Annotated in this window: 33 protein-coding genes and 1 riboswitch (1 of these 34 only partly in view); of the genes, 7 read left to right on the forward strand and 26 right to left on the reverse strand. The window is 45.3% G+C overall.

Annotated elements, in window-relative coordinates:
- The 24 genes from BIW15_RS07755 to BIW15_RS07870 form a co-directional block, all read right to left on the reverse strand.
- Positions 1-1,984 carry the 5' portion of a YhdP family protein gene (locus tag BIW15_RS07755; protein ID WP_077280764.1) on the reverse strand. It extends 1,895 nt beyond the left edge of the window, so only the first 1,984 of its 3,879 coding nucleotides appear in the window; its start codon is at positions 1,982-1,984; its stop codon lies off the left edge, out of view.
- 11 nt (positions 1,985-1,995) lie between these two features.
- Positions 1,996-3,465, reverse strand: coding sequence for a ribonuclease G (gene rng, locus BIW15_RS07760; RefSeq protein WP_005461826.1), 1,470 nt, complete (start codon positions 3,463-3,465; stop codon positions 1,996-1,998).
- 18 nt (positions 3,466-3,483) lie between these two features.
- A complete protein-coding gene (locus BIW15_RS07765; protein ID WP_005461824.1) occupies positions 3,484-4,053 on the reverse strand; it encodes a nucleoside triphosphate pyrophosphatase in 570 nt (189 codons plus the stop codon).
- A 4-nt stretch (positions 4,054-4,057) separates the two neighbouring features.
- Positions 4,058-4,546: a rod shape-determining protein MreD gene (mreD, locus tag BIW15_RS07770; RefSeq protein WP_005461823.1), complete on the reverse strand. Its 489-nt coding sequence runs from the start codon at positions 4,544-4,546 to the stop codon at positions 4,058-4,060.
- Complete coding sequence (gene mreC, locus BIW15_RS07775; RefSeq protein WP_005461822.1) at positions 4,536-5,432, reverse strand: rod shape-determining protein MreC; 897 nt, start codon at positions 5,430-5,432, stop codon at positions 4,536-4,538. Before mreC ends, mreD begins: the two co-directional genes overlap by 11 nt.
- A gap of 135 nt (positions 5,433-5,567) precedes the next feature.
- Positions 5,568-6,611, reverse strand: a complete 1,044-nt coding sequence (locus BIW15_RS07780) for a rod shape-determining protein (protein WP_005381144.1) — start codon at positions 6,609-6,611, stop codon at positions 5,568-5,570.
- Between the two features lie 151 nt (positions 6,612-6,762).
- On the reverse strand, positions 6,763-10,884 hold the full coding sequence (locus BIW15_RS07785) for a DUF6701 domain-containing protein (protein WP_373270263.1): 4,122 nt from the start codon (positions 10,882-10,884) through the stop codon (positions 6,763-6,765).
- Positions 10,850-11,278 (reverse strand): MSHA biogenesis protein MshP, encoded by a 429-nt coding sequence (locus tag BIW15_RS07790; protein WP_025552718.1) that lies wholly within the window; start codon positions 11,276-11,278, stop codon positions 10,850-10,852. Before BIW15_RS07790 ends, BIW15_RS07785 begins: the two co-directional genes overlap by 35 nt.
- The gene (locus BIW15_RS07795; RefSeq protein WP_025552719.1) at positions 11,268-12,029 is read right to left on the reverse strand and encodes a PilW family protein; all 762 of its coding nucleotides are present in this window, start codon (positions 12,027-12,029) and stop codon (positions 11,268-11,270) included. Before BIW15_RS07795 ends, BIW15_RS07790 begins: the two co-directional genes overlap by 11 nt.
- The gene (locus BIW15_RS07800; RefSeq protein WP_025545968.1) at positions 12,029-12,592 is read right to left on the reverse strand and encodes a prepilin-type N-terminal cleavage/methylation domain-containing protein; all 564 of its coding nucleotides are present in this window, start codon (positions 12,590-12,592) and stop codon (positions 12,029-12,031) included. Before BIW15_RS07800 ends, BIW15_RS07795 begins: the two co-directional genes overlap by 1 nt.
- Positions 12,589-13,050: a type II secretion system protein gene (locus BIW15_RS07805; RefSeq protein WP_025545966.1), complete on the reverse strand. Its 462-nt coding sequence runs from the start codon at positions 13,048-13,050 to the stop codon at positions 12,589-12,591. The genes BIW15_RS07800 and BIW15_RS07805 overlap by 4 nt, the downstream gene beginning before the upstream one ends.
- Positions 13,051-13,159: 109 nt before the next feature.
- Positions 13,160-13,384, reverse strand: a complete 225-nt coding sequence (locus BIW15_RS07810) for a type II secretion system protein (RefSeq protein WP_179115244.1) — start codon at positions 13,382-13,384, stop codon at positions 13,160-13,162.
- 70 nt (positions 13,385-13,454) lie between these two features.
- On the reverse strand, positions 13,455-13,916 hold the full coding sequence (locus tag BIW15_RS07815; protein WP_005497282.1) for a type II secretion system protein: 462 nt from the start codon (positions 13,914-13,916) through the stop codon (positions 13,455-13,457).
- Between the two features lie 294 nt (positions 13,917-14,210).
- Entirely contained in the window at positions 14,211-14,672 is a 462-nt protein-coding gene (locus tag BIW15_RS07820) for a hypothetical protein (protein WP_023585516.1), read from the reverse strand.
- A gap of 3 nt (positions 14,673-14,675) precedes the next feature.
- Positions 14,676-15,899 (reverse strand): type II secretion system F family protein, encoded by a 1,224-nt coding sequence (locus BIW15_RS07825; RefSeq protein WP_021484749.1) that lies wholly within the window; start codon positions 15,897-15,899, stop codon positions 14,676-14,678.
- Between the two features lie 8 nt (positions 15,900-15,907).
- Positions 15,908-17,632 carry a GspE/PulE family protein gene (locus BIW15_RS07830; RefSeq protein ID WP_077280765.1) on the reverse strand — a complete coding sequence of 575 codons (1,725 nt, stop codon included), beginning with the start codon at positions 17,630-17,632 and terminating at the stop codon, positions 15,908-15,910.
- Positions 17,629-18,699 (reverse strand): lipopolysaccharide assembly protein LapB, encoded by a 1,071-nt coding sequence (locus tag BIW15_RS07835; RefSeq protein ID WP_179115245.1) that lies wholly within the window; start codon positions 18,697-18,699, stop codon positions 17,629-17,631. The genes BIW15_RS07830 and BIW15_RS07835 overlap by 4 nt, the downstream gene beginning before the upstream one ends.
- The gene (locus tag BIW15_RS07840) at positions 18,696-19,541 is read right to left on the reverse strand and encodes an ExeA family protein (protein WP_025631446.1); all 846 of its coding nucleotides are present in this window, start codon (positions 19,539-19,541) and stop codon (positions 18,696-18,698) included. The genes BIW15_RS07835 and BIW15_RS07840 overlap by 4 nt, the downstream gene beginning before the upstream one ends.
- A 43-nt stretch (positions 19,542-19,584) precedes the next feature.
- Positions 19,585-21,228, reverse strand: a complete 1,644-nt coding sequence (gene mshL / locus BIW15_RS07845) for a pilus (MSHA type) biogenesis protein MshL (protein WP_077280767.1) — start codon at positions 21,226-21,228, stop codon at positions 19,585-19,587.
- Positions 21,229-21,248: 20 nt separating this feature from the next.
- A complete protein-coding gene (locus BIW15_RS07850; protein WP_005481006.1) occupies positions 21,249-21,578 on the reverse strand; it encodes an MSHA biogenesis protein MshK in 330 nt (109 codons plus the stop codon).
- The gene (gspM, locus tag BIW15_RS07855; RefSeq protein ID WP_005497276.1) at positions 21,571-22,221 is read right to left on the reverse strand and encodes a type II secretion system protein GspM; all 651 of its coding nucleotides are present in this window, start codon (positions 22,219-22,221) and stop codon (positions 21,571-21,573) included. Before gspM ends, BIW15_RS07850 begins: the two co-directional genes overlap by 8 nt.
- The gene (locus tag BIW15_RS07860) at positions 22,218-23,663 is read right to left on the reverse strand and encodes an MSHA biogenesis protein MshI (protein ID WP_005481017.1); all 1,446 of its coding nucleotides are present in this window, start codon (positions 23,661-23,663) and stop codon (positions 22,218-22,220) included. Before BIW15_RS07860 ends, gspM begins: the two co-directional genes overlap by 4 nt.
- Before the next feature lie 11 nt (positions 23,664-23,674).
- Positions 23,675-25,684 carry an RNase E specificity factor CsrD gene (gene csrD / locus BIW15_RS07865; protein ID WP_025612578.1) on the reverse strand — a complete coding sequence of 670 codons (2,010 nt, stop codon included), beginning with the start codon at positions 25,682-25,684 and terminating at the stop codon, positions 23,675-23,677.
- Positions 25,685-25,924: 240 nt separating this feature from the next.
- Positions 25,925-26,455: a single-stranded DNA-binding protein gene (locus BIW15_RS07870; RefSeq protein WP_005466625.1), complete on the reverse strand. Its 531-nt coding sequence runs from the start codon at positions 26,453-26,455 to the stop codon at positions 25,925-25,927.
- 278 nt (positions 26,456-26,733) lie between these two features.
- Between BIW15_RS07870 and BIW15_RS07875 the strand changes: the two genes are divergently transcribed.
- The 4 genes from BIW15_RS07875 (at position 26,734) to BIW15_RS07890 (ending at position 33,314) form a co-directional block, all read left to right on the forward strand.
- Complete coding sequence (locus tag BIW15_RS07875; RefSeq protein ID WP_031817222.1) at positions 26,734-27,378, forward strand: LuxR C-terminal-related transcriptional regulator; 645 nt, start codon at positions 26,734-26,736, stop codon at positions 27,376-27,378.
- Positions 27,379-27,635: 257 nt separating this feature from the next.
- A complete protein-coding gene (gene galU / locus BIW15_RS07880; RefSeq protein WP_005466627.1) occupies positions 27,636-28,508 on the forward strand; it encodes a UTP--glucose-1-phosphate uridylyltransferase GalU in 873 nt (290 codons plus the stop codon).
- A 137-nt stretch (positions 28,509-28,645) separates the two neighbouring features.
- Entirely contained in the window at positions 28,646-31,468 is a 2,823-nt protein-coding gene (gene uvrA, locus BIW15_RS07885) for an excinuclease ABC subunit UvrA (protein WP_077280772.1), read from the forward strand.
- A gap of 67 nt (positions 31,469-31,535) precedes the next feature.
- Positions 31,536-33,314 carry a PglL family O-oligosaccharyltransferase gene (locus BIW15_RS07890; protein ID WP_031812231.1) on the forward strand — a complete coding sequence of 593 codons (1,779 nt, stop codon included), beginning with the start codon at positions 31,536-31,538 and terminating at the stop codon, positions 33,312-33,314.
- Between the two features lie 118 nt (positions 33,315-33,432).
- On the opposite strand, the gene BIW15_RS07895 is transcribed toward BIW15_RS07890, so the two are convergent.
- Positions 33,433-34,554, reverse strand: a complete 1,122-nt coding sequence (locus BIW15_RS07895) for an alanine--glyoxylate aminotransferase family protein (protein ID WP_015297341.1) — start codon at positions 34,552-34,554, stop codon at positions 33,433-33,435.
- A gap of 326 nt (positions 34,555-34,880) precedes the next feature.
- Positions 34,881-35,059, forward strand: a riboswitch (Lysine riboswitch).
- A gap of 102 nt (positions 35,060-35,161) precedes the next feature.
- On the opposite strand from BIW15_RS07895, the gene lysC reads away from it, so the two are divergent.
- On the forward strand, positions 35,162-36,514 hold the full coding sequence (gene lysC / locus BIW15_RS07905; RefSeq protein ID WP_021484735.1) for a lysine-sensitive aspartokinase 3: 1,353 nt from the start codon (positions 35,162-35,164) through the stop codon (positions 36,512-36,514).
- Between the two features lie 123 nt (positions 36,515-36,637).
- On the opposite strand, the gene metH is transcribed toward lysC, so the two are convergent.
- Positions 36,638-40,318, reverse strand: coding sequence for a methionine synthase (gene metH / locus BIW15_RS07910; protein WP_077280768.1), 3,681 nt, complete (start codon positions 40,316-40,318; stop codon positions 36,638-36,640).
- Positions 40,319-40,509: 191 nt separating this feature from the next.
- On the opposite strand from metH, the gene BIW15_RS07915 reads away from it, so the two are divergent.
- Together BIW15_RS07915 and BIW15_RS25280 are read left to right on the forward strand one after the other, a co-directional pair.
- The gene (locus tag BIW15_RS07915; RefSeq protein WP_011106084.1) at positions 40,510-41,844 is read left to right on the forward strand and encodes a sodium:proton antiporter; all 1,335 of its coding nucleotides are present in this window, start codon (positions 40,510-40,512) and stop codon (positions 41,842-41,844) included.
- A 445-nt stretch (positions 41,845-42,289) separates the two neighbouring features.
- On the forward strand, positions 42,290-42,403 hold the full coding sequence (locus BIW15_RS25280) for a DNA-binding protein (RefSeq protein WP_023583877.1): 114 nt from the start codon (positions 42,290-42,292) through the stop codon (positions 42,401-42,403).
- Positions 42,404-42,875 lie beyond the last annotated feature (472 nt).

Raw genomic sequence — 42,875 nt, forward strand, 5'->3', positions numbered from 1 at the left:
GGCCACTGACTTGCAAGGCCGTCAACGCGGCACCAACCGAGTCAACCAGCGGCGTAGCCATCATGTAGTCGCGAACTTCATTACCTGGAGCTGTGGCTTTAGCTTCAATTTCGATATGGCCATCTTCAGCCAACTCCGGAATGCGCCCCGTGATGCGTTTAGCGTGAACGCCATTTAACGTCGCCGATTTGGAATCCAGATACATGGCGTCGTTTTCAAACAATAGATCAAGCTGCAAGTCGGTAATGGTTGGCCACGCAGTATCAAAACTGAATTTCGCGTCTTTTAAGCCAACCCATGCCTGAAACATGCCGTTGTGCTCTTTGTAAGGAAAATCTCCTAACTCGCCATACCAAAGTAATTTGGCCGTATTTACTTTACCGCCTTGAATAGCGGTCGATAGGTAGTCCGTCAGATCTTGGCCTAATGCCAAGGTTGGCAAGTAACGCCAAGTTTCACCAGCGTTGTAGAGATCCGCCTCAGCATAAAACGATAGGAATGGGCTTTGCTCTTTAGGGAAATCAAGTCGAAATGCGCCCAACACTTGAAGGTCCGGAGTCGCAGCCGTGACTTTATCCGACCACAAACGCCAACCAGTCTCATCTTGCTGCCAAATAATGTCGACTTCGCCTTGCTTGATGTTCAATGGGGCTTGGAATACATCCCCGTACGGGAAAACATCATCAATGACCGTGACTTTCGCTTTCGCTTGCTTCAAGTCACCCGCAACACTTCCTTGCACATGTTGAAAGCCCGGCAACAGTTCCCACTGAGTCATAGCTAACTCATCGAGTTCTGCCGAATAACGCAACGTATCTAAGCCACCATTCATGGCTAAACGAATGTCTTCAACACGGCCTTTCGGCGCTAATTTATTGAGTAAGTCACTGGTTGATTCCGATTCCGGCGCGAGCTTAACGAGTGGAATCAACGCCTCAATGTCGAGCTGAGAAAGGTTGAGCTTCCAGCCATCGGGTTGCCAATCAAAAGCCGCATCAAGTTCAGGCCAGGATTTGTCATCGGTGCGAATTTGAAGTGAGTGACCATTTACTTTCCAACCTTGCTTATCAGGCAAGAGCTTAAACACTCCCGATTCGATAAACAGTTCATGGCGGCCATTTTCATTCCATACGAGCTCAGACGGTTGCAGCTCCACGTACGCATAATTAGGTTGGCTGTGTTTGAGAGTCAGCCAGGTATTCAAACTGACCTTGCCAGACTCCGCACCCGACTCTTCTTGCATGTAAGTAGTAAGCCAAGGCGTTACCGAGACATCTTGCGCACTCACGTAAAACTCACCAGACACATCACGCAGCGAACCATGGTCTTTAAAGTTAGCATTTACTAACAGCGAATTCAGGCTAGCGTCTGCAATACTGACTGTGCCTTCCGCCAAGTGACGTTTGCCTTGGTTACTCCAGCGAAGCTGTTCAATATCGAGTCGACGAGTTTCGCCCGATACCGATTTGTACCAGACGCGTGAATTCGTAATGGTGAAGTCTTCAAACTGGCGCAGCAATAGTGAGTCCAGCTGATCAATCAGCTTAACTTCATTTTGGTCAACATCAGTGGTCGGCTCTTGATTGCTCGACGTAGGTAGAAGATCGACCGTGCGAATATCTAATGCCAAGTTATGAATGGTTAAGTCTGCCACGACGGGCTTAAATTGAAGTAACGATTGAATCAAATCGAATTCAATTTGAATTTCATCAACGGCGAATCGAGCTTCTTGGTTATTCGGTAAGTTAGCTTCTAAGCCGAGTAACGCGATAGAGGGATGGCTATTACGCCAAGAACCAGCAACGCTGGAGATAGAAAAGTCAAAACCTGTGCCTTGTTTGACCCAGGTTTTGATCTCATCTTGGAAGTGGTTAAGTTGTGGCAATGTGACGCGTAGAGTGGTCACTAGAATGGCTAAAAAAACCAAGACAGTGACTAACGTCCACGCGCAAAAACGCCCAAAACGGTTAAAACCAGAATTCACAAATGTTCCAATTACATCATCACGACGTCAAACTGTTCCTGAATGTACAGGGGTTCAGCCTGAATACGGACTTGCTTACCAATAAATACTTCAAGTTCTGCCAGCGCATGAGACTCATCACCCAAAAGCGCTTCTGCAACAAATGGCGATGCGTATACGACAAAGTTGTCGGCATCGTACGCTCGGTTTACACGAGTGATCTCGCGCAGAATCTCGTAACACACCGTTTCAACCGTTTTCACGGTGCCACGGCCTTCACAAGTAGGACAACCAGAACAAAGAATATGTTCAATACTTTCGCGCGTACGCTTACGCGTCATTTCAACCAGACCTAACTGCGTAAAGCCATTGATGTTGGTTTTCACGCGGTCTTTCGACAATGCAGCTTCTAACGAAGTTAGTACTCGCTGACGATGCTCTTCTGACGCCATATCGATAAAGTCGATAATGATGATGCCACCTAGGTTACGCAGACGTAACTGGCGAGCAATGGCTTGAGTCGCTTCAATATTGGTATTAAAGATGGTCTCTTCTAAGTTACGACGACCAACAAACGCCCCCGTGTTGATGTCGATGGTGGTCATCGCTTCTGTTTGATCGATGATTAAGTAACCACCCGACTTGAGCTCAACTTTGCGCTCCAAAGAGCGTTGAATTTCGTTCTCAGTGTCGTACATATCAAAGATAGGCTTGTCACCTTCGTAAAGCTCAAGCTTATCGGTCAACTCCGGTACGTACTCAGAAGTAAACTCTTTGAGGTTCTCATATTCTAAACGTGAATCGACCAAAATCTTGTCGAGTTCCGTTCCAACGAAGTCACGCAAAATACGTTGTGCAAGACCAAGCTCGCCATACAGCGTTGAACGTGTCTTGTACTTAGAACGACGCTCCATGACTTTCAGCCATAAGCGTTTTAGGAACGCAGCATCTTGAGAGAGTTCTTTCTCGTCCGCCCCTTCTGCGGCCGTGCGGATAATGAAACCACCGTGCTCATCGCAGTAGTGATTCACCACTTTTTTAAGGCGCTCACGTTCGCTTTCGCTTTCAATACGTTGCGATACACCAACGTGGCTAGCGCCAGGCATAAAGACGAGATAACGGGAAGGAAGTGTGATGTCAGTAGTTAAACGAGCACCTTTAGTGCCAAGAGGATCTTTAACTACCTGTACGACGATATCCTGACCTTGGCGAACCAATTCAGAAATGTCACGAACTTGAAACTGCTGTTTCTCGTTCTCTGCCACACATTCAGTATGCGGAACGATATCAGACGCATGTAAAAACGCCGCTTTATCTAAACCGATATCGACGAAAGCCGCTTGCATGCCAGGCAGCACTCGGCTTACTTTGCCTTTGTAAATGTTGCCCACAATACCGCGACGAGATTCGCGCTCGATATGAATTTCTTGTAGTACTCCACCTTCAATCATGGCCACACGAGTTTCACTCGGGGTCACGTTAAGCAGCAATTCTGCACTCATGTGCACACCTCAAAACAATTATAAAAATTCTTGAATTAGCTGATCGGTTTCGAACAAAGGTAAGCCTACTACAGCGTGATAACTGCCTTCGATTCGGGTGACAAATCGCCCTCCGAGTCCCTGAATACCATAACTTCCAGCTTTATCGCATGGCTCTCCTGACTGCCAATATTGTTCGATTTCTTCGTGAGTCAGTGGCTTGAACCATACGTCAGTGGTGACGACCACCGAGTGTTGTTGTTCCGATGATACGACGCTCACCGCTGTCATCACTTGATGACGACGACCGGATAAGTCAGTAAGCATACGCTTTGAATCTTCAAAACTTTTGGGTTTCTCTAACACACGGTCATCGCATACTACGACCGTGTCTGAGCCCAATACAACGGAATCAGGCTTAGCCAACGCTAAGCCTGCCTGAGCTTTTTCCAAAGAAAGACGCAGCACGTAATCTTGTGCTTGCTCATCAGCCTGTTTGGCTTCTTCGATGTCCGGTAATACGATATCAAAGTCATAGCCTAGTTGAGCAAGCAGCTCTTTTCTTCTCGGAGAACCCGAAGCGAGAACGAGAGATAGGCTCTTTTTCACCGCATTACCTTACGTGCCAAGCGCGACGAACTCGTCGCATTAATAAAAACATCCATGGCCAAAGTATACAGTTTATTGCCGCCGTCCACAGAGATAATGGATTAAATACTACGTCCTGGTTCAAATATTCCCCACAGAATATCAAAACTTCCAATAACGCAGTAAAAAAGGCAATTAAAATCGACTGTTGCCACAATGCCATGTTACGAATTAGCAAGAAATTCAGTGCCACCAAGTAGATGACAATGGACATCATCATGCCCCGAATTCCTAGCGTTGAACCAATGAGAATGTCCCACAATAAGCCCAACACTAACGCCGTGCCGACGTTCACTCGATGCGGCAATGCCAGCACCCAATAACACGTCACCAAAAATAGCCATGAAGGACGAAGTAGGTCCAATACACCTGGCCAAGGAATGGTTTGCAGTACTAGCGCAACGAAGAAACTAACACCAATCACCATTCTGCTACGCAATACATTACTGGCCATTAGTTACCTCTTGTTCTTGCTCTAACCCGTCATTCGCATTGGATTGCAATACTTTGTGCTGACGATCTTCGTTTGGCCAGATCAACAGCAAGTATCGTAGACGATCAAACTCCACCACAGGTTCGGCTTTGATCGATGCAAACTCTTGACGAGTATCGTGATCCACATTCGTGACCGTCGCCACAGGGTAGCCTTCAGGATAAATGCCTCCCAGACCGGATGTCACAAGTAAATCACCGACTTGAATATCAGTACTGGTTGGAATGTGTTCCAGTTGGATTTCATCCATTTCACCATTACCTGATGCAATCACTCGAATGTCATTACGAATGACCTGAACTGGAATGGCATTTTTTGCATCTGTCAGTAGCAATACGCGCGCATTGTGCGCCGCAACAAACGTAACCTGACCGACAATACCTTTTTCGTTAATAACGGGCTGACCAACGTACACACCGTCAATTTGGCCTTTATCAATCACCACTTGATGACGATAAGGTGAAGTATCCACCGCCATTACTTCGGTCACGACCTTCTTCTCATCACGAACAAAAGACGAGCCAAGCAACTTACGCAAGCGTTGGTTCTCTTCTTTATATTGGTCGAGCAAGATCAATTCGCTTTTTAGACGAAGCACTTCGCGCTTTAAGTTGCGATTGCCTTCTACTAATGCCTGACGAGTATTAAAACGTTCGAATACACCATCAAACATACTGCGAGGCATATTCGCTGCGTACTGAATTGGCGCAACCATACTGTTGAGTAGGTAGCGAACGTTGGAAAACGTATCTAGACGACTATCAGCCAGCATCAAGCTCGCCGACACGATGACAGCAAAAAACAGACGTAATTGCAGAGACGGGCCTCTGCCAAAAATCGGTTTCATCTTGTTTTTAACCTGATTGCTTCCATGATTATTGAGCCTTACTTGGCAACCTGAAACGCGTTCAGATATGGAGCATGTTTGAATTACAGAGAGCAGAAAAGAAGGTGAAGCCCGTAATGAGCTTCACCTACATTTTTATTCTTCAGAGAACAGATCGCCACCGTGCATGTCGATCATTTCTAGTGCTTTACCACCACCACGAGCCACACACGTTAGTGGATCTTCAGCGATAACTACCGGAATACCCGTTTCTTCCATAAGTAGGCGATCAAGATCTTTCAGTAGTGCGCCACCACCGGTTAGCACCATGCCGTTTTCAGAGATATCTGAAGCTAGCTCTGGTGGACACTGCTCTAGCGCAACCATGACTGCAGAAACGATGCCTGATAGCGGCTCTTGAAGCGCTTCTAGGATCTCGTTTGAGTTCAAGCTAAAGCTGCGTGGCACACCTTCTGCAAGGTTACGGCCGCGAACTTCAATCTCTTGAACTTCATCACCTGGGTAAGCAGAACCGATTTCGTGCTTGATCTTTTCTGCCGTAGCTTCACCAATCAAACTGCCGTAGTTACGACGCACGTAGTTGATAACGGCTTCATCAAAGCGGTCACCACCGATACGTACAGAAGACGAGTAAACCACACCATTTAGAGAGATAACGGCAACTTCAGTAGTACCACCACCGATATCGACCACCATCGAACCTGTTGGCTCAGAAACACGCAGACCTGCTCCAATCGCCGCAGCCATTGGCTCGTCAATTAGGTAAACTTCACGTGCGCCCGCACCCAATGCTGATTCACGAATCGCACGGCGCTCAACTTGGGTAGAACCACAAGGAACACAAACTAGTACGCGAGGGCTTGGCTTAAGGATGCTGTTATCGTGCACTTGCTTGATGAAGTGCTGAAGCATTTTTTCGGTTACGTAGAAGTCAGCGATTACGCCGTCTTTCATTGGACGGATAGCTGAAATGTTACCAGGTGTACGACCCAGCATTTGTTTTGCTGCATGACCGACTGCAGCAACGCTTTTTGCAGAACCTACACGATCTTGACGAATAGCAACTACAGAAGGTTCATCAAGGACAATACCTTGTCCCTTTACATAAATTAGAGTGTTGGCAGTACCCAAATCGATAGATAGATCGTTAGAAAACATGCCACGAAGTTTCTTAAACATACTCTTCGCTCATCCTGCAAAAATTTAGAAGACAAAAATTGTCCTAAATGTACCAATGCCTCGCTGTCACAGCAAGGCATTGGTACACAAACATGAGCAGAAAGCCTCAATTTCTTGCAGTTTCCTTACTTAACGCAAGAAACCGAAGTTGTTACTGTCCGGTTAATCCCGGCTCGCCACGATAAATCACACGATCATTACCACGATGAATACCAAATGTGACAACGGAAGATGGGTTTTCTTCTCCAGCGTTCTTATTATCCCAGTTGTATTTGAGCCATGGAAGCGAATTACCGCCGCTTTCAAGATCAAGCCAAACACGAGTTTGTTGACGGTAAGACTCCGCCTCCGTTGCAGTAACCGAACGAGAATAACCTGAACTAACTAGACCACCAGCCCCTAGGGAAACAACTTTAGCAGTATTATCTGTAGGCCAAATATGTACCTGAGAGCCATCTTCAGTTTCCCCAAGTACTCTAGTTTGACTGTCATCAGAGTTGGCAATAAAGCGGCTGCCATTCCAGTACTCAACTCGAAGTGGCACTCGCAATGTCGTACCTTGGTTACCACCAACATCATCTAGATCCACACGACCAAAGCGGATGTCTGGTTGAGTTGTTAATACTCCGTCATTCCCATCTATCGACACAGGATCGCTATTAGCACTTATACCTTTAATGGATATTGTGGTGTCTTTGGCATTCTCATATAAGTTAAGAGGGCCATCAGGATAACTTGCACCAGAACCTTTAGAGAACACCAACCCATCCGTTGTCGAACCAGCAAACTTACCAAGGCTTCTTGATGTAACGTAAGCGGTACCATTATTCAACCAAGTCCCCGAATACGTTTTATTCGAAGAAAAACGAGCTTCGTAAGAGCTTGTATCTTTCAACCCAAAACGAGCATGTAACCCATCAGAGAAGAAGGCATAGTTTGTCACAGCACCTTTATCTGCATTTAGAGCTTCTACGTAAAACTCTTTTGCACCAAAAGCCTGCTCCATGTAGGTAAAACTTTGCCCATTAGGATAGGCCCATTGATTATTCTTCACTTCATCGGTTCGGAAATATTTAGGGTAGAAGCGGCCAATCACTTCTTTTGCTGGAGTGATCGCGAAGGACTTACTTCCCAAATACGTTTCTGGTGGCGTTATTGTAAATTCAAACGCTCCGACCTCAGAAATGGTCTGCTCAAAAGAACCTGTGCCCTTAGTTAGGTTCAAGTGATCGTATGCTGTTGTGCCCAGAGTACCTGATACAGCTGCATCAGCAGCGGGGTAAGTCACATTGTGACTAACAGTCAATCCAGATTGTTGATAGTTTTGTGCGGGCTTCTTATCATCACCAAATTGGTAGGCCGTTACTTTCATCGTAAATGGCTCTCCAGCGGCAACAAAACTCTTATCACATGAATCGGATGCCCCACAAAGACCACCATCAACCGTCAACTGAAGATAAGCAGGAAAACTAACAAAGCTATTTTGACCTAATGAATCCTTCTCACCTTTGATCTTCGCCTTCAGCGCAACTTTGCCTGCTTCAGGGTATCTCAAGTTAAAGTAAGCCTTGCCTTTGCTGTCAAAGTAAACATCGTCAATTTCCTTACTCGCTTTGTTGTCGATAGCAACCTCTTCACTAAACTTGCCATCTTCCTTCAGAAAAGAAACGTATGTTTCAACTTGCACTGCATTTTTCTCAGGTTCAACACGTTCTACTGAAAAAATCACATCGCGATATTCACCAGCTCCATCTTGCTGACTAGGCGCGCTACAAAACTCAAGGTAGGGCCTATTTTCAATTCCATATAAAGGGGTTCCATCAGTAAAAAATGGTTTGCCCGCCACCTTATCAGGAATATTTACGCCCAACGCCGCAGAGTTAAACAAGATATTACAGTTCTGTTCAGACAAAGCTCCGCCAGCGATACGACACTTAGCGCCTTCAAATCCGAACTGTGGAATTGAGCTGCTCGCAATGCCAAGTTTTGCAGAGCCAGATTGGTAAGCCTGCAATTTTAACGAAATAGAGTCAGAGAATGTGACACTATCCCCTCCCTCCCACTTAACCACAGAGGAGGATTGAGGCAGCAACGATACAGTGACGGGATCAATACTCGCCCCAGGATTACTAGACAATACTGATGCTGGATATGTTTTCGAACAAGAGTCATTCATACACGCTCGAAGCGTGACTTCCGATGCCTGACAAATACTCCCCGTGCCAGCATAGTCAAACTCGAAATGGTGAATACCTTCGGTAATTTTCTGATATTTATCAGCACAAACTTGGAAGTTATCCATTTCGTGTATATTGGTAATGTCACCTGTTGAGGCGGTAATTGACACACGGAAGTTTTCTGGAGGCGTGGTTTGCCCAAAGCCTCTCATGACATCAAATTTCGAGATCAATGTTATCCAAGAATTCACGCTACCGATCTTACGCTGAATCGTAATGTAGACTTTACCTTGTTGTTTAGAATCAATGATAACTTTGTATCTATGCTTTTGATTGTTACGTCCATCTAAGTCACCAACATTGTGATTACCTTTGATATAGAGATAGCCTCCCATCCAATGCCCAGAGTCATTCTTAATCCCAGAGCCACGAATCGCGACTGTATTTGGCTTAAACCCTGGTCGGTAATCACTATCCTCAAAACTACCTTCTCTTGAGTAGTTGCCGTATTCATCGATACCAAACCCAAGCCAACCACCAGCAAAGCCTTGTATGTTAGGTTTCACGCCATAGCCAAGTGGACCACCAAATGCACCAGTTTGCGGCGGCACATTAGCATCAGATAAAACCAATGCCACACCATCAGCCCCAGAGCCGGAGTGCGCATAATGGTCAAACTCCACCTCAAGGTAGTTATCTTTCGAAGGGAATAGATAGTTGTATGCCGATGCTGTTGCTTGATTTTTTTGAGACGAGTTTAAAACGAATCGACCACCAGACGGTTTAGGTTTGATACTTTGCCCAAAGCCAATAACAGACCAGTTACTAATATCATTAGCGTTGAAGTCTTCCATTGGGAGTAGTTTACATTGTGTTGGTTCTGGGGCCATATCTGGACAGGCAGATTGAATAACATCGATAGGACAAGTGCCATCTGTATCGGATGGAGTACAGCTTGGATCATTCACACCACAGTAGATTTTTTCATTATCAAAATCATATGAATGACCAACAACAGAACCACAAACACTTGAGTTCTTTACAGTTGCCTTATGACTTGCTTGTATAGCATTTGTGTAGGCGTAAATACCTCTATTTTTATTTTCTTTGGAGTTCTCGAGTTTAACTTCTGAACCTCTGGAGGTAACTTGACCACATACTAGGGACTTTTTAATTTCAACTTGGTGTAAAGCTATCAAATTCCCGTAAACGGAGTTACCGCCTCCCGCCTCTTCAAGCTTTATTTCTTCGCCGAGGCTTTGGATGTCTCCAACAACCTTAGTGCCCTTTAAAACCACTTCGTGCAATGCTTCAATGTCACCGTAAACTTGATTATTCAAGTTTTCTGTTTTTACAGCTCCGCCTTTACTTGTTACATCACCACGAACTACAGTATGCTTCAATACAACGTCCCCATGAGCAACTACATCGCCTTCGATAATATTACTGTTTACCTCTGTCTTTATCTGCCCAGCGCTACTGGTAACTCCACCTTTTACAGTAACTTTTGAGAGAACAATATCCTTCGCTCCCCAAATGTTACCTTCAATAAGGTTCGTATTACCTTTAATCTCAACAGTATCAGACTCACTCGTTACACTACCTTTAATATGGGCATCTTCTAGGTAGACCTTTCCATGAGACACAGATATTAACCCATGAATTTCAATATCGTTCTTAAGATCTACGGCACCAAAAGACTCTACATGTCCAAAAATCTCAATGTCATTTTGTCCTTTGACATCACTATTTTTTGAGAAAATATTGATTGAATTTACGGGGTCACCAATCTCATTATTCCCTTTTAGCTCTACACCACCATAAACGTGAATATTGACATCATGAGTAGCTACCACAGACTGCCCATTGTTCAAACTCAAGCCATTCGGACAAATATAGTTGCCTGTTAGGTCGTACCAACCACCACACAGATTCCCTCTCGATTTCATCGCACCCTTACTAATTGACCAATATGGTGTCAGATCAAAAGTTTCAGCAGAAAAGCTCTTGAGAGAAAACAAACCAAAAAATAAAGCAGCAATTATTTTTCTTTTCATTATTCTAATCCTTAATCCAAATCTCTTGTCTGCGTTCAACCAAGCTCAATCCAGAACCACACTGGACAGCAGCTTCGATACGATAAAATGTTTGACTATCCAACTTTTTATCGCCCCCATCACACACAAGCGAAACTAATCGGCAGCTTCCGTAATCAATGCTCTCTGAGCTTGGCGCTTTACCATTGACTTTATTACTGCAATTGCTTCCCACATCTGGGCTTTCATCGTTAAGTGGGTATATTTCAGTGAGCGCCCACTCTGTTGAAGATTGAGCGTAAAACCATGCTTGTGTCCCTAAAAACTCACGAGTCATTGAGTTTTGATTGGACCAGTTAGTCTTTGTGAGCGTTGCTCCTAGATACCCCATCACAATAATCACGAACAGGCATACAATGAGCACATTTCCGCTGTTTTTCTGTTTATGGGACATTTAACACCTGCACATCTTGTTGGTAGGTACTAACTTCACCATTTTGTTCAAAAGCAAATTTGAGATAGACAATCCCACCAGTCTGTAAACTCACATTCGTGTAATCAAATTGACTTTCATCTGCCACGATATTTTCAACAACAGTGCCATTGCGAGTTAAGCGGTTACTACGCACACCTGTTTTGACAATGCAGTATTCAACTTTGGTTGCTAACTGATATAGATAAATACGATGAGCGATCGAATCGCTAGGTAAAGACGCCGTTAAGCTATAGCGATAAAAGTCGGCATTACCATTGCTATCATCACCATTTAAAGCAAGATCGTTATCAATCAAGTGATTACTCACAGCGCCTGATATCAAATCGTCATAGCGTGTAGGGTTAATAACAAAGCGTATCCCGTCGGAGGCTTTTAATGTACCTCCAGGAAAGTTTTCTCCAGTGATAAAAAGCAGATCGTTGCTGGTTGGTTCTTGAAAGTAATAACCGGAATTTAAAGTTGGAATAAACGACAGGCAGGATTCGTCAACCGTGTTTGTCATTGCAAAGCTATTGGGAACGGCGTGTCTAATTTCACGCGCCATTTTTTCTAGCACAAATTGAGCTTGGGTCTGAATTCTTTGTCTTGAACTTGCATCAACATACCCTTTCATCCCAACTTGAACATAACCTGCAATCCCCAGCATGATGATGCTACCAATAACAATGGCCAGCACGAGCTCTATGAGAGTGAAACCTCTTTGACTCATTAATAATTACCTCGGTAACCAACCAATGAAATCGCTAACGCGGAACCAGCAAATATATCTAGCTTCACTTGCTTCATTTTAGGGACACTTCCTTCGAGCTCTGTCGTTTTTACCGCAACCTCTACACGAAAATTGATATAACTACTGTCTGCACTATTACCGACAACATCTGAGAGTTGGTATTTTTCGCTACCTGACGGACAACTATTCTGAGTATTTTCGGTGTACCAACAACCAATATAATCATCAACGTCATTAAAAGCAGAGGGCGAAGCCTCTCCATCTCTTCCAAGAAGTGAGCAAGCGTCTGCCCCGCTTTCGCCGCAGCGGAGCATGCCACCGTTGTCATCATAATAATGGTCAAAATTGCGGGCCAAAATTTGCGACATCATGCTATGTCCTAAAGCAATGGCTCGACTTTGATAATGGGAGGTGGAAGCATCTTTAATTTGTGGTATCAATGCTGTCGAAAACATCACCATGGCGATGCCCATCAAGACGATCGCAATAATCATCTCAATAAGCGTCATTCCTCGAAGCGTTTTTTTGCCTTTCATCGTCATGAGCAACCACCTTTACTTACGTAACCTTGCTCATTAATTGTGACCGTACAGGTTTGAGAGCTATTATTTTCGCTAATAGAGATAGTGACCGAAGGAGGGGTCGGATTTCCTAGCAGATCAAATTGAACCTCTCGGACAGGAGAAAAAGTAACACTGCTATCTTCTACCCAATCACTACGACTACTGGACTGAGATGAGCAAGAGGCTTTTGAGCCGATACAATTGGTTGCTATGGATAGAATAAAATCGTTATTTCCTACCGCACTACTGACATTAGATTGCATGCGATTCACCTGGACTTGGCGAACAACAGAAATGACTTGATCTTGAATTGCGACAGCAGAAATACCAGTGCGTATAAATCGACTGGATGCATAAAGCGATAATATAGAGAGGATGACGATGACCATGATCAGCTCAATGAGAGTAAACCCTGATATCGTTGAGCGCGACTTCATACTGAGGAACCTTCGGCTTACAACAAGCGATTAAATTATAAGCAAAAAAGCATGGTAATTTTGGACTAAAATCACACTTCTTTTACATGGCAAACAAGATTGCTCTAGGTTAGTTTTTCGATCTACCAATCTCTTCTTCAATTCGATCGTAAGTTTCTTTATTGCTCAATGTTTCAGAAACGTGCTCAGCGGTTTGCTTGGTTTGCTCCCACTTCGCTTCGTAAGTTTCTGGCTCGAAGCTGATAAATCTTGGTAATACCACATAACCGATCACCCCCAAGATAATCAGCACAACCACAAACTCTATTGCACTAAGACCCGATGATTTACGCATATGAGCTATTCCGATATTCATCAAAATAAAGAGATAAAGGCCAGACTAGCTGGCCTTTATATTAAAGAAATTACTCGTCTGTACAGCTAGCAGAGCCTTCAACAATAGAGGTTTTCGCTGGAACGTTTTCTGTAGCTTGTGTGTAAAGCACACAGCTATCAGAAAAACCTTTAATACCGAATAGAACACCCGTACCAGCGCCACTTGAAGCTTTCTTAGCCCAATCAGTATCCAGACCATCAACCACTAATTCTAAATCATCTTTAGTTGCTTTAGGGTAACCATAAACAAGGTTCAAAGTTTTGCCGGCAGCACTGATAGAACCAGTTGGACCATCCTGACTCTCAATTGCAGCTTTTCCAAAAGCAATACCAGAACCACCATCAATGGCACCTTTCAGGCCTTGAAGAGCAGACTCACGAGCATCATCTTGCAGGTTAAGGAAACGTGGTGCTGCAGTGACCGCTAGAATACCTAGGATTACAATAACCACTACTAGTTCGATAAGGGTGAAACCACCTTGTCTTTTCATTGTTTACTCTCTCTATGTAAGCATGCAGTGTGACTGCAAGGTTTCGTTTAGGTCACGCGACCATTTTGGATATTGTCAAAACGGTTTGGAGCAGCAACGTTCACTAAAACTGACCGTGAAGTGGATACTGTATCTACCGCTTGAGCAGAATGACGAATCGCCATTATTCCGAAAAGGTTTGATAACAAAGGTAATCATTTTATGGTTTACCTTTTATTACAACCTTAGGCTTATGGTAATGTTTGCATTATACCGACTTTCATTCCCATTTATAGTACTTAAGTGTCAAAAAATTCACTCCGCCGACATTTCGACGTCTATTATCAGTCGATTAGCGGTAGACATAACTACAATTGTTTGGCCACTTTCATAAGTATAGTTGCAGATATAACGATTACTTTTGATTGTTCCGCTAATATCTAATAACTCACTAGCCATAATCTTACGTTGCGGGTAATGAACAGCTAACCAATATCCGCAATCGAGTACGCCTTGTTGTGTGAATGGCGACACCAATCCCCCTTCAGTCATGGTGAGTTGAAAACCATCCATTTCCATACGATTGGGCTCACCTTGCACTAACCACGCTTGGTGATAACGCTGAACACTGTCTAGCATCCAAACCTTTGCGAGTTTTGCACCTGTCGCTTGTGCTTCTTCAGTGACTAGCTGCAATTTAATAGCCATTCCAACCACGATGATGACCGCAACTAAGCCAAACATAATGAGCGTTGCTCGGCTTTGATTCTCAACCACGCATTAGCCGCCTTTGATGATGTCCAGCATCCCCCACATTGGTAAGAAAATACCCAATGCAAGCACCATCACCATCCCAGCGACAATGACCAAAAGTAATGGTTCTATTCTTGCCGTCAGTGTTTTAAGGTCATAATCCACTTCTCGATCGTAAAAATCTGAGACTTCGAGCAAAAGTTCATCAATACGACCCGTTTCTTCACCAACTGCAATCATTTGAATAACTAATGGCGTAAAAATATTGCTGTTGATGGCAGTAACAGAAATGGTACTACCCGCTTCGATGGCTGCTTTCATCTCTAAAATTCGATTTTCTAAAAAGCGGTTACCCAACGCTTCACCAGCAAGTGCCAAAGATTGGTTGAGCGGCACACCTGATTTCAACATCAACGAGAATGTTCGAGCAAAACGCGACAATTGAGCGCGATTTACGATATCGCCAACGATTGGTAAGCGGAGGCGAAATTTATCAAACTTCTCCCGTCCATCCGCTGTCGCAACCCAAGCTTTGAACACAAAGAATGCACCGACCATAGCGGCAATGAGCAATCCCCAGTAGTGAACAAAGAAGTTGGACGTCGCAATCAAGATCCGAGTTGGAAGCGGCAACTCAACCCCAAAACGAGTAAACATCGATGCAAACTCGGGGATAACCAGAATGTTCAGAATGAACATGGCGATGGTAATAAATACGATAACGAACGTCGGATAGCGCATCGCGGCTTTAATGCGTTTGCGTGTTTCTAGCTCTTGCTCATAGTAGTTTGCTAGCTGCAGCAATGCCTCATCGAGTCGACCGGTATTCTCACCCACGTTGATCATGGAGACGAATAACGGACTAAACACTTTGTTGTGCGGCTGCATCGCAGACGACAAGCCACGACCATTACTCAACTCAGAAACCACATCTTCTAGCGCTTCTTTAAGCTGTTTGTTTTCACAGTTTTGCAGTAAGCCGCGCATTGAGCGCAGCAAAGGCACACCAGCTTTAGTTAAGCTGAACAACTGACGAGAAAACAGAATAATCACTTCCAGTGGAATGGCAGGAACCAACAATTTAGACAAACTAACGTGGTTCTTTACGCCTTCTTTCTCTAAGCGCAGATTGAGCGGGATGATCCCTTTATTCATCAACGCTTCCGCTGCGGCTTCTGAATTCACCGCATCGATTTTGCCACTGGTTGATGAGCCGTCTAATGTGCGGCCTTGATAACGAAAAGTTGGCATTCACTTACCTACATGAAAATGGGATCAGTTTTACCCGAAGCGTCACCCTCGCCGAGGGTCATCACTTCATCCAGGCTCACAGCACCTTGCAGCGCAAGCTCCATTGCTGAGGCAAGAAGCGGTTTGTATTTTTCTGAACGTCGAGCCGCTTGTGCAAAGCCAACCGCATCATTCGCACGCAGCTTGTCCATCATCTCATGTTCCAGCTCAAGCATTTCAAACACACCGATTCGACCTCGATACCCCGTCAAATTACAGTTTTGACAACCAGCGCCTTTGTGGAAAGTCACCCCAACTTGATTTGGAAAACGCCCCGCTAACCATTGTTGACGCGACTCATCGAGATGATCTTGGGTTTTACAATCTGGACAAACACGGCGAACCAATCGCTGAGCCACAACGGCACGCACGGCACTGGCAACGAGATAGCCTGGCGCTCCCATGTCGATCATACGCAGTGCGCTGTCGACCGCATCGTTGGTGTGCAACGTACTCAATACTAAGTGGCCGGTTAGTGCTGCTCGCAAGCCAATCTCTACCGTCTCTTGGTCACGCATCTCACCAATCAAAATGATGTCTGGGTCTTGACGCAAGAAGGTGCGTAGCACGCGTGAAAACGTTAAGTCGATCTTGCTGTTGATCTGTACTTGCGTGATACGTGGTAAACGGTATTCCACCGGATCTTCTGCGGTGATGATCTTTTTACCCGGTTCATTGAGCTCGCTCAACGCCCCGTAAAGTGTCGTAGTTTTACCCGACCCCGTAGGGCCAGTTACCAAAATCATGCCATGAGGGCGAGATAGCTGACGACGCAAGCGCGCCAGTAGCTCAGGCGGTAAACCCGATTCTTCTAATGGACGTAAACCTGACGACTGGTTAAGCAGACGCATTACGACCGATTCACCGTACTGAGTCGGTAACGTCGACATACGAATATCAATCGATTGACCACGAACTTTGATGTTGAAGCGACCATCTTGCGGCAGACGCTTCTCAGAAATATCCAAGTGCGCCATCAATTTAAGGCGTAATACCAATGCAGAAGCGATGTTCACTTCGTTCAGAATGGTTTCATGCAGCACACCATCGACACGCTGGCGTAAACGCAAGACTTTATCGTCTGGTTCGATATGGATATCCGATGCACCAACTTGCACCGCGTCTTCAAACATCGAATTGACCAGTTTTACAACGGTTACTTCTTCACTGTCAGCTTCATCGATGCCATAGTCAAAGCTTTGTACGTCTTGGTGCTCTGCTTGTAACTGCTCAGCAAAGGACGCGATCTCTTTAGTACGGCGGTAGTAACGGTCGAAACTGCTGATCAACTGACGCTCAGAGGCAATGATGAACTCAAGGTTGTACTCACCTAGCAAGTTCATTAAAGACTCTTGGGTAAACAGATCCGCCGGATCACTCATCGCAACACGTAAAGTGTCACCATTACGAGCCACCACCATTGCACGTAAACGACGAGCATGCACTTCTGGCAGTATTTGCACCGCATCCGCATCCACTGGAGCACGTCCAAGATCGATCAACGGTAATCCTAGTTGCTGAGACAAGAACTCCAGCATTTGCTTTTCGGTAATAAACCCGAGATCAATCAGGGCATCACCTAATTTTTGTCCGGTACTGCGCTGAGAGGATAGAGCTTGCTGGATTTGATCTTCCGATACGATGCCTTCTTCAACGAGTAGGTCACCTAAGCGTTTTCTCAACTGAATTTTCATTGTGCGCTCTCCAGTTGCTTTAAGATGGTTAATCGATCGCGAATGAAAGCTTGCGACTGATTCGAGATCCCTACTTTACCTAACGCTTCGTTGTAAGAGTTAATCGCAGCAGTAAAAGTGAGCGCTCGCTCTTGCTGAATCGCCAAACCAAGCCACCAGCGGGCATTGTCTGGCTCGCGTTGAGTCAGTAGCTGGTAGCTTTCTAATGCGATGTCGTTTTGCTTTTGTTTCTGCGCAAGGGCTGCGCGCATTGCCAAGTAATCTCGACTCGGCATTGGAGGCAAGTGAACCAGTGGGCTCAGTGCCGCAGAAGGCTGATTGGCTTTAACCAATAGCTTCGACAACGCGAGTCTTAGCGGTTGGTTATCCTTATCAAGGTTGATGCCTTCTTGCAGGATTTCGTAAGACTTTCTGGTATCCCCTTTACCGAAATAAAGCGCCGCCAGCTTTTGACGCGTTTCGATATTGCTTGGCTCATAACGCAATGCTTCGGTATAAGCAGAAAGCGCCGTTTCCATATCGTTTGCATCAATGGCTTTTTCTGCTCGACTGATCGCTTTCAACGATAACTGACGGTGTGAAAGTTCAACTTGCTCAATGCGCATTGAACTCTCTTCAACCAAATTGGTGGTCGTATTGCTCGGTGCATTCGCTACTTGCGCGATCAGCATCGGAGCGTCTGAACTCATATCCGCACGTGAACTAAATACGCCCTCACTAGGTTGAGGTGTTGGTAATGCTGCAACAGCTTGCGGTTTTTCTACAGGTTTAGAATAAACCACGTTGCTGGTTTCTGGTGTCATCTTATTGGTAGGAGAAGATGCCAGACGGTCAGCATTAGTGGTGTCTAAAGGTTGTGTTGCACTTGGTTGGAACGATGTGATCTCATCTGAAGGTGCTGGGCCTTGGGACACAGCCCAGCCGCCTACGGCAAGACTTAATGAAAAACCGGCAACCAACCAAAGCCAAGGTTTACTGCGTGAGACATTCGGAATCTGAGCACGAGTAAGTTCACTCGGTGATGTTTTTTCAGCAAGTTCAGATAATGCTTTATTGATGGCACTCAAGGTTGACTCCATCCCCAAAATACGGGTGTTTTAAACTTAGGTTTACGGGCATCAAACGTATCGTGCATGGCCGCATAAACGTGATGATTTTTCAGTAAGGTACAACGGTCGTTAAACGCAGCTACCAGAGCTTTATGGCTAATTTGGTTGATTAACCTTGGTATGCCCATGGCAGAACGCCAAATCGCTTTTTTCTGTTCAATGGAGAAAATGTGCGACCCATTACCCGCTTTGTCTAAGCGATTATTGATGTACGCAACCCCTTCATCGACAGACAACGGACGCAGCCCACAACTGAACGTAATGCGTTGACGAAACTGCCGTAATTCGTGCATGGACAAGCGTTCATCCAATTCAGGCTGACCGAAAAGTACCAACTGAATCAATTTGTCTCGCTCGGTTTCTAAATTGCCGAACAAGCGCAGTGTTTCTAAAGCCTCAGGAGAAAGAGCTTGAGCTTCATCGACGATCAGAACGGTTTTCTTCCCGGTTGAATGCACACGAATCAAGTGTTCTTGAATTAAAGAAACAATGCGCAATGGATCGTCATTATCAATACCTAGCTCTCTTGCCACGGCAAACTGCAATTGCTCTCCGTTGAGCACAGGATTGGGTAGATAGACCAATTCCACTTGCGATTCGATCTGTTCAATCAGCTTGCGACAAACCATGGTTTTGCCCGTACCAACTTCACCTGTCACCTTAATCACCCCTTCACCCATCTGCACGGCGGCTAAGATGGTTTGAATCGCCTCATAGTGAGGCACTAACCCCAAAAACATTTCCGTATTTGGGGTCAGTGAGAAAGGTTGAACTCGAAATCCAAAATGCGACAAGTACATAACGAATCACAAACTCTTTGAAAAGCTAACGTTTCTTCTGCGCTTATTGCGCATCAGGGAACCACTCTTGCAGCAAATCACGCGAGCGCTCTAGCTCTTTTTGCCAAGAGTTCACGCCAACAACGGTCGGTTTAAGCAGAATAACTAGCTCGGTTTTTTGTGTCACATTTGAAGTGTTGCGGAACAAGTGGCCCAGAGCTGGCACGTCGCCAAGGAATGGGACTTTTGACACTTGCTCGACATTTTGTTGCTTCATTAAGCCACCGATAACCACAACATCGCCATCTTTCGCACGAATGACCGAATCTGATTCACGAATCGAGCTTTTTGCCAATGGCAATTGAATGTTTTGGAATTGACCGCCAAGGTTTAGCTGTTTTACCTCTTCCGTTACTTCAATAACTGCTGGGTGGACGTGCAGGAACACGTTGCCCTTGTTGTCGATTTGTGGCGTCACATCAAGTGAAATGCCCGAGAAGAATGGCGTCAGTTCGACTTCAGGAACCGCATTAGAGTTTTCACCATTACCCGCATTACTGGAAAGCTCAGTTACGAAGTACTGATCGGTACCAACTTTGATCACTGATTTTTGGTTGTTCGCCGCCGTAATACGTGGGCTTGAGAGCACATTTAGGTCGCCTTGGGTCGACATAAAGTTTAATACAGCCTCGAAGTTACCATCAGAGATCGTAACGTTGGTTTGACCGCCAAGAAGCGTACCAATCGCATCTAATGGAGGCAGAGTAGAAGCAGGGCGATTAACAATGATACTTCCTGAGTTACCAATTGACGCCGATAAGTTCGACCAGTTAATACCTTGCTGGTAACCATCGCTGAGCGTGACTTCTAAGATTTTCGCTTCAAGAATCACCTGGCGCTGCATTCGTTCTTGAGACACACCCAAAAACTCACGCACTTCACGAATATCATCAGGGAAAGCTCGCACGGTGATCACGCCAGCTTGTGGCGTAACTACCACACTTTGGCCTTTACCCGAACCAATTAAGTTCGCCACCGCTTGTTGCAACATTGGCCAAAAATCACTTTCGGTGATGGTTTCAATGCGCGTTCCGCCTGTTGATGTCGTCGAGCTATCGTTGCCGTTATTGCTGTTGTTAGAATCTGAAGAGTCTGAGCTGTCAGAGCTACCACCAGAACTAGACGTACCAGCCGAAGTAACGGAGCCCGTGACAATGCTCGTCAGTGAGCGACCTGAGCGTTTAAACTGTAGGTAGTCGACTGGAATCGTCACCGTACGCATACCTGCCGGATAAACTTGGATTACTTTGCCCGATTTCATGACATCGTAACCGTACATGTTTTGTACAACACTAAGCACTTCATCTAATGTCACGTCAGAAAGGTTGACCGTGATATTGCCTTGAACCGCAGGATGAATCGCGACGCTGTATTCTGTCCCTTTTACCAATGAAGCAAAGAAACTTCTCGCCTCTACTGCATTGGCTTGGATACGAAAACGCTTTGACGTTCCGTTATCGGAAGAAACATTGGAGTCTAAGTTAGGCATAAGATCCGCTTCTACCGAAGAAGGAATTTCCTCCAACGCGCGGCTATTCGCTTGATTGATAGATTCATTGAGAGCTTGCTTCACTTCAACCGGATCGCGGTGACCCATCGAACATCCCATTAAAGAAGCAATCGTTATTCCTACAACTAATTTGCGCATATCTGATCAGGCTCTGGTTATTATTTTTTTACGTTTAAACCAAAAAGCTCAAGGTTCCACTGACGGCTACCACGCTTTAAAGTTACAAATTCACTATTGATGCTTGCTACTCGATAACCGTTAAACAGTTCACCCTGTTCGACAAGCCGGTTATTCATGATTGCGACACATTCGGTATTTGGCTTACAGACAATGCTGTTCAGTGTCGGCAAGCGGTATTGTTTCGCTTTGGGCTTAGCAGACACCTCTGCTGGTTTTTGCCAACCAAGGGGTGCAGTTGGATCCTGATTTGCCAAGACTGAACCAGACAAGGCGATAGCCGCGATTGAGATAATGAGTTTTTTAACCACCGATAAACTCCTCTCGAGAACCTAATGTGTACACTTCAAGCACTAACTTCGCTTTTGGATATTCTTCTACTTTGTAACTGAAGCTACGCCAAAAATAGCTGGCAGGTAAGCTCTCTAACTTGTTTAAGTAGTTGGCGATAGAAAAGTAGTCACCAGTTAGCTCCATGCGTACTGGGTGTACATAGTAGCCAGAGTATTGTGATGCTTCTTTATCTTCTGTGATCGGCTCAGATGGCAGAGTCTGCAATGACACCAAGTGAATGCCACTTTGCTGCTCTAATACGCTCTCTAATACGCCCGCCATTTGTGAAGGCGTTACCAAGTGTTCAATAATTTGCGACAACTGCATCGAAAGATGCTGACTTTCCGTCAACAGGTTGGAAATTTCCAAATCAATATCCGCGTTTGGATCTTTCTTCAATTGAGCCTTAACACGTAAAATATCAATTTCTGTTTTTTGGTTTGACTGCTTTAAGTTACTCAGCTGTCTTTCATTGTTTGAGATCTGATTGAGCTTAGGTTCTAGTACCAACGTAAACAGCAACATAACTACAGTCACGAAGCCACACAGCGCCACCAGCATTTTCTCGCGCGCGCTCATGTCTCCAAAGCGCTCTTCTAATGAGCTCCAGAATTCGTTCATTTCTCTTTATCCTCGCGCGTTTTCAACTCAAACGTCACTATGTCTTTCTCATTGCGACCGATTTTCACGTCGTCAAATGTTCGCCCAACAAGACTGATCTCATTCTTGAACTGGCTTACCCAACTCGGCACTGAACTCGGAGCTTTCGCTAAGCCTTTCAAATCCAAGGTGTTGTTGTTGATGCGAATTTCGGATAAAGAGATTTCTTGGTTGCCCAATTTTGCTAATGATTGCATCACACCTGAGTAACCCGTGCGTTGCGAATCATCGTACTTGCCCACCGCTTTCAAGGAATCTCGCTTAGCTTTGACTTCACGCTCTAGACGCGCTTTAGCCGCTAACTTATTTGGATCAGGCTGATGCTTTCGCAGCTTCACTTGGTAGTAATCTAAGTCAGATTTAAGAATATCGCCCTTGCCTTTCACAATCGCGATTTCATCTTCCAAACCTTCACTTTGCCAAGACACGTAGCCGTAAGACAACAGAATCACTGCCGCAGCCGCGCCCCAAGAAATCGCCACATTTTTTAGCGTAAGGAGATCTTTTTTCGGCTTTAAATGATCAGGATATAGATTGACGCGTCGATTTGTAGACGCCGCCGCCGCATCCGCAAGCACATGACCAGAGAGTTCATGTTCTTCAGGCAGTAGTGACGACACTTTGGTGCTTAAGCGGTAGTTAAGCGACTGAACCAATTCGTTCTCATCTTCTTCATCACAGCACACTTTCAATTGGTGTAACTGAACCTGACGAAGCTGAGCAGAGAGGTAATCTATCGAACGTTGCAGCTCCAGAGACAAACTGTCCATCTGTAGCTCGCTTGACGGTACGCCAGTAAGAGGAGGTGTCACGCTACGAATCGAACGATGGAATGCAATGGTGTGCTCAACAAAAGCACTGATGCGGAAATGCCCACGCGCGCTACGTTGCAGCAACAAAAAGTTACCAAGCTCACCAGCAGTATCACCCCAAACATCATCTTCCGGAATGATCGCTTCTAACGGCAATTGAGCACGACTAGCCAGTAGCACAATTTTATCAAGCATCTTTCTTGATAAAACATAAGCTTGCACTTTACTTGAGTTTGGTAGCTCTACCGCATCAGCGATGATGTCGATGGCACGCTCAGAAATAAGCTCTTTGAGTAAAAACGGCAGCGCCGCCGACCACTCTTGGCGTGGCATGGCAGGCTTGTCGATTTGATACATCTGATAGTAGTTGTGTGACAGCACTACGGTCAGAGAATCATAAGCGCTCGCGGCAACGCTTAACGCTTGCTCAACAGCGCGTTCCCAATTTGATTCAGAAATTTCAAACTGAGACGGACGGCCACTTTTAGCTGGTGATGATAAATAAACTGCGTCTGGCTGAATAACCAAAAAGCAAGAGCGACCACCACCAGATGATCGCATCAGCTTGTCGAATACTGCTTTAAATTCCATGAATATTATCTTTATTTTTTCCGCCAGCGATTTCGTCTTCCCAATTTAACTTGGGATTCTGATTGAGAATGTTGCGCTGTTTGTGGGCGAGGAAGATATTGCTGCTCTGCAGAAAAATAGCGTCCTTGTCCGCCGTGCACACCTAATTCAAGAAGCGTGTTTAGCTCTTGTTGATTCTCAATTCCCACTGCTATGATTTTGGTTTTGCTGTTCGCCGCTGCACCTAGCATACTGCGGACAAAAAGCTGGTTCTCATGTCGCTGATCGATTTTTGCTACCAAGCTGCGATGAAGCTTGAGATAACGAATGTCCACTTCTTTTAGGTAGTGAGTGCTGACGATGGTTCGTCCCGCTTGCCCCACCATGAGATGGCATCCCAAACCGGCCAGCATTTTAGCGACTGGGCGCATAAAGTCTAAGTGTCTTACAAATTGTGCTTCCACAAACTCAAAATTGAGACACTTTCTCTGCTCGCGTGACAACTGTAAGAGTTCATCACGAAACCACTTGAAGTATTCGCGACTCGAAAAAGGCGTCACATTTAGATTTAGAGCATAATTTTTAGAGCTGTCAAAATTCTCTTTAAAGTCTTTTAAGAATTTATGAAGTACAGCTCTATCCATTTGAGCTTCATAGCCCACTTGTCTGATAGCAGAGATAAACCGGGACGCTTTAACAATGCCATTTTCAGGATCCCGAATTCGACATGTTAACTCTTCGTGTAAGGCTTTTTTATGCGTCGCATCACTTATTGAGTGAACCGATTGTGCGTAGAGTATCACATTTTCTGATGTAAGTGCCGTATCAAATAACGTACGCCATCTCACACTTCCGCGCGCTTCTTCATCGTGGTTCCATTTCTTAAAACGGCTCCAGTTATTGTTGTTTTGTAGCTGCGCACTTCTGAGTGCCGTTTCCGCCTCATCAATAATTTGACTGTGTCGCTCTCCCTCTTTGTACATTGTGATACCAATATGGCACCAGTTGTCGGGGTCGAGCGGATCTGGCGGCGTAAGTTTCTCTAGTTGACGAATACATTGTGAGGCCAAGTTGGCAACATCTTTGGCGCTTTGATGAGGTAAGAACAGTGCAAAATCGGCATCGTAATAACGAGAGAACACCACGTCTGGGTAACGCTGCACTAAATTGGATAACAAGCTGCCGACTTCAACAATAAACTCATCGGTGATTTGCTTATCTTGCTCTTCTTCCACGAGCTTCCAATCTTGAATACGAATCAGCAAGACCGCGCCACGTGCGCCACTCTCTAAAAGAGCCGATTCCAGCTTGCTATCAAAGAGCACTCGATTGGCTGTTCCAGTGAGCTTATCGAGAAAAGTTTGAGTGCGGATAAAGGTATCAAAGCGGCTGCGCTCCTGACGCGCATCCTGTAATTCTTCGATCAACACATCGAGTGCTTCACTCGCGGTGTAAGGCCACTCTTTTTTATCTCCCTTGGCGTATTGCTCAACTCGCCCCGCCAAGATCATTCTTCCTCGCTCTTCCAGCATTTCTGAACCAGCAAGCTGCTCTTTTAGCCACGCAACACCGCGCATCAAACAAAAGATGATCAAAATAACGGCAAGAGTGATCGACCACAACGCCTGCATGGAGTAGCTGTAACCTAAGTAAGGAGGGATGGCTTTAAAACGGATGACATAGTCTTGATTGTGAGTCAGCTGGTACTCAGTTTCAAACAAGGCCGACGCTTCTATTTGATGCGAAGTGTCTTTGAACCGATAAACGACGGCGTTGTTTGTCGAGAGCGTCATTTCAACGATGTTGCTTGCTTGCAACATTTTGGGCATCCAACGCTGCATAGAATAAGCTGCATCAGGATCTTCCATCTCTTTATCAACAACCTCGACAATCCCTTCCAAGTAGTGGGTAAGATATTCTTGCCCAAGTCGTTTGAAAGAGAGGGTGCCGCCGACAAACAAGATAAACATTGCGCATATAACGATCATGGTGACAAAAGCCACCAGCCGCGTGCTTAGCTTAAGAGTTGGGGTATACCTCATGAATACCAAATTCCTTTTCTATTCATCATATACCTTATTGAAATATTTATACTTGATAAGTGCTCGGCAAACAATCGGATTAGTCTGATTGTGAGAGTTTGAAGCATATAGAGAATTGCTTTCATTGATAAGCTTTATCGTTAGTGCGAAGTGATTAAAAAGATCGGGCTCACATGCTGAATTCAGGCAATAAAAAAGCCGCGATATTCGCGGCCTTTTCGATTCAAACATAGCGGGGATCTAGAACGGAATATCGTCATCAAAATCCATTGGTGGCTCGTTGTATTGCTGCTGTGGTTGCTGCGGAGCCTGTTGTTGCTGTTGAGGTGCATTGTATTGCTGCTGAGCCGGTTGTTGAGGTTGACCCCAACCGCCTTGCTGCTGTTGTTGACCGCCCATTGCAGGAGCGCCACCTTGAGCACGGCCACCAAGCATTTGCATTACACCATTGAAACCTTGAACCACAACTTCTGTTGAGTAGCGATCTTGGCCACTTTGGTCTTGCCATTTACGAGTTTGAAGTTGGCCTTCAACGTAAACTTGTGAACCTTTACGCAGGTACTCACCAGCAACTTCTGCCAACTTACCGAACAACACAACACGGTGCCATTCTGTTTTTTCGCGCTGTTCGCCAGTCGCTTTGTCACGCCATGACTCAGAAGTAGCAATCGTGATGTTTGCTACCGCACCGCCATTAGGCATGTAACGAATTTCAGGGTCGTTACCTAGATTCCCCACCAAAATAACTTTGTTAATTCCACGGCTGGCCATGATGTGCTCCGTTTCACTCTGGATCTGTATATTAATTTTAGCGCAATAGAATACACGCTTTGATGTTTTGGTTAAAGCCCAATGCCATTGTGTTCGATCACGCCCTACGCTAGAACCAAAATCTCAGTTCAACTTTCATATGTAGCATTTTTGATTCGCGTTGCAGACTTCATTCGTGAACCTTTGAATCTCAACGCATTTATTCACCAAAGCTATAGCTCTCCCCATACTTTAATGCCAACTTACGGCCTCTACAGAACCTTGGGAGATTTGAACACGTGAGAAAGTCGGCTTACGCAAGAAAGCTATTTCTGATTAGTATGGAAGACAATGCTGCGCAAAAAGTCGCATCATTAGAAAAGTACATCGATATGAGCATTCCTGTAATCTCAACCGATGCCCTAATGGAAGCGAAACCCGAACATCGAAATAAAATTCTACTCATTGACTTCAGTGAACATAAATCACTCGTTCAATCGATTAAAAACCTGCCATTGGTTTGGAAGAACTTTGAGACGGTCGTGTTCAACGTTCCAAAGCGCCTCACTACGGATGAACTGCTCGCCTTCGGTCAATTAAAAGGCTTGTTTTACAGCGAAGATTCTTTAGAACAAGTCGGCGAAGGACTGAAAGGTATTGTCAACGGGCAAAACTGGCTACCACGCAACGTAACCAGCCAACTGCTGCACTACTATCGAAATGTGATAAATACTCACACCGCGCCAGCAACCGTCGATCTCACCATTCGTGAACTGCAAGTGCTGCGTTGTCTGCAAGCAGGGGCATCGAATAGCCAGATGGCAGAAGAACTGTTTGTTAGCGAATTTACGATCAAGTCGCACCTGTATCAGATCTTTAAAAAGCTCTCAGTGAAAAACCGAGTTCAAGCCATTGCTTGGGCCGATCAAAACTTGATGTCTTAACCTTACATTCATGTATTAAGACGACTAATAGAACCAGAGATTACGAGCCCAGCGAGTCGAATAGTGAACACAACGAGAGAGTAAGTTTCCTGTTTATTGTTAGACATAGCTCCTCAACAGCGGCACGGCCTGACTGATCATGCTTTTTTCCGCACTGCGTCTCACATTTTTTCCTACTTTATTCATGATTCATGCGCGACTCTCGTGTTAAAGTGTTGCGCAGATTCTTGATAATGACGAGAAAGGATATTCCCCCAATGATTAAAAAATGTCTGTTCCCTGCTGCAGGCTACGGCACGCGCTTTCTTCCGGCGACAAAATCAATGCCAAAAGAAATGATGCCAGTAGTGAACAAACCGTTGATTGAATACGGCGTTGAAGAGGCAATTCAAGCTGGTATGAACGGTATGTGTATTGTGACAGGCCGTGGCAAACACTCAATCATGGATCACTTTGATAAGAACTACGAGCTTGAGCACCAAATTAGTGGTACCAACAAAGAAGAGTTACTTGTCGATATTCGTGAGATCATTGAATCAGCGAACTTTACCTACATTCGCCAACGTGAAATGAAAGGTCTAGGTCACGCGATTCTAACGGGTCGTGAACTGGTTGGTGATGAACCTTTCGCTGTAGTACTTGCCGATGACTTGTGTGTGAACGAGGAAGAAGGCGTTCTTGCTCAAATGGTTGCGCTGTTTAAGCAATTCCGCTGTTCTATCGTGGCAGTACAAGAAGTACCTGCTGATGAGACGCACAAATACGGCGTGATTTCTGGTGAAATGATCAAAGATGACATCTACCGCGTAGATGACATGGTAGAAAAACCAGAACCAGGCACAGCGCCAAGCAATCTTGCGATCATTGGTCGTTACATCCTTACCCCTGATATTTTTGAACTCATCGAAAACACAGAACCAGGTAAAGGTGGTGAAATCCAAATTACGGATGCGCTGCTGAAACAAGCAAAAGCCGGTTGTGTTCTCGCATATAAATTCAAAGGTAAGCGCTTTGATTGTGGTAGCGTAGAAGGCTACATTGAAGCAACAAACTACTGTTTCGAAAACTTGTACCTAAAAGATGAAAAGAAGTCTGAATTAGGTAAGCACGCGACAAAGAAAGAAGTGTAAACCTTTCATCAGCCTAGACTCTAAAGCCCGGTTTTATACCGGGCTTTTTGTTTACTGTTTTTTTGTCCAGTATTCCTTTGCACATTTCTCACACTATGTAATACTTGCCCAACTTGGTTATACATAGAGCAAAAATGATGGATAAAATAGAAGTTCGCGGTGCCCGAACCCATAACCTCAAAGACATCAATCTGACTATTCCTCGCGATAAACTGACAGTAATTACTGGGTTAAGCGGCTCCGGTAAGTCCTCTCTCGCATTCGATACCTTATATGCAGAAGGCCAACGACGTTATGTCGAATCACTGTCTGCTTATGCTCGTCAGTTTTTGTCTCTTATGGAAAAACCAGATGTCGACCATATCGAAGGTTTATCACCGGCGATTTCTATTGAACAAAAATCGACATCTCATAACCCTCGCTCAACCGTCGGTACCATCACCGAAGTTTACGACTACTTACGTCTGCTTTACGCTCGTGTTGGTGAACCACGCTGTCCTACTCACCACGCCCCATTAGCCGCACAAACTGTCAGCCAGATGGTGGATAAAGTATTGGAACTGCCAGAAGGCAGTAAAATGATGCTGCTTGCTCCAATCGTAAAAGAGCGCAAAGGTGAGCATGTAAAAACACTAGAAAACCTTGCCGCACAAGGTTTTATTCGAGCGCGTATTGACGGCGAAACTTGCGATCTTTCAGATCCACCAACACTTGAGCTACACAAAAAACACACCATTGAAGTCGTGGTCGACCGATTCAAAGTTCGCCCAGATCTGCAACAACGTTTAGCAGAGTCATTTGAGACGACGCTAGAGCTTTCTGGTGGTATTGCGGTGATTGCTCCGATGGATGGCGATGGGGAAGAAATCATCTTTTCAGCGAACTTCGCTTGTCCGCAATGTGGCTACAGCATGCAAGAGCTGGAACCGAGATTGTTCTCATTTAACAACCCAGCAGGCGCGTGTGGAACTTGTGATGGCTTGGGTGTACAACAGTATTTTGATCCAAGCCGAGTGATTCAAGATGACTCACTCAGTTTGGCACAAGGTGCCATTCGTGGTTGGGATCAAAAGAATTACTATTACTTCCAAATGCTGACTTCATTGGCGGATCATTATGGATTTGATTTGCATGCTCCGTTCAACTCTCTGCCAAAGAAAACGCAAGACGTTATTCTCAAAGGCTCAGGCCGCACCGAGATCGAGTTTAAATACATCAATGATCGCGGCGACATTCGTGTAAAGCGCCACCCATTCGAAGGGATTTTAAATACGCTTGAACGTCGTTACCGCGATACCGAGTCCAACTCGGTTCGAGAAGAGTTGGCTAAATACATCTCGACAAAATCATGCTCAAGCTGTGACGGTACTCGTCTACGCCTTGAAGCACGTAATGTATTTATTGCCGATACTACCTTACCTGAGATCGTTGAGCTCAGTATTGCAGATGCCCTTACCTTCTTCCAAACACTCAAGCTAGAAGGTCAACGTGCGCAAATTGCAGAAAAGGTCATGAAGGAGATCAATGATCGTCTACAGTTCCTTGTAAATGTGGGCTTGAACTACCTTAATTTATCCCGGAGTGCAGAGACGCTATCCGGTGGCGAAGCACAACGCATTCGCTTAGCGAGCCAAATTGGTGCAGGTCTTGTTGGTGTCATGTACGTATTAGATGAACCGTCGATTGGCCTCCACCAGCGTGATAACGAACGACTCCTAAAAACACTGACTCATTTGCGCGATTTAGGTAATACCGTACTCGTGGTAGAACACGATGAAGATGCCATTCGCTGTGCCGATCACGTGATTGATATTGGCCCAGGAGCGGGGGTACACGGCGGTAATGTGGTTGCCGAAGGAACGATGGATGAGATCATCGCCAACCCGAACTCTCTCACAGGTCAGTATCTAAGTGGCGCAAAAGAGATAGTAGTCCCTAAAGAGCGTACCCCTCGCGATCCCAAGAAAACCGTCGAGCTACTAGGCGCAACAGGTAACAACCTGAAGAACGTCGACTTGTCTATTCCTGTCGGATTGTTTAGCTGTATTACTGGCGTGTCAGGTTCCGGTAAATCAACCTTGATCAACGATACGTTCTTCAAAATTGCACACACCCAGCTCAATGGCGCTACTACTGCACACCCATCGCCTTATAAGTCGATTAAAGGTCTAGAACATTTCGATAAGGTTATCGACATCGATCAAAGCCCAATTGGCCGAACACCGCGCTCGAACCCAGCGACGTACACGGGAATCTTTACCCCTATTCGCGAGCTGTTTGCTGGTACGCAAGAATCACGTTCACGTGGTTACAAACCTGGCCGCTTTAGTTTTAACGTTCGTGGTGGTCGCTGTGAAGCTTGTCAGGGGGATGGTGTTATCAAAGTCGAGATGCACTTCTTACCAGACGTGTACGTGCCATGTGATGTGTGTAAAGGGAAGCGCTATAACCGCGAAACACTGGAAGTACGCTACAAAGGCAAAACCATCGATGAAGTACTGGAAATGACCGTCGAGGATGCTCGCACCTTCTTCGATCCTGTTCCTGCGATTGCCCGCAAGCTGCAAACTCTAATGGACGTTGGTCTGTCTTACATTCGTTTAGGTCAAGCGGCAACCACATTATCAGGCGGCGAAGCGCAGCGAGTGAAATTGGCAAGAGAGCTATCCAAGCGTGATACGGGTAAAACCTTGTACATTCTGGATGAGCCAACAACTGGTCTGCACTTCCATGATATTCAGCAGCTATTGACCGTACTTCATCGCCTGCGCGATCACGGGAATACCGTTGTGGTTATCGAGCATAACTTGGACGTCATCAAAACAGCAGACTGGATCATCGACTTAGGACCAGAAGGCGGACAAGGCGGCGGAGAGATCATTGCCCAGGGAACACCAGAAGATGTGTCTCAGATCGAAGGTTCGCACACAGCTCGATTCCTTAAGCCTATGTTGAAATAGAAAAAACGGGTAAAGTACAAAGACCAGCCAACGCTGGTCTTTTTTCATTCAAAACAACGCAATATATATGGCTACTATACATGTAAGTGGAACCAAACTTTCTCCTGAAAAAGTACAAGTTCCTCTCAATCGCAAGTTTCTCATCGCCTTGGCCGTTCTGTTTTTACTGGCCATGCACTTTTTTATGCCCAATCCAGGTGGGTCAGGGTTAGCCTTATCCTTCAACACAACAACGTGGATTGCATTTAGCTTTGCGTTAGGTATCGGTTGCTATCAGCTCGCGAGTAACCGCATTTTACGCTATTCAAAGCTAACCATCGGGTTACTGATCAGCGCGATCATCATGACGTTGCCAGTATTCTACCCCAATGCGGACAGCACTCTGGCAGCGAACAAACTTATCGGCCTGTGGAGTGGTTTCCTGTTTTTTGTTGTCTTACAGCAATTTCATTTCAGTAATAAGCATCGCCAACGGTTACTTTGGTTCATCGTACTGGCTGTCGTGATTGAAGCTCTATTTGGTCTGACACAATATCTTTTTCTAAAACCAGGGAATCCTTTCGGCTACGACACGATTGCTAACCGTCCGTACGGGATCTTTCAGCAACCGAATGTGATGGCTAGCTTTCTCGCTACTGGATTAGTCATTGCCAGTTACCTTCTAGCTCGTCAACCCTATAAGTACTCACGTAAGCTAAGCGACGTTTACCTTTTATATGCCGTACCTGTTGTTACCTTGCCGCTGATTGTCGCATTAGCTTCGCGCACAGGATGGCTAGCGACCATCATCGGTTTGTTGTTAGTGATTCCGTATATGTATCGCTTTGCAACCAAAGGCCGCTTTATTCGCTGGATCGCAGCTTTGGTTACGGGCTTGGTGCTCTCGTTCGTTGTAATGAGCATTGCATTCCCGGATGGAAGTGGACTGGCGACAGAGAAAGTGAATATGGAATCGCCTCGAGCGTACACTTTCCCTCAAACCTTGGATATGGTGATCGAGAAACCGTTCACTGGCTACGGTTACGGTAAGTTTGAATCTGAGTACATGCTGTACACCGCGCGCCAGCATGCGCTGAATGAGAACTATCCTGCAGGCTTGCCATCGATGGATCATCCACACAATGAAATGTTGTACTGGGGCGTAGAAGGTGGGCTTCTGCCTGTATTAGGCATAATCCTCGCAATGGGATTGGTTTTACATCGGATTTATCAAGCCAAACGTGGCACACGCCTAGCGTTGCTCGCGTTATTCATTCCTATCGTACTTCACTCTCAGTTGGAATATCCGTTTTATCACTCTCTCGTGCACTGGCTGATTTTCATCATTTTGCTGTATTGGGTCGACCAGCGTGTCTCGCGCTATCGCCAAGTTGGGTTTAGCCAAGTGACCAAAAGTCTGCTGCGCGTTTTTAGCTTGGTAATTCCAGCCGTGTTTACTTTTTATATGGTGAGCGCACTACACACAAACTACATTCTGACGAAATTCGAAACTACGCGACCAACTAACCCTGATATTTTGAATCAGGTGAGTAACCCGGTCGTATGGAAAGACAGATTTGACTGGGACGTTTACAGTACCTTTTTGAATATTGGTCTGTACAAGCAAGATCCAAGTTTGATTCAACCTTATATTGATTGGTCATTGCAGATCATTAAAGATAAGCCACGCCCTGCGTTCTACAATAACTTGATCTTGGCTTATCAAGGACTGGATGACAGCAGTAAAGCAGAACAAATTCGTGCTGAGGCTCAATTCCTATTTCCGAACATCGACTTTAGCCAAGTAAATTATCAACCACCCTCACAAGCCCAATCGACAACGCCTAGCGTGTCTGATGCGGAATAGACAAACAAAAAAGCGAAGGACTTCCTTCGCTTTTTTGTTTTCAGCCCAATGATTTTAGGCCCTGTTGGTCTATGAGTAATAGAGTTCCAAGCTCTTGAGACGCCCTAATGCGCAACTCTTACTCAGTTAAAGACTCTTCCAGAGCCTTCAAGCACAGCGCGACATTTTCCGCGCGAGCACCGTATCCCATCAATCCAATACGCCATGCTTTGCCAGCTAACGCACCTAGCCCTGCACCAATTTCAAGGTTGTAAGTTTCAAGTAGATGCGCGCGAACTTTCGCTTCATCGATCCCTTCCGGCACATAAATCGCGTTCAATTGAGGTAAACGGTAAGATTCTTCCACTACAAATTCAAAACCCAGTTTCTGAAGACCATCTTTCAACTTCTCATGCATCAATTGATGGCGAGCCCACGCGTTCTCAAGCCCCTCGTTCTGCAACACAAGCAGCGCTTCATGCAATGCATATAGGCTATTCACTGGAGCTGTGTGATGGTAGCTACGCTTACCTTCCCCACTCCAGTACCCCAACACTAAGCTTTGATCGAGGAACCAACTTTGAACTGGCGTAGTGCGCGATTGAATTTTTTCGATAGCAGCCGGAGACAGCGTCACCGGAGACAAGCCAGGCACACACGACAAACACTTTTGACTGCCCGAGTACACAGCATCAAGCTGCCATTCATCAACTTTTAACGGTACGCCGCCTAACGATGTAACGGCGTCCACAATCGACAACACATTATATTGCTTGGCTAACTTACCTAGAGTTTGTGCATCACTGACAGCACCGGTTGATGTCTCAGCATGTACAAAAGCCAGAATTTTTGTATCAGGATGTTGCTGTAGTGCTTGTTCAACTTTATCTACTGAAACAGGCGCACCCCATTCATCATCGACTAGCACCACTTCACCACCAGCACGAATAACGTTTTCACGCATGCGCTCGCCAAAGACACCGTTTCGACAAACGATGACTTTGTCACCTTTCTCGATCAAGTTAACGAAACAAGTCTCCATCCCAGCACTGCCTGGAGCAGAAACCGCAATAGTGAACTCATTTTCGGTTTGAAAAGCGTATTTCAACAGCTGTTTAAGCTCATCCATCATCGCGATAAACAGAGGGTCTAGATGACCAACCGTTGGACGGCTAAGGGCTTGCAATACCTGCGGATAAACATCGGAAGGACCAGGGCCCATTAAAATTCGGTGAGGGGGAATAAAGCTTTGGATCGGCATGTCAGCTCCTTGATTGCAGTCATTTAGCCTGAAAGAAGTCATTTTTAGAATTATTTGCCATCAAAACATCGTCACTCTTCATGCTTTGCAAGAAAACTCACTTGAATTATTTAACAATTCGTTCACCAGAAAACAGGAGCAATTTTTATTTCGATTAGCAATACATTCAGGCATCAAAGGTTTCACACTAATGTATTTTGTTGCACACGGCAATTAGCCCTAAGTATAGAGGTCAAACCACTGTCACAATTTCGTTAATAAAAACCATCATTCTGGTTGAAATATTGATTGACATTGTGACGTCAAAACCGTTCAATGTTTGAGCTTTATGTAGAAGAGGAGCACTGCCCAGGCAGATGATTTGTGGAACCGCAATTCCAATACCAATCATTCAGGGGGAGTAGTGCCGAGGTAAGTCAAAATTGCAGGGTTTGGCTTGTCGGTTGACTTGGGTTGAGTCCCATCAACTGTCATCAGCACCGTCTGATGAAGAGCTTCTGAGGGTACATTTTCAAATGACAATCTAACTACCTCTCTTTTTGCTCTGTTCCTTTCCTCACAAAACATTGGATGTGTATATTTTTTAGGAAGTCGTGGGAGAAACGCAGTGAGCGCATTTAACGTAGCTAAATTCGGTGGGACCAGTGTTGCCAATTTTGAGGCAATGAGTCGTTGTGCCACCATCATCGAAAACAATCCAAATACTCGCCTTGTTGTTAGCAGCGCTTGCTCTGGGGTAACCAACATCTTGGTAGAACTGGCCAATGGCGTTCAAGATCAGGAACACCGTGCTGAGTTACTAAAGAACCTAGCTGAGATCCATGATTCCATTTTGGCTCAATTGGAAGATGCGACAGAAGCCTCTTCAGAGGTGTACGGAATTTTAGATACCGTGACCAGCCTTGCAGAAGCTGCCTCAATTCAAGCAAACACCAAACTGACCGACCACCTTGTGGCATGTGGTGAGTTAATGTCGACACACATTTTGGCGCAACTCATGCGAGAGCGTGGTATCAATGCAGTACGATTTGATATTCGTGAAGTGCTAAGAACCGACGACAACTTTGGTCGCGCAGAGCCGAATGTCGAAGCTATTACTCAACTAGCGCAAGAGAAGCTTATCCCTTTATGTCTTGATTCTGTCGTCATCACACAGGGCTTCATTGGCTCTGACGAAGAAGGCAATACAACAACGTTAGGCCGTGGTGGTAGCGACTACAGTGCAGCCTTGATTGCTGAAGGTGTGAAAGCATCTGGACTTGAAATTTGGACAGATGTTCCTGGTATTTACACGACCGATCCTCGCATCGCACCAAAAGCATCACCAATCCCAGAGATCAGTTTTAGTGAAGCCTCTGAAATGGCTAACTTTGGCGCGAAAATATTACACCCATCAACACTAGTCCCTGCTCTGCGTCATGATATCCCGGTTTTTGTTGGCTCATCCAAAGAACCAGAAAAAGGCGGCACGTGGATTCGTCATCAAGTCGAAAGCTCACCACTGTTCCGCGCCCTCGCTCTGCGTTGTAATCAAACGATGGTCACTCTACGTAGTGCGAACATGTTCCATGCGTACGGCTTCTTAGCAAAAGTATTTGAGATTTTAGCCAAGCACAAAATTTCGGTAGACCTTATCACCACATCAGAAATCAGTGTGTCACTCACGCTAGATCAAACTGATACCTCAGGCGGCGCACCACAACTTCCTCAAGCAGCACGTGAAGAGTTGGAAGAGTTGTGTAAGGTCGAAGTAGAACATGACCTTTGTTTGGTAGCCTTGATTGGTAACAAGATGAGTGAACGTAAAGGCTATGCTAAGCAAGTGTTTGGTACGCTAGAAGATTTGAACTTACGCATGATCTGTTATGGAGCAAGCCCTCATAACCTGTGCTTCCTTGTGAATGAGTCGGTGGCGAAGCAAGCCATTCAGAAGCTGCATACAGAGCTCTTCGAACAATAACATTGGTTTGTTCCTCAAGTGACCACTACCGTGGTTCAAAAAGCATAACGTGGTTTTTGAGGGAACAACGACAAATTAAAGGGCTGCACATTGGCAGCCCTTTTTATTGCTTGTTCACTTGATTTAGCCGTTAATGTTTGGCCCCAACCATTTTTCAGCTTCGATCCTATCCCAACCTTTACGATCAGCATAACTCTCTAACTGATCGTCTTGGATCTGAGCGATCGCAAAATAGCGAGAGTCTGGATGTGAGAAGTACCAACCGGACACTGATGCCCCCGGATACATTGCATAGCTCGTTGTTAGTGACATACCGATGTTCTCTTCAACATTCAATAACTCCCAAAGCGGGCCTTTCTCTGTATGCTCAGGACAAGCTGGGTAACCCGGTGCAGGACGAATCCCTTGGTACTTTTCACGGATGAGCTCATCATTCGATAGATTTTCATCTGCTGCATAGCCCCAAATTTCTTTCCTGACACGCTCATGCAAGTATTCAGCAAAAGCTTCGGCTAAACGATCTGCCACAGCTTGAATCATGATTGCGTTGTAGTCATCGCCTTGCGCTTTGTACTCATCGGCCAACTCACGCTCACCGATACCGCCAGTTACTGCAAACGCACCAACCCAATCCTGTTTGCCAGATTCTTTTGGCGCGATGTAATCCGACAAGCAGTAGTTAAAGCCTTTAGGCTTTTCTGTTTGCTGACGAAGATTGCGCAATACTTTAGCAACCTCGGTACGCGACTCATCGGTGTACACTTCAATATCATCACCCACACTTGCCGCTGGGAATAGGCCACATATCCCGCGAGCCTTAAGCAATCCTTCACGCTCAACTCGATCAAGCAGCTCATTGGCATCATGGAATAGACGCTGAGCCTCCTCACCCACTTCTTCATGTTTGAAGATTGTCGGGTATTTTCCTACCAGCGACCACGTCATAAAAAACGGCGTCCAGTCGATATACTTGCGTAAGGTTGCGACATCAAAATCATCAAAAATATGGAGGCCTGGTTTTGCAGGAACTGGTGGCATGTATGCATCCCAATCTATCGCGACTTTGTTTGCACGCGCTTGTTCTAACGTGACAGGCTTAGTACGCGGCTTCTTACGATTGTGTTGGTCACGAACACGCTCATAATCCGCATCCAGTTTTTCTATAAAGGCAGGTCGACGTTCATCGGAGAGTAATGACGAACAAACCCCTACTGCGCGCGACGCATTGTTTACGTAAACCACCGGATTTTTGTAGTTCTGCTCAATCTTAACGGCGGTGTGCGCTTTGGATGTGGTAGCTCCACCAATCAGAAGCGGAAGATCAAAATTGAGACGTTCCATCTCTTTAGCAACATGAACCATTTCATCCAGAGATGGGGTAATCAACCCTGACAAACCGATAATATCAACGTTCTCTTCTAGCGCGACTTTTAAGATCTTTTCGCACGGTACCATCACGCCAAGATCGATGATCTCGTAGTTATTACACTGCAGTACAACGCCCACAATGTTTTTGCCGATGTCGTGCACGTCACCCTTCACCGTCGCCAACAAAATTTTTCCGTTACTGCTACCGGATTGTTTTTCGGCGTTAATAAAAGGCTCTAAATGTGCGACAGCTTGCTTCATTACACGTGCAGATTTCACTACTTGAGGTAAGAACATCTTACCCTCACCAAATAGGTCACCCACCACGTTCATGCCATCCATCAAAGGGCCTTCAATCACTTCAAGTGGTTTTGCCGCATTCACACGTGCTTCTTCAGTGTCTGCGACAATGAACTCTGTGATCCCTTTAACTAACGCATGCTCTAAACGTTTTGCGACAGGCCAAGTTCGCCACTCAAGCGCAGAGGCATCTTCTTCTTTGCCAACGCCTTTATCTGCGTACTCAGCCGCGATATCCAACAATCTTTCTGTAGCGTCATCTCGACGGTTAAGCACAACGTCTTCTACCGCTTCTCGTAGTTTTTCCGGAACGTTGTCATAAATTTCAAGCTGCCCCGCGTTCACGATCCCCATATCCATACCATTTTTAAAACAGTGATAGAGGAATACAGCATGGATAGCTTCACGAACGTAGTTATTGCCACGGAAAGAGAAAGAAACATTCGACACGCCTCCGGAAATCATCGCGTGTGGCAAATCGCGCTTGATGTCCGCTACCGCTTCAATGAAATCAACAGCATAGTTGTTGTGCTCATCAATACCCGTTGCGACGGCAAAAATGTTCGGGTCAAAAATAATGTCTTCTGGCGGGAAGCCAACTTCGTCTACCAAAATACGATAAGCATTTGTACAGATTTCTAGCTTGCGCGCGCGCGTTTCTGCCTGACCAACTTCATCGAATGCCATGACGATCACAGCTGCGCCATAACGACGGATCAATTTAGCTTGCTCAACAAATTTCTCTTTGCCTTCCTTCAAAGAGATAGAGTTCACAATACCTTTACCTTGAATGCATTTCAGACCCGCTTCAATCACTTCCCATTTGGAAGAGTCGACCATGATTGGCACTTTGGAGATTTCTGGTTCTGAGGCACATAGGTTTAGAAAACGCACCATACAAGCCTGCGCGTCTAACATCCCCTCATCCATGTTGATGTCGATGATTTGGGCACCATTTTCAACTTGCTGACGCGCGACTTCTAATGCTTCGTCATACTGTTCTTCTTTGATCAAACGTTTAAAGCGAGCAGAACCTGTGACGTTAGTTCGCTCACCGACATTGATGAATAAAGTCTCTTTCTCAATCGTTAATGGCTCTAATCCGGAGAGACGACAAGCAACAGGCAAATTTGGCAAAGCGCGAGGTGTAACACCTTCAACGGCCTGCGCCATTTGGCGAATATGCTCCGGCGTTGTACCACAACAGCCACCAATCAGATTTAAAAAGCCGCTGCTAGCCCACTCTTTTACATGCTCTGCCATATCTTCTGGAGAAAGGTCATATTCTCCAAAAGCATTCGGCAAACCTGCGTTAGGGTGTGCGGAAACAAATGATTCAGAAATACGAGAAAGCTCTTCCACGTATGGGCGCAGTTCATCTGGCCCCAATGCACAGTTAAGACCGAAAGATAACGGCCTTACATGACGTAGAGAGTTGTAAAATGCTTCCGTGGTTTGCCCTGATAACGTGCGCCCCGAAGCGTCGGTAATCGTACCGGAAATCATGACAGGCAGTGCAACACCAAGCTCTTCAAATACAGAATCGACAGCAAAGGCACATGCCTTAGCATTCAATGTATCGAAAATAGTTTCGATCAAAATAAGATCAGCGCCACCTCTGATTAACGCTCGAGTTGACTCGGAATACGCTTCAACCAGCTCATCGAAAGAAACATTGCGGTAGCCGGGATCATTCACATCAGGGGAGATAGAGCACGTTCGGTTGGTTGGACCAAGTACACCTGCAACGTAACGAGGTTTGTCAGGCGTTTTCGCCGTCCACTCATCGGCAACTTCACGAGCCAGTTTTGCCGCGGCGAAGTTAATCTCTTCACTCAAGCTTTCCATCTCATAATCAGCCATCGCAATGGTGGTCGCGTTAAAGGTATTGGTTTCTAGAATATCTGCGCCGGCTTCAAGGTAAGCGCTATGGATTTCCTTAATTAGTTGAGGCTGGCTTAGCACCAACAAGTCGTTGTTGCCTTTTAGATCACAGTGCCAATTGGCAAAGCGCTCTCCTCGGTAATCTTGCTCTTCAAGTTTGTACCCTTGGATCATGGTGCCCATACCACCATCAATCAATAAGATACGTTGCTTCAATTGAGCTTCAATCTGTTGTCTTACTTTGCTTCCCACAGTACAGCCTCATTCCTTTAGTTATGATTCCATCCTATCACACAAACTTCAGGAGTCTAGACGTCTAAATGGAGATTTAATGATTATTTTATCTCCTTCTTAACTTGCAAAATAAACCCGAAAAAATGTTTGCTATTTAGACAGCATCAGCCGAGAATTCCATTCATAAAATGTTACAAATAGAGAGCTCTATGTCGGTCTATCATACTTTATGTTTTCTATCCGCAGCTGCAATGCTAATTGCTTTTGTAAACAGCAAGATAGGAAAGATGCAAACCACCATCGCCATTACAGCTGGTTCAATGGTTCTTTCTCTACTTATTTTGATCGCCGGTCAAAACAACTGGTTTCACCTTACGGAGATTGCAACCGAGACGGTAACAAGGATCAACTTTGAAGACTTTTTGTTGAAAGGCATCCTTGGATTTTTGCTTTTTGCTGGCGGCTTGGGCATCAAGCTACCCAACTTAAAAGATCAAAAGTGGGAAATTACGGTATTGGCTCTTGGAGCAACCCTGTTCTCAACCTTCTTCATCGGCTTTGTTCTTTATGGCCTTTGTATGTTGATCGGCATACAGTTTGATTTGGTTTACTGCTTGCTATTTGGCGCATTAATCTCGCCTACCGACCCGATTGCCGTTCTAGCTATCGTTAAAAAGTTAGATGCACCTAAACGTATCTCGACACAGATCGAAGGGGAGTCACTATTCAATGATGGCTTCGGCTTGGTTATTTTCGTCACGCTTTTCACCATTGCATTTGGCTCAGAAGCACCAACAGTCGGTAGCGTCACTCTACTCTTCATCCAAGAAGCGATTGGCGGAATCGTCTATGGCTTTCTATTGGGCTTAGTATTCCACTACCTAATCAGTGCTACTGACGATCACTCAATGGAGCTACTACTTACCATCGGTGTTCCTACAGCGGGTTACGCATTTGCTGAGTACATTCATGTTTCAGGCCCACTTGCGATGGTAGTGTCGGGAATTATGATCGGTAACTGGACTCGCTTTATTGGCTTCTCTAAAGAGAGTGAAGACCACCTAGACCACTTCTGGGAGTTAGTAGATGAGTTCCTAAACGGCGTGCTATTCCTATTAATTGGTATGTCGATGCTGTTATTTAAGTTCCATGAAGAAGACTGGATCATGATGGCAATTGCAGTCCCTCTGGTGCTAGCCTCTCGCTATCTCAGCGTCTTTATCTCATACATAGGCTTTAAACGTTACAGAAAATACAACCCATGGTCAGTAAAAATTTTGACTTGGGGTGGCCTACGTGGCGGCCTAGCGCTAGCAATGGCACTTTCAATTCCATCAGGAATTTGGGTGGTTCAAGACAAGCTGATCGATGTAAAAGAGATCATCCTTGTAATGACCTATTCGGTTGTGGTGTTCTCTATCCTGATTCAAGGTTCAACCATTACACCAATGATTGAAAAGGCGAAAGCTGAAGAAAAAAAGATGGAAGATGAAAAGCTAGCTCAAAGCTCTTTAGCAGAACAAAGAGAACAAACTGAAGCCTAATTCCATTCTCCCCATATTTAAAAAGCAGCCTTAGGGCTGCTTTTTTATGCTCTAAAATTCGAAGACTTCACCAACAATATTATCTAGAAACCTCGCCGTTCTACTCTCCTCAGAGCGAAGCCCGAGCCTAATACCAATCTAAGTAAAAATATGAACTAATTGAGGCCATTCATATGAAAATGAGACTGCTAGCCCTTGCTCATTTCAAAGATGGGTACTCACGCACACAAATCGCCCAAGTTTCTCAAGATAAGCCGAACCAGTGTCAATAAGTTGGTCCAAACCTTTCTTGAAGAAAGGCTGGAAGGACGGCAAGAAAAGCCAAGAACAGGAAAACCACCATTCTTAACTTCCGAGCAAAGAGAACAATTGAGTCAATATAAAAGATAAAGCCAATGATACACAAGACGGAGAACTGACTGGTTCCGACATCCTCGCTTATATCGTGAAAGAATTTGGCGAGCACTACCACCCTGACTCTATCTATTACCTGCCCAACCACATGGGCTTTTCATGGATAACTTCCCGCTCAAAACACGACAACACACTTATGGACTGAAAAATCAGCTCGCCCAAGAGCCGAGAAACAACAATTTGAGTATGCTTATCTGTTCGGTTCAGTCTGTCGCAGAAGAGGAATTGGTGAGGCTATCATTGTCCTTGGATTCATAAAGACGTCATGATGGAGCACGGCAGTCACGTAGGAAGGACGTCACGCCGTCGTTATTATGGATGGATCGGGATGGCATACAGAAGAAATTGCCAATGACTTTAAATGTCAGTGTAATCAAACTTTCGCCCTATTCTCCAGAGCTAAACCCTATCGGACAAGTATGGCGTTGGTTGCGGTAACGCTATTTAGCCAACCAATCTTTTACTGATTACCACGACATCATCTCCAAAGTCTGCGATGCATAGAATCGGTTTTGGATTGCTCCACAAGAGTCACCCAAATATGCTCGAGAAGATGGATAGACCTGACCAGTTAATTTTCCAGATTGGTATGACTTCTCTTGGAAGGGAAAATGACA

It is taken from the genome of Vibrio sp. SALL6 (assembly GCF_002002385.1).
Taxonomy (GTDB): Bacteria; Pseudomonadota; Gammaproteobacteria; order Enterobacterales; family Vibrionaceae; genus Vibrio; species Vibrio parahaemolyticus.

What these genes read in the sequence shown, in the direction of transcription:
- rng (WP_005461826.1), bottom strand. Translation starts at nt 3,465, where the DNA reads ATGAGTGCAGAATTGCTGCTTAACGTGACCCCGAGTGAAACTCGTGTG.
- mreD (WP_005461823.1), bottom strand. Translation starts at nt 4,546, where the DNA reads ATGGCCAGTAATGTATTGCGTAGCAGAATGGTGATTGGTGTTAGTTTC.
- mreC (WP_005461822.1), bottom strand. Translation starts at nt 5,432, where the DNA reads ATGAAACCGATTTTTGGCAGAGGCCCGTCTCTGCAATTACGTCTGTTT.
- BIW15_RS07780 (WP_005381144.1), bottom strand. Translation starts at nt 6,611, where the DNA reads ATGTTTAAGAAACTTCGTGGCATGTTTTCTAACGATCTATCTATCGAT.
- BIW15_RS07790 (WP_025552718.1), bottom strand. Translation starts at nt 11,278, where the DNA reads ATGTCCCATAAACAGAAAAACAGCGGAAATGTGCTCATTGTATGCCTG.
- BIW15_RS07795 (WP_025552719.1), bottom strand. Translation starts at nt 12,029, where the DNA reads ATGAGTCAAAGAGGTTTCACTCTCATAGAGCTCGTGCTGGCCATTGTT.
- BIW15_RS07800 (WP_025545968.1), bottom strand. Translation starts at nt 12,592, where the DNA reads ATGACGATGAAAGGCAAAAAAACGCTTCGAGGAATGACGCTTATTGAG.
- BIW15_RS07805 (WP_025545966.1), bottom strand. Translation starts at nt 13,050, where the DNA reads ATGAAGTCGCGCTCAACGATATCAGGGTTTACTCTCATTGAGCTGATC.
- BIW15_RS07810 (WP_179115244.1), bottom strand. Translation starts at nt 13,384, where the DNA reads ATGCGTAAATCATCGGGTCTTAGTGCAATAGAGTTTGTGGTTGTGCTG.
- BIW15_RS07815 (WP_005497282.1), bottom strand. Translation starts at nt 13,916, where the DNA reads ATGAAAAGACAAGGTGGTTTCACCCTTATCGAACTAGTAGTGGTTATT.
- BIW15_RS07825 (WP_021484749.1), bottom strand. Translation starts at nt 15,899, where the DNA reads ATGCCAACTTTTCGTTATCAAGGCCGCACATTAGACGGCTCATCAACC.
- BIW15_RS07830 (WP_077280765.1), bottom strand. Translation starts at nt 17,632, where the DNA reads ATGAAAATTCAGTTGAGAAAACGCTTAGGTGACCTACTCGTTGAAGAA.
- BIW15_RS07840 (WP_025631446.1), bottom strand. Translation starts at nt 19,541, where the DNA reads ATGTACTTGTCGCATTTTGGATTTCGAGTTCAACCTTTCTCACTGACC.
- mshL (WP_077280767.1), bottom strand. Translation starts at nt 21,228, where the DNA reads ATGCGCAAATTAGTTGTAGGAATAACGATTGCTTCTTTAATGGGATGT.
- gspM (WP_005497276.1), bottom strand. Translation starts at nt 22,221, where the DNA reads ATGAACGAATTCTGGAGCTCATTAGAAGAGCGCTTTGGAGACATGAGC.
- BIW15_RS07860 (WP_005481017.1), bottom strand. Translation starts at nt 23,663, where the DNA reads ATGGAATTTAAAGCAGTATTCGACAAGCTGATGCGATCATCTGGTGGT.
- csrD (WP_025612578.1), bottom strand. Translation starts at nt 25,684, where the DNA reads ATGAGGTATACCCCAACTCTTAAGCTAAGCACGCGGCTGGTGGCTTTT.
- BIW15_RS07870 (WP_005466625.1), bottom strand. Translation starts at nt 26,455, where the DNA reads ATGGCCAGCCGTGGAATTAACAAAGTTATTTTGGTGGGGAATCTAGGT.
- galU (WP_005466627.1), top strand. Translation starts at nt 27,636, where the DNA reads ATGATTAAAAAATGTCTGTTCCCTGCTGCAGGCTACGGCACGCGCTTT.
- uvrA (WP_077280772.1), top strand. Translation starts at nt 28,646, where the DNA reads ATGGATAAAATAGAAGTTCGCGGTGCCCGAACCCATAACCTCAAAGAC.
- BIW15_RS07890 (WP_031812231.1), top strand. Translation starts at nt 31,536, where the DNA reads ATGGCTACTATACATGTAAGTGGAACCAAACTTTCTCCTGAAAAAGTA.
- BIW15_RS07895 (WP_015297341.1), bottom strand. Translation starts at nt 34,554, where the DNA reads ATGCCGATCCAAAGCTTTATTCCCCCTCACCGAATTTTAATGGGCCCT.
- BIW15_RS07915 (WP_011106084.1), top strand. Translation starts at nt 40,510, where the DNA reads ATGTCGGTCTATCATACTTTATGTTTTCTATCCGCAGCTGCAATGCTA.